Source organism: Gammaproteobacteria bacterium, from assembly GCA_016712635.1.
Taxonomy (GTDB): Bacteria; Pseudomonadota; Gammaproteobacteria; order SZUA-140; family SZUA-140; genus JADJWH01.
Map to the genome: position 1 here is coordinate 57,672 of JADJQS010000008.1, position 57,409 is coordinate 115,080.

52 protein-coding genes and 1 pseudogene (2 of these 53 only partly in view) are annotated in these 57,409 nt (G+C 56.8%); 29 read left to right on the forward strand and 24 right to left on the reverse strand.

The genetic code is table 11. From position 1 onward, the window contains the following. Window positions 1-255 carry the 5' portion of a pyridine nucleotide-disulfide oxidoreductase gene (locus IPK65_11125; protein ID MBK8163656.1) on the reverse strand. 714 nt of this gene lie to the left of the window's left edge, so only the first 255 of its 969 coding nucleotides appear in the window; the start codon lies at window positions 253-255; its stop codon lies off the left edge, out of view. Between the two features lie 350 nt (window positions 256-605). On the opposite strand from IPK65_11125, the gene IPK65_11130 reads away from it, so the two are divergent. Then, a complete protein-coding gene (locus tag IPK65_11130) occupies window positions 606-1,916 on the forward strand; it encodes an NAD(P)-binding domain-containing protein (GenBank protein MBK8163657.1) in 1,311 nt (436 codons plus the stop codon). A 5-nt stretch (window positions 1,917-1,921) separates the two neighbouring features. After that, on the forward strand, window positions 1,922-3,964 hold the full coding sequence (locus IPK65_11135; protein MBK8163658.1) for an ankyrin repeat domain-containing protein: 2,043 nt from the start codon (window positions 1,922-1,924) through the stop codon (window positions 3,962-3,964). A gap of 18 nt (window positions 3,965-3,982) precedes the next feature. Here the strand turns inward: IPK65_11135 and IPK65_11140 are convergent, their stop codons facing one another. The 4 genes from IPK65_11140 to IPK65_11155 form a co-directional block, all read right to left on the reverse strand. After that, window positions 3,983-5,467, reverse strand: a complete 1,485-nt coding sequence (locus tag IPK65_11140) for an FAD-binding protein (protein ID MBK8163659.1) — start codon at window positions 5,465-5,467, stop codon at window positions 3,983-3,985. Window positions 5,468-5,632: 165 nt separating this feature from the next. Further along, a complete protein-coding gene (locus IPK65_11145) occupies window positions 5,633-6,862 on the reverse strand; it encodes an HDOD domain-containing protein (GenBank protein ID MBK8163660.1) in 1,230 nt (409 codons plus the stop codon). Window positions 6,863-6,953: 91 nt separating this feature from the next. After that, window positions 6,954-8,045 carry a cyclic nucleotide-binding domain-containing protein gene (locus IPK65_11150; protein MBK8163661.1) on the reverse strand — a complete coding sequence of 364 codons (1,092 nt, stop codon included), beginning with the start codon at window positions 8,043-8,045 and terminating at the stop codon, window positions 6,954-6,956. A 163-nt stretch (window positions 8,046-8,208) separates the two neighbouring features. Further along, the gene (locus IPK65_11155) at window positions 8,209-8,898 is read right to left on the reverse strand and encodes a carboxylesterase (GenBank protein MBK8163662.1); all 690 of its coding nucleotides are present in this window, start codon (window positions 8,896-8,898) and stop codon (window positions 8,209-8,211) included. 169 nt (window positions 8,899-9,067) lie between these two features. Between IPK65_11155 and IPK65_11160 the strand changes: the two genes are divergently transcribed. From IPK65_11160 to IPK65_11175, 4 genes are read left to right on the forward strand one after another with little or no spacing between them, the layout of a single operon-like run. Further along, on the forward strand, window positions 9,068-9,226 hold the full coding sequence (locus IPK65_11160) for a lipoprotein (GenBank protein MBK8163663.1): 159 nt from the start codon (window positions 9,068-9,070) through the stop codon (window positions 9,224-9,226). 6 nt (window positions 9,227-9,232) lie between these two features. Continuing rightward, complete coding sequence (lysA, locus tag IPK65_11165) at window positions 9,233-10,480, forward strand: diaminopimelate decarboxylase (GenBank protein ID MBK8163664.1); 1,248 nt, start codon at window positions 9,233-9,235, stop codon at window positions 10,478-10,480. Between the two features lie 22 nt (window positions 10,481-10,502). Beyond that, window positions 10,503-11,201, forward strand: a complete 699-nt coding sequence (locus tag IPK65_11170; protein ID MBK8163665.1) for a class I SAM-dependent methyltransferase — start codon at window positions 10,503-10,505, stop codon at window positions 11,199-11,201. A 34-nt stretch (window positions 11,202-11,235) separates the two neighbouring features. After that, window positions 11,236-13,083: a tetratricopeptide repeat protein gene (locus tag IPK65_11175; GenBank protein MBK8163666.1), complete on the forward strand. Its 1,848-nt coding sequence runs from the start codon at window positions 11,236-11,238 to the stop codon at window positions 13,081-13,083. 2 nt (window positions 13,084-13,085) lie between these two features. Here IPK65_11175 and IPK65_11180 read toward each other — a convergent pair whose 3' ends face one another. Continuing rightward, entirely contained in the window at window positions 13,086-13,550 is a 465-nt protein-coding gene (locus IPK65_11180) for a tRNA (cytidine(34)-2'-O)-methyltransferase (protein ID MBK8163667.1), read from the reverse strand. Between the two features lie 46 nt (window positions 13,551-13,596). Between IPK65_11180 and IPK65_11185 the strand changes: the two genes are divergently transcribed. Then, window positions 13,597-14,574, forward strand: coding sequence for a dihydroorotate dehydrogenase (locus IPK65_11185; GenBank protein ID MBK8163668.1), 978 nt, complete (start codon window positions 13,597-13,599; stop codon window positions 14,572-14,574). A gap of 95 nt (window positions 14,575-14,669) precedes the next feature. Here the strand turns inward: IPK65_11185 and ntrC are convergent. The 7 genes and pseudogenes from ntrC to IPK65_11220 form a co-directional block, all read right to left on the reverse strand. Continuing rightward, window positions 14,670-16,111 (reverse strand): annotated as a pseudogene (gene ntrC, locus IPK65_11190) (nitrogen regulation protein NR(I)). After that, on the reverse strand, window positions 16,098-17,165 hold the full coding sequence (glnL, locus tag IPK65_11195) for a nitrogen regulation protein NR(II) (GenBank protein ID MBK8163669.1): 1,068 nt from the start codon (window positions 17,163-17,165) through the stop codon (window positions 16,098-16,100). The pseudogene ntrC and the gene glnL overlap by 14 nt, the downstream one beginning before the upstream one ends. 260 nt (window positions 17,166-17,425) lie before the next feature. Beyond that, window positions 17,426-17,980 carry a DUF4124 domain-containing protein gene (locus IPK65_11200; GenBank protein ID MBK8163670.1) on the reverse strand — a complete coding sequence of 185 codons (555 nt, stop codon included), beginning with the start codon at window positions 17,978-17,980 and terminating at the stop codon, window positions 17,426-17,428. A 98-nt stretch (window positions 17,981-18,078) separates the two neighbouring features. After that, the gene (gene glnA / locus IPK65_11205; protein ID MBK8163671.1) at window positions 18,079-19,485 is read right to left on the reverse strand and encodes a glutamate--ammonia ligase; all 1,407 of its coding nucleotides are present in this window, start codon (window positions 19,483-19,485) and stop codon (window positions 18,079-18,081) included. A gap of 174 nt (window positions 19,486-19,659) precedes the next feature. Further along, window positions 19,660-19,893, reverse strand: coding sequence for a sulfurtransferase TusA family protein (locus IPK65_11210; protein ID MBK8163672.1), 234 nt, complete (start codon window positions 19,891-19,893; stop codon window positions 19,660-19,662). After that, the gene (locus tag IPK65_11215) at window positions 19,890-20,936 is read right to left on the reverse strand and encodes a tRNA (5-methylaminomethyl-2-thiouridylate)-methyltransferase (protein MBK8163673.1); all 1,047 of its coding nucleotides are present in this window, start codon (window positions 20,934-20,936) and stop codon (window positions 19,890-19,892) included. The genes IPK65_11210 and IPK65_11215 overlap by 4 nt, the downstream gene beginning before the upstream one ends. A gap of 145 nt (window positions 20,937-21,081) precedes the next feature. Then, complete coding sequence (locus tag IPK65_11220; GenBank protein MBK8163674.1) at window positions 21,082-21,648, reverse strand: hypothetical protein; 567 nt, start codon at window positions 21,646-21,648, stop codon at window positions 21,082-21,084. A gap of 302 nt (window positions 21,649-21,950) precedes the next feature. Between IPK65_11220 and glyQ the strand changes: the two genes are divergently transcribed. Genes glyQ through IPK65_11240 form a run of 4 tightly spaced genes read left to right on the forward strand, consistent with a single transcriptional unit; the run spans window position 21,951 to window position 26,263 of the window. Next, window positions 21,951-22,886 (forward strand): glycine--tRNA ligase subunit alpha, encoded by a 936-nt coding sequence (gene glyQ / locus IPK65_11225; GenBank protein MBK8163675.1) that lies wholly within the window; start codon window positions 21,951-21,953, stop codon window positions 22,884-22,886. Next, window positions 22,883-24,976, forward strand: a complete 2,094-nt coding sequence (locus tag IPK65_11230) for a glycine--tRNA ligase subunit beta (protein MBK8163676.1) — start codon at window positions 22,883-22,885, stop codon at window positions 24,974-24,976. Before glyQ ends, IPK65_11230 begins: the two co-directional genes overlap by 4 nt. Further along, entirely contained in the window at window positions 24,955-25,545 is a 591-nt protein-coding gene (gene gmhB, locus IPK65_11235; protein ID MBK8163677.1) for a D-glycero-beta-D-manno-heptose 1,7-bisphosphate 7-phosphatase, read from the forward strand. Before IPK65_11230 ends, gmhB begins: the two co-directional genes overlap by 22 nt. A gap of 4 nt (window positions 25,546-25,549) precedes the next feature. Further along, window positions 25,550-26,263 carry a 1-acyl-sn-glycerol-3-phosphate acyltransferase gene (locus IPK65_11240; protein MBK8163678.1) on the forward strand — a complete coding sequence of 238 codons (714 nt, stop codon included), beginning with the start codon at window positions 25,550-25,552 and terminating at the stop codon, window positions 26,261-26,263. A 1-nt stretch (window position 26,264) separates the two neighbouring features. On the opposite strand, the gene rsmA is transcribed toward IPK65_11240, so the two are convergent. From rsmA to lptD, 4 genes are all read right to left on the reverse strand, one after another. Continuing rightward, window positions 26,265-27,056: a 16S rRNA (adenine(1518)-N(6)/adenine(1519)-N(6))-dimethyltransferase RsmA gene (rsmA, locus tag IPK65_11245; protein MBK8163679.1), complete on the reverse strand. Its 792-nt coding sequence runs from the start codon at window positions 27,054-27,056 to the stop codon at window positions 26,265-26,267. 4 nt (window positions 27,057-27,060) lie between these two features. Then, complete coding sequence (pdxA, locus tag IPK65_11250; protein ID MBK8163680.1) at window positions 27,061-28,041, reverse strand: 4-hydroxythreonine-4-phosphate dehydrogenase PdxA; 981 nt, start codon at window positions 28,039-28,041, stop codon at window positions 27,061-27,063. A gap of 53 nt (window positions 28,042-28,094) precedes the next feature. Next, window positions 28,095-29,366 (reverse strand): peptidylprolyl isomerase, encoded by a 1,272-nt coding sequence (locus IPK65_11255; protein MBK8163681.1) that lies wholly within the window; start codon window positions 29,364-29,366, stop codon window positions 28,095-28,097. 64 nt (window positions 29,367-29,430) lie between these two features. Beyond that, the gene (gene lptD, locus IPK65_11260) at window positions 29,431-31,656 is read right to left on the reverse strand and encodes an LPS assembly protein LptD (protein MBK8163682.1); all 2,226 of its coding nucleotides are present in this window, start codon (window positions 31,654-31,656) and stop codon (window positions 29,431-29,433) included. A 466-nt stretch (window positions 31,657-32,122) separates the two neighbouring features. Between lptD and IPK65_11265 the strand changes: the two genes are divergently transcribed. After that, on the forward strand, window positions 32,123-33,061 hold the full coding sequence (locus tag IPK65_11265) for an HDOD domain-containing protein (GenBank protein ID MBK8163683.1): 939 nt from the start codon (window positions 32,123-32,125) through the stop codon (window positions 33,059-33,061). A gap of 67 nt (window positions 33,062-33,128) precedes the next feature. Here IPK65_11265 and moeB read toward each other — a convergent pair whose 3' ends face one another. From moeB to IPK65_11280, 3 genes are all read right to left on the reverse strand, one after another. Continuing rightward, window positions 33,129-34,298 carry a molybdopterin-synthase adenylyltransferase MoeB gene (gene moeB, locus IPK65_11270; protein MBK8163684.1) on the reverse strand — a complete coding sequence of 390 codons (1,170 nt, stop codon included), beginning with the start codon at window positions 34,296-34,298 and terminating at the stop codon, window positions 33,129-33,131. A gap of 186 nt (window positions 34,299-34,484) precedes the next feature. Next, a complete protein-coding gene (locus IPK65_11275) occupies window positions 34,485-35,273 on the reverse strand; it encodes a HesA/MoeB/ThiF family protein (GenBank protein ID MBK8163685.1) in 789 nt (262 codons plus the stop codon). 21 nt (window positions 35,274-35,294) lie between these two features. Beyond that, window positions 35,295-36,233, reverse strand: coding sequence for a hypothetical protein (locus tag IPK65_11280; protein ID MBK8163686.1), 939 nt, complete (start codon window positions 36,231-36,233; stop codon window positions 35,295-35,297). Window positions 36,234-36,870: 637 nt separating this feature from the next. Between IPK65_11280 and moaA the strand changes: the two genes are divergently transcribed. The 9 genes from moaA (at window position 36,871) to IPK65_11325 (ending at window position 43,921) form a co-directional block, all read left to right on the forward strand. Next, window positions 36,871-37,992 carry a GTP 3',8-cyclase MoaA gene (gene moaA / locus IPK65_11285; protein ID MBK8163687.1) on the forward strand — a complete coding sequence of 374 codons (1,122 nt, stop codon included), beginning with the start codon at window positions 36,871-36,873 and terminating at the stop codon, window positions 37,990-37,992. A 57-nt stretch (window positions 37,993-38,049) separates the two neighbouring features. Further along, entirely contained in the window at window positions 38,050-38,541 is a 492-nt protein-coding gene (gene moaC / locus IPK65_11290) for a cyclic pyranopterin monophosphate synthase MoaC (GenBank protein MBK8163688.1), read from the forward strand. Window positions 38,542-38,582: 41 nt separating this feature from the next. Further along, window positions 38,583-38,816, forward strand: a complete 234-nt coding sequence (moaD, locus tag IPK65_11295) for a molybdopterin converting factor subunit 1 (protein MBK8163689.1) — start codon at window positions 38,583-38,585, stop codon at window positions 38,814-38,816. 3 nt (window positions 38,817-38,819) lie between these two features. Beyond that, a complete protein-coding gene (locus IPK65_11300) occupies window positions 38,820-39,293 on the forward strand; it encodes a molybdenum cofactor biosynthesis protein MoaE (GenBank protein MBK8163690.1) in 474 nt (157 codons plus the stop codon). Window positions 39,294-39,646: 353 nt separating this feature from the next. Beyond that, on the forward strand, window positions 39,647-40,444 hold the full coding sequence (locus IPK65_11305; GenBank protein ID MBK8163691.1) for a DUF4198 domain-containing protein: 798 nt from the start codon (window positions 39,647-39,649) through the stop codon (window positions 40,442-40,444). Between the two features lie 39 nt (window positions 40,445-40,483). Beyond that, window positions 40,484-41,221: a hypothetical protein gene (locus IPK65_11310; protein ID MBK8163692.1), complete on the forward strand. Its 738-nt coding sequence runs from the start codon at window positions 40,484-40,486 to the stop codon at window positions 41,219-41,221. Between the two features lie 73 nt (window positions 41,222-41,294). Next, entirely contained in the window at window positions 41,295-41,939 is a 645-nt protein-coding gene (gene cbiM / locus IPK65_11315) for a cobalt transporter CbiM (GenBank protein MBK8163693.1), read from the forward strand. Between the two features lie 43 nt (window positions 41,940-41,982). After that, window positions 41,983-42,771, forward strand: coding sequence for a cobalt ECF transporter T component CbiQ (cbiQ, locus tag IPK65_11320; GenBank protein MBK8163694.1), 789 nt, complete (start codon window positions 41,983-41,985; stop codon window positions 42,769-42,771). 37 nt (window positions 42,772-42,808) lie between these two features. Next, complete coding sequence (locus tag IPK65_11325; GenBank protein ID MBK8163695.1) at window positions 42,809-43,921, forward strand: ABC transporter ATP-binding protein; 1,113 nt, start codon at window positions 42,809-42,811, stop codon at window positions 43,919-43,921. A 58-nt stretch (window positions 43,922-43,979) separates the two neighbouring features. Here IPK65_11325 and IPK65_11330 read toward each other — a convergent pair whose 3' ends face one another. From IPK65_11330 to IPK65_11340, 3 genes are read right to left on the reverse strand one after another with little or no spacing between them, the layout of a single operon-like run. Then, entirely contained in the window at window positions 43,980-46,457 is a 2,478-nt protein-coding gene (locus IPK65_11330; GenBank protein ID MBK8163696.1) for a copper-translocating P-type ATPase, read from the reverse strand. 14 nt (window positions 46,458-46,471) lie between these two features. Beyond that, entirely contained in the window at window positions 46,472-46,762 is a 291-nt protein-coding gene (locus tag IPK65_11335; protein MBK8163697.1) for a metal-sensitive transcriptional regulator, read from the reverse strand. Further along, window positions 46,762-46,959: a heavy-metal-associated domain-containing protein gene (locus tag IPK65_11340; protein ID MBK8163698.1), complete on the reverse strand. Its 198-nt coding sequence runs from the start codon at window positions 46,957-46,959 to the stop codon at window positions 46,762-46,764. Before IPK65_11340 ends, IPK65_11335 begins: the two co-directional genes overlap by 1 nt. Window positions 46,960-47,296: 337 nt before the next feature. Here IPK65_11340 and nikR point away from each other — a divergent pair, with 337 nt between their 5' ends. The 8 genes from nikR to IPK65_11380 all read left to right on the forward strand — a co-directional run bounded on the left by nikR (window position 47,297) and on the right by IPK65_11380 (window position 56,854). After that, window positions 47,297-47,758 (forward strand): nickel-responsive transcriptional regulator NikR, encoded by a 462-nt coding sequence (gene nikR / locus IPK65_11345; GenBank protein ID MBK8163699.1) that lies wholly within the window; start codon window positions 47,297-47,299, stop codon window positions 47,756-47,758. 108 nt (window positions 47,759-47,866) lie between these two features. Further along, a complete protein-coding gene (locus IPK65_11350) occupies window positions 47,867-48,490 on the forward strand; it encodes a histidine phosphatase family protein (protein MBK8163700.1) in 624 nt (207 codons plus the stop codon). A gap of 297 nt (window positions 48,491-48,787) precedes the next feature. After that, on the forward strand, window positions 48,788-49,753 hold the full coding sequence (locus IPK65_11355) for a hypothetical protein (GenBank protein MBK8163701.1): 966 nt from the start codon (window positions 48,788-48,790) through the stop codon (window positions 49,751-49,753). Between the two features lie 358 nt (window positions 49,754-50,111). Further along, window positions 50,112-50,963 (forward strand): outer membrane lipoprotein-sorting protein, encoded by an 852-nt coding sequence (locus IPK65_11360; GenBank protein MBK8163702.1) that lies wholly within the window; start codon window positions 50,112-50,114, stop codon window positions 50,961-50,963. Between the two features lie 178 nt (window positions 50,964-51,141). After that, window positions 51,142-51,585, forward strand: coding sequence for a hypothetical protein (locus tag IPK65_11365; protein MBK8163703.1), 444 nt, complete (start codon window positions 51,142-51,144; stop codon window positions 51,583-51,585). After that, window positions 51,567-53,081 carry a hypothetical protein gene (locus IPK65_11370; protein MBK8163704.1) on the forward strand — a complete coding sequence of 505 codons (1,515 nt, stop codon included), beginning with the start codon at window positions 51,567-51,569 and terminating at the stop codon, window positions 53,079-53,081. The genes IPK65_11365 and IPK65_11370 overlap by 19 nt, the downstream gene beginning before the upstream one ends. A gap of 31 nt (window positions 53,082-53,112) precedes the next feature. Further along, on the forward strand, window positions 53,113-54,060 hold the full coding sequence (locus IPK65_11375; GenBank protein ID MBK8163705.1) for a hypothetical protein: 948 nt from the start codon (window positions 53,113-53,115) through the stop codon (window positions 54,058-54,060). 190 nt (window positions 54,061-54,250) lie between these two features. Continuing rightward, on the forward strand, window positions 54,251-56,854 hold the full coding sequence (locus IPK65_11380; protein ID MBK8163706.1) for a tetratricopeptide repeat protein: 2,604 nt from the start codon (window positions 54,251-54,253) through the stop codon (window positions 56,852-56,854). A gap of 20 nt (window positions 56,855-56,874) precedes the next feature. Here the strand turns inward: IPK65_11380 and IPK65_11385 are convergent, their stop codons facing one another. Continuing rightward, window positions 56,875-57,409 carry the 3' portion of an ABC transporter permease gene (locus IPK65_11385; GenBank protein ID MBK8163707.1) on the reverse strand. 212 nt of this gene lie beyond the right edge of the window, so 535 of the gene's 747 nt are visible here — the last part of the coding sequence; its start codon lies off the right edge, out of view — the gene reads right to left on this strand; its stop codon occupies window positions 56,875-56,877.

Below are 57,409 nucleotides of genomic sequence, written 5' to 3' on the forward strand. Positions count from 1 at the left end.
GATCCCGAGTGCATAGCCGGCGCCTGATTCTGCGATCAGATAGGTCTCAGCCCGGTTTTGCCATCCGGCGTAGATCAGCAGGCACACCGTGGCGCCGAACACGAAGGTGATGAGATTTTCCGCACCCGTGCCGGAGCGATGCGGCTGGATATCTGGCCGGTTCCTTGCGATGGGGGCCTTGTCTGCCGGTGACGCCGCTTTCGCCTGAACTGCATCGACTTTAGGTTGGACGATGCTCAGGCCCGCCTTCGGCATGGATGGCATGGCTGTCCGCCTCGTACCTCGCTGGCCTGGAATAGGTCCATCGTGCCGGGCGTTGGTTTTATTTGTCAGAGACACGATGTGATACGTTCCTCAATAATCCGCGAATATGGAATACCGGTAAATTATCGGCATCTGCGGTTCCCAATACACGACGGAGTTCGACATTTTTGCTTAAGGGAAGCTTAAGGGAAGCTTAAGGCGCGATCGGCGCCGGTTGCGGTGGAATCCTCAAATCTGCATGGTGCGTTTATACCGTTGGTCCGGAGGGGTCGATACAGTCGTGATGCATGGTGCGGACCGGTTGTTTACGGCGTGGAGCAGTTATTCAAGAGCGGGTCAGGATGTCATTCGCGATTACTGTGCAATTGGCAGTGTACGGCGCCTTGCTGGTGCTGATTGTTGTGTATTTCTACCGACGCCGGCTCCGGAGGACGGAGCGCGCGCTGTACGCGCTGCGGCAGGAGACCGACGCCGGTCATGCCGGTCCGGTGTCACTGCATCCGCTGATAGACGTCTCCCGCTGCATCGGCTGCGGCGCCTGTGTGAGCGCTTGTCCTGAAGGAGGTGTTCTAGAGCTGATCGACAACAAGGCGGCGCTGATCCGCCCTTCCCACTGCATCGGTCACGGCGCATGCAATAACGCCTGTCCGGCCGATGCCATCACGCTGGTGTTCGGCAGCGAGAGCCGCGGCGTAGATATCCCCATGGTGAATCCCGATTTCGAGACCAATGTGCCGGGCCTTTTTATCGCCGGCGAGCTTGGCGGCATGGGATTGATCCGCAACGCCGTCGAGCAGGGCAGGCAGGCGATGGAATCGATCAGGAAAATGCGCGGACGTGGCCGGGATGGACAGATCGACGTGATCATCGTAGGGGCCGGACCGGCGGGGTTTTCGGCATCGCTGGCGGCGATGCAGCATGAATTGCGCTGTGTCACCCTCGAGCAGGACTCGCTCGGCGGAACGGTGGCCCACTTCCCGCGCGGAAAGATCGTCATGACATCGCCCATGGACATTCCCATGGTCGGAAAGGTGCGGCTCACCGAGACTAGCAAGGAGGCACTTCTGACATTGTGGCAGGATGTCGAGCGAAAGACCGGATTGAGGATCAACTATCACGAACGGGTGGATATGATCGAGCCGGCAGCTGACGGGTTCGTGGTCAAGACGTCGCGAGCTATCTATCAGGCGCGGTCAGTGCTGCTCGCCATCGGCAGGCGCGGCACGCCGAGAAAGCTGGAGGTCCCGGGCGAGGATCTGTCCAAGGTGGTCTATCGTCTGATCGATACCGACCAGTATCGAGGGCGGCATGTGCTGGTAGTGGGTGGCGGCGATGCTGCCATGGAGGCGGCCGCCAGCATCGCAGAGGAGACGGACGCGAAGGTCACGCTGTCCTACCGGTCGGAGGCCTTCTCGCGCGCCAAAGAGAAGAATCGCATCCGAGTCAACGAGCTTGCCACGAGCGGTCGGCTGCAGGTCATGATGAAATCTAACGTGAAAATGATACAGTCCGACCGGGTTTTTATTGAACAGGAGGGGCGACTGCTCCAGTTGTATAACGACGCGGTGATCGTCTGCGCGGGCGGGGTGCTGCCGACAGCATTCCTGCAGCAGACAGGCATCCAGGTGGAAACGAAATACGGTACGGCCTGACGGGTATGCATCAACGAACATTCGCAAGGACCATCCTGGCCGCCTGCCTTCTGCTGGGCGGAGCCGTCCTGTCAGGCGGAGGGGCGTCGGTGCACGCGGCCTCCATGGATGACGTGAATGCCGCGATTCGCGTGCGTGACTACGGCCGCGCAGCGCTGCTGCTACGGGAGCAGGCGGACGCCGGTGATGCCGAGGCCCAGTACCAGCTGGCCGCACTGTACCGTTCCGGGCAAGGTGTGACCAAGGATCATGCCGAGTCTGTGCGCTGGCTCAGACGGGCGGCGGAGCAGGGGCATGTCAAGGCCCAGTACAACCTTGGGGTGATGTACGAGAACGGATGGGGCGTGCCCGTCGATGATGCGCAGGCGATGCAGTGGTTCGAGAGGTCGGCCGGGCAGGGATACGGCATGGCCAGGAAACGGGTCGCAGGTGCGAGCGGCGACGGACAGACGGTCACCGCGGATCCGCAGGCGGCCAGGGAGGCGATGATGTCATCGGTGCGGAAGGGCGACGCCGCCGGGGTTGCCCGCTGGTTGCAGCGCGGCGCCTCGCCCGATGCCGTCGACGACTATGGAAATACTCCTCTGATCGAGGCGGTGCGTCGGGACGACCCGGCGCTGGTGAAGATTTTGCTTGCGGCAGGAGCCGCCACTGCGGCCGTCAACAGTTATGGAGACAACGCCCTGCTGATCGCCGCGCAGCGGGGGCGGCGGGAGGTTATCGATGCCCTGCTCTCCGCCGGGGCGGCTGTGGAGGTGGCGGACCGCAATAAGAACACGCCGCTGCTGCTGGCAGCGATGGAGAACCATAAGGAAATCGTGGAACGCCTGTTGTCCCGCGGCGCAGATGTGCATCATCGCAACTTGAAAGGTTGGACGGCGATACAGGCCGCTCGCAGTAAAGGCCTGGTTGCTATGGAGCGGATCCTTCTGGCGCATGGCGCAGAGCCGGTGTCCGATGAGCCGCGTCGTCAGTCCGCGGGACCATTGCCGATCGAAGAACCGGCGGACGGGGTCTCCGCCGGTGGAGAAAAGAGCGCACGCCCGTACGCCGGCTGGTCTCCCTTGATGATCGCCGCCTGGCGCGGCCAGGAGGCGATGGTCGGGGATCTGCTCGGCCAGGGCGCCGATCTCGCCACGCGAGATGTCGACGGTTACGACGTCCTGAGCCGCGCGGCATGGCGCGGCCATGTCGCCATTGTGCGGCGTCTGCTGGCGGCAGGCGCCGATCCCGGAGCGCAGGCGCGCAATGGAAAAACCGCTCTCATGCTCGCCGCCGAAAACGGCCACGCCGAAGTGGCGGCCGTCCTCGCAGCGGCGGGCGCCGTGGTGGATGTGGCGCGCGCGACCGACGGGCTTACGGCTCTGATCGTTGCGGCGCAGGCCGGCCATGACGAGGTGGTCGCGGGCCTGTTGCGCGATGGTGCCGATCCGGATCGCGCGGCCTCGGATGGCAAGACGGCATTGATGATGGCGGCACAGGCCGGTGATAGCGCCCTGGCGGCGCTGCTGCTTGATCGCGGGGCCAGGATCGATGCAGTCGACAAGACGCGGCGCAGTGCCTTGTGGCTGGCCGCGAGCGAGGGGCGTAAAGACACAGTGCGCCTGCTGCTTGCGCGCAAGGCGGCGCTGGAGGTCAGCGATGCCGACGGGATTACCCCGCTCACGCGGGCCGCACAGGCAGGACGGCCGGACGTGTTCCGGCTGCTGCTGGCAGCCGGCGCCGCGACTGACAGCCGCAGCCTGTCAGGCAACACCGCGCTTATGTTCGCAGCCGACGGCGGGTACGTGGAGATCGTCTCGGATCTGATCGCACGCAAGGTGGATGTTGATGTACGCAATGAAGTCGGCAATACCGCGCTGATCGTCGCGGTTCAAGGTGGGCATGTCGAAGTGACCCGGCAACTGCTCGAGGCTGGCGCAAATCCGGATATCCGCAACAACAAGCGCCAGCAGGCGGTTACCCTGGCAGAGCAGTCCGGTGATCCCGGCCTGTCCGGTTTGTTTGCCGACTACCGCGGGAAACGCAAGATGTTCGGATTGTTCTGACGAGGCATTTCGATCTGGCTAGAAGCGGTCCAGGTCCGGGAACGGAACGTTACCTCCGTGCACGTGCATGCGGCCCAATTCTGCGCAGCGGTGCAGGGTTGGCACCGCCTTGCCGGGATTGAGCAAGCGGCGCGGGTCGAAGGCGTCCTTGATCAGATGGAACTGCCGCAGCTCGTCGGCGCCGAACTGCGTGCACATCTGCGCCAGTTTCTCCACCCCGACGCCATGTTCACCGGTGATGGTGCCGCCGACGGCAAGGCACAGCTCGAGGATGCGGCCGCCGAACTCCTCGGTGCGTTCCAGCTCGCCGGGCTTGTTGGCGTCGTACAGGATGAGCGGATGCAGATTGCCGTCGCCGGCGTGGAAGACATTGGCGACGGGCAGTCCGAACTCGTCCGACCAGAGCGCGATCTGGCGCAGCACCTCGGGCAGGCGACGACGCGGGATGGTACCGTCCATGCAGTAGTAATCGGGCGCGAGACGACCCACGGCCGGAAAGGTGGCCTTGCGTCCGGCCCAGAAACGCTTGCGCTCGGCCGCATCTGCCGCAATCCTGATGTCTTTCGCATGTGCCGCAATCAGGCAGGCGCGCACCCGTTCCACCTGCGCCGCGGTTTCAGCCGCGTTGCCGTCTAGTTCGCACAGCAATATCGCCGCGGCGTCGACCGGATATCCGGCCCCGGCGTAGGCTTCGGCCGCGCGTATCGCCGGATTGTCCATCAGCTCGAGCCCTGCGGGGATGATGCCCGCGGCGATGACAGAGGCCACCGCGTCGGCGGCGGATTCGACACTGTCAAACGCGGCGAGCATGACCTGCGTGCTTTCCGGCAACGGCAGCAGCCGGAGCGTCACCTCGATGATGACGCCGAGCAGGCCCTCGGAGCCCGACATGAGGGCGGGGAGGTCGTAACCGGGGCTGTCCAGTGAGCGCGAACCGAATTCGAGCAGGCGGCCGTCACAGGTCAGTATCTTCATGGCCGCCACGTTGTGGACCGTCAATCCGTACTTGAGGCAATGAACCCCGCCCGAGTTTTCCGCCACGTTGCCGCCGATCGTGCAGGCGATCTGGGAGGATGGATCCGGGGCGTAGTAGAGGCCGTGTACGGCGGCGGCATCGGTGACGGCGAGGTTGCGCACCCCCGGTTCCACGCGCGCGAGGCGGTTGGCGGCGTCGATATCGAGGATGCGGTTGAACTTCGCCAGGCTCAGCAGCACGCCGTCGGCGAGGGGCAGCGCCCCGCCGGACAGCCCGGTCCCCGCGCCGCGCGCGACCACCGGGACGCCGAGTCGATGGCAAATCTGCAGGACGGCCTGGACCTGCTCCACAGTCTCCGGCAGGCACACCAGCAGCGGGCACTGGCGATAGGCGGACAGGGCGTCACACTCGTAGGGACGCAGGGATTCGGCTTCACTCAGCAGGCAATGCTCGGGCAGGGTGGCCCGCAGGGACTGGATCAGTGAGTCCCGGTCGACGGCGGTCGGTTCGATCAATTCCGTATCCATAGATTATGCAGTCGTGCCGGAAGGTGCAATGAATCCCCGATCCGGTGGTTTATAGACGCCTGCGAGGGATTTTACACGATTGTCGCGCGGCGGGTGCGGCTGGTCATGCGGCCGCGCAGCGTCAGTGTCGAGCCGGCAAGGCCGGGCGGGCCGTTCCGTCAGGGGTCAATGCGGCGTGTCGTGCAGGTCGGATTTGATCTCACGCATGATGGTGTCGGCCCATTCCAGCGAGCGCAGATAGGCCTCGGTGATGGTGTCCTTGCTCATGTTGCTGCACTCAAGCCTGTCCCATTTTCCCTGTTCGTAGGCGATGACGCTGTTCAGTATGGCCGCGTACGGTCCTGCACGATTGATCAGGGCTTCCGTGATCTCCGGGCTCAGCGGCAGCGCACCCAGGATCTCGGGCAGAGGCTGATCCATCATTGCATCCAGGGTGGAGAACAACCCGACGATGAACGCCGAATCCTTGTTGGCTCCCGGGAAAGACGCGGCGAGCAGCTCGCACATCTTGCTGCGTATCAGCGAAGTGGTGATGAGTTCGTCCGGCTTGTCGTCGATCCCGGTCAGCGCGATCAGGGTGGCCCAGCGCTTGATCTCCTTTTCGCCCAGATAGACGATGGCGTGGTGGATCGAGTCGACCTTCTTGCTCAGGGTAAAGGCGGCGGAGTTGATGTAGCGCATGAGCTTGTAGCTCATGGTCGGATCCTGGGAGATCAGCGCTTCCAGCTCCCGGATGTTGATCTCGGGGTTTTGCAGCTCGGCCATCATGCGCATGGTATTGAGGCGGTTGGCAGGCATGCGTCGCCCGGTGAGGACGCGCGGCTTGCAGAGGAAGTATCCCTGGTAGTAATCGAATTCGAGCTCCTTGCAGCGGTCAAACATCTCGGGAGTCTCGATCTTTTCCGCCAGCAGCTTGATCGGGTATTTGTTCAGGATCAATACGTGCTCTTCCAGCTCCACATGGTTCAGTGCCTGCACGTCGAGCTTGACAATATTGGCCTCATTCACCAGTGGCTTCAGATCCGGGTGATAGATGAAGTCGTCGAGCGCGATGATGTAGCCCATCTGCTTCAGTCTGCGCACCGCGGCGATGACCGTCTTGTCTATCTCGATGTCCTCGAGGATCTCCAGCACCAGCTGCGAGCTCGGCGGAGGCAGGAGGTCGATATTGGTGATGAAATTGCGCGTCACGTTGATAAAGGCCTGATGATTGCCGACGACCTTTTCGAGGCCCATCTCCAGGAAGCTGTTGATGAGGATCTGTGATGTCGCCTGGTCGCCATCGACCACCTTGGCCTGGGTCTGGTCCTGGCGACGATAAAGCAGCTCGTATCCGATCACGTTCTGAGCGGCGTCGAAGATAGGCTGTCTACCGATGTAATAGTGCTGCTGCATGGTTATTCTTATTGGTAACTGATTCGTTATAAATTTCCCCGGCTCCGGTCAGCTCCTGTCATGGAGCGCCGACCGCCGAAGCCTTGCCCCCTCAGGCATGCAGTGGTCTGAAACCGCGCGGTCCTGTGCCTGGTTTGCTGCGGCCTTCTGCTCTGCCGGCATCGCTCAGCAGACGGCTCTCGATGCCGTGGCAGGAGAGCAGAAACGCCGCAGTCGCTCCATCTCCGGATTTATCCGAGTAAATGATGTAATCATGTCCGCGATCGAGCAGGCGGGCCAGCTGGCGCATCAGCCTGAGCGGCAGATTGACGCTGCCGGGCAGGCGGCTGCGCTGGAAGGCGCGAACCGGGCGCACATCGAGCAGTACGGAGTCGTGTGCCTGTTCAGGCGCTACGTCGGAATACGCGATCCGTTTGAGCAGAGGCCTTACCAGCAGGGTGAGAAATTCCCCCTTGGAGACGCAGGCCACGCGAGTGTCCTTCAAGGCGGTCGCCGTGGCGTCGCACCGGCCGCTGGCGATCAGTCCGTACTCGCCGATCCCTTCTCCGGGGCCGGGTTCCATGAAGAGGATATCGCGGCGCCGCTGACTGGAGCGCCTGGTCAGACGCAGGCGTCCCTCTTCAATGAAGTAATAGTGCCTGGCGGGATCGCCTTCCCGGGCCAGTGTATTGCCGGCGGGTATCCGGAGCCGCGTCATCCGGTTCTTCAGCACCTGCCGGTGGGGCCATGGCAGGCGCGAGAACAGCGGGGATGCAAACAGTCGCGCGTCCGGGGCTTCGTTGTCCGCAGCGGGGGCAGGCTGCGAGGCTTCGTCAGCCGCAGGCGCGTCCCGGCCGCGTTCCAGCAGCCTGGTCAGGAGCTCCGAATCGATGCTGAGAACGGTGACGCTGGTCCGGGCCAGAGCGGTAACGCGGCGGGGATTGTGCGCATCGATCGCCGCGCTGGCCTCGAATGTATCCGCGCGGAGCATCCGCGTGTCCTGGCCGTCGGACAGGAGCGCCAGCTGGCCGGCCATGAGAAACAGGGTGCGGGTGGACGTCTCATCCCGCTGAAACAGGCAGCGTCCCGGAGGCAGCCGCGCTATGACTGACGAACGGATCAGCTCCTCTCGCGCGGCGGAATCCAGCTTGTTCAGGGGTGAAAATTGGCTTAACTGGGTATCGCCGACGATTGGATGCGTCACGCCCATCGGTGCTCCTTTGCCCGGTAGAATATTTGACCCTCTCTGGATCATATTAACGGCGTCGAGGGGAGGCTCCTAAAGAGCTATGCTGCAAGAAGATGGCCCTGCCGGATCTCTGGATGGATCAGCGGGGCGGGGGTTTTTCTATAATAGTATGAATTAATTATATTTTATTGATCATTCGAGGCATCCTCCGGTCCAGCCAGGCCGCGATGTCGGCGACCTCCCCGGCGCAGAGGCTGTGACCCATGGGATAGGTACGCCAGTCCACCGGGTAACCCAGCCGGGTCAGTACATCGCATGAGCGGCGCGCCGCGGGCAGGGGAATGATGGCGTCTTCGCTGCCATGCGCCATCAGGATTGGGACTCCGGCGTTGGCGGGATGGGCCTCCTGTTGCAGGGTCTCCGCCAGTGGCAGATAGGTGGACAATGCCAGGATCCCGGCCAGACGCTCCGGATATCTCAGGCCGGTATGCAGGGCAATGGCACCGCCCTGCGAGAATCCGGCCAGCAGGATGCGCGCGGGCGCGATGCCCGCTGCGATTTCGCCGGCGATCAGGAGACGCAGGGCCTGTTCCGACTCCCGGATGCCCGGGCCGTCCTCGCGCGGCGGGACGGCGCCGGAGATGTCATACCAGGCGCGCATGCGCATGCCGCCGTTGATTGTCACCGGCCGATGGGGTGCGTGGGGAAAGATGAAGCGGACACCCGCGGCGGGCGGCAAGCCCAGATGGGGGACCAGTGATTCGAAGTCGTGGCCGTCGGCCCCGAGTCCGTGCAGCCAGAGGATGCTTGCTTGGACCGTGGTCGTCGGTTCTATGATGACCGCGGGCAATACCGTGTTCGCCGTCATGGGCCCTCCTTCAAATCAGGCCCGGGTTGCGGCACCGTCTGCGTGGGCGGATCGCATAGCCTGTGCCACATGAACTGATTATACTGGGACGTGTTCCTTGCGGGTCCGCCCGCAAGCACCCTGCGCGGCACCGGCCATGCATCCTGTCTTCGCGGCTAAGCTAGCAAAAATGCACGGATATGAACAGTCGAAGCGGTGCGGCATCCCGATCCGGTCACGCTGGGTGGCGGTCGGGGCGCTGTGCCTGCTGCTGATTACCGCCTGCGGCCAGAAGGGCGACCTCTACCTGCCTGACGACAGCCGGATAGAACAACCACAGACCGAGTGAGTCGCCATGGATGATTTTTCTTACCGCGGCGGCGTCCTCCACGCCGAGGACGTTGATCTGCGCACCATCGCCGCGGAGATCGGCACCCCGTGCTACATCTATTCGCGCGCTGCGATAGAACGCCAATGGCGCGCCTTCGACGCGGCAATCCACGCCCGCGAGCATCTGGTCTGCTTCGCCGTCAAGGCCTGTTCCAATATCGCCATCCTGAACCTGCTGGCGCGTCTGGGATCGGGCTTCGATATCGTATCCATCGGTGAACTGGAGCGGGTGCTGGCGGCAGGCGGCGATGCCGGCAAGACCGTTTTCTCCGGTGTGGGTAAAGGCCGGCAGGAAATCCGGCGTGCGCTCGAGGCCGGTATCGCCTGTTTCAATGTCGAGTCCGCCTCCGAACTCGAACGGATCAACGCCGTCGCAGGGGAGATCGGGCGGCAGGCACCTGTTTCGCTGCGCGTGAACCCCGATGTGGACGCGAAGACGCATCCGTACATCTCGACGGGGCTCAAGGAAAACAAGTTCGGCATCCCGGTGACGGACGCGGCGGAGCTGGCCGGCCGCGCCGTGCGCATGGACCATGTCGAGCTGGTCGGCCTGGACTGCCATATCGGATCGCAGCTGACCTCGACGGCGCCATTCGAGGACGCCCTGGACCGCCTGCTCAGGCTGGTGGACACGCTCGCCGGCCGGGGCATCGTGTTGCATCATCTCAATCTCGGTGGCGGGCTGGGGGTGCGTTACCGTACGGAACATCCGCCGTCGCCGGCCGAGTATGCGGCCGCCCTGTTGCGCCGACTGGGTGACCGGCCCGGCAGGCTTCTGATCGAGCCGGGGCGCGCCATCGTCGCCAACGCCGGCATTCTGCTTACGCGCGTCGAATATCTGAAGCCGGGGGAGTGCAAGAGCTTCGCCATCGTGGACGCCGCCATGAACGATCTGATCCGTCCCGCCCTGTACGACGCATGGCATGAGATCCTGCCCGTGGTTCCGCGTACGGGCCGCCCTGCCCAGTTGTACGATGTCGTCGGCCCGGTGTGCGAGACCGGCGATTTTCTCGGGCAGGCGCGTGAGCTCGACCTGGAGTCCGGCGACCTGCTCGTGGTCGGTTCCGCCGGCGCCTACGGCTTTGTGATGAGTTCGAACTACAATTCCCGCCCGCGTGCGGCCGAGGTCCTCGTCGACCGCGCCCGCGCCCACGTGATACGCGAGCGGGAGACCTTGCCGATGCTGTATGCGGGCGAGCACCTGCTGCCCTGACTCCAGCCCGATACGCAGCGGCATGAGACGCGTCCCCGAACCCGAGCTGATGGAAGATGAGCCGCAGGCGCGCGCCTATTCCGAGGCCGATTTCGCCGAACCGCATTCGATGTTCGTGCGACTGTGCAGGGAGGCCTGGGCGGGGCATGAGATCCGCGGGCGCATGCTGGACCTCGGCTGCGGACCGGCGGATGTCACCGTGCGCCTGGCGAAGGCTTTCCCCGCCCTCGCCATCGACGGCGTGGACGGCTCGGCGGCGATGCTCAGGTACGGGGAGGAGCGCGTGCGCCGGCATGGTCTCGCCTCCCGCATCCGCCTGATCCATGGCCGATTGCCGGATTGCACCTTGCCCGGGGATTGCAACGCCATCGTCAGCAACAGCCTGTTGCACCACCTGCACGATCCCGCGGTCTTGTGGGATACCGTCTGGCGCTGTGGCCGACCGGGTGCGGCGGTATTTGTCATGGATCTGATGCGTCCGGACGACGAATCCCAGGCACAGGAACTGGTGGAGCGCCATGCAGCGGACGCCCCCGAGGTGCTCCGGCGTGATTTCCATCACTCGCTGCTCGCCGCCTACCGGCCGGGAGAGGTGCGCGGACAGCTTGATGAGGCCGGCCTTCCCGGGTTTCTCGTGCGAGGGGTCTCGGACCGCCATCTTGCCGTGAGCGGGTTCATCACCGCGGGATCCGGCGCCCGGCAGGGTACCCGCAAACCATGATGCGGCGAACAAGCCGAGGTTGAGACACCGCACGATGTCCACGCGCACGGGAGGATCAAACCGGGGTGGATCGAGGCGCGGCGGCGCGACGGGCGGCGCTGCTGCGTTGTCCGCGACGCTGCGGCGTGCGCAGTCATGCTATCAGGCGGGCAGGCTCGCGGAAGCGGCAGCGTACTGTCAGGAAATCCTGGGCAGCGCCCCCGGCCACTTCGATGCACTGCACCTGCTGGCGATCCTGGTGTTCCAGCTCGGCCATCCGGAGGAAGCTGCACGCCTGATCGAGCAGGCGGTGGCGATCAATCCGCGCTCTGAACAGGCCTTCATGAGTCGGGGTATTATCCTGCAGGCCTTGTACCGCTATCCGGATGCGCTGGCGAGTTATGACCGCGCCGTGGCGCTCAGGCCGGCGTTCGCCGAGGCCTGGTATCGCCGCGGGAACGTACTGCATGACCTGAGCCGCCGCGATGATGCGCTTGCCAGTTACGATCGCGCCCTGGCGATCAAGCCTGATTACGTGGAGGCGCTGTACAACCGCGGGCTGATACTGCAGGAGATGATGCGCCACCCAGAGGCACTGGCCAGCTATGAGCGCGCGCTGGCACTGCGTCCCGATATTGTCGACGCGCATTACAATCGCGGCCTGATCCTGTATGAGCTGCGGCGTTACGATGAGGCGCTCGCGAGCTACGAGCGTGCGCTCGGGCTCAGGCCTGACATGCACGAGGCGATCAGCAACCGCGGCAATACGCTGCGCCGCCTCAACCGCTACGAGGAGGCTTTGCTCTGTTTCGTGCAGGCGCTGCGGCTCAAGCCGGATTATGTCGAGGCGCTGGTCAACAAAGGTCTGGTGCTGCAGGACCTGGACCGTTGCGAAGACGCCTTGAAGAGCTTCGAAGAAGCCATCAGACACAGCCCGGGCTCGCCCGAGGCGCATTGCGGCGCCGCGCTCTGCCGGCTGTCGCTGGGCGATTTCGCGGCGGGCTGGGAAGAATACGAGTGGCGCTGGCGGAACCCGCAGACAAAGGGCCTGCGTCACTTCCCCGAGCCGCTCTGGCTGGGACGGGAGCCGGTGGCCGGGCGTACCCTCCTGCTATGGGCCGAACAGGGCTTCGGGGATACCATTCAGTTCTGCCGCTATGCAAAAAACCTGGCCGAAGCCGGCGCCAGGGTGATCCTGGAGGTGCAGCCGGCCCTGAAATCCCTGCTGTCCCGGCTGGTGGGGCCGGCGCAGGTCGTGGCGCAGGGCGAGGCACTGCCCGCCTTCGAGTGGCATTGCCCCCTGCTGAGCCTGCCGCTGGCATTCAGGACGACCCTGGCCGGCATCCCCGCGCCTGCCGGATACATCACGCCGGACGACGCGAAGGCCCGGGTATGGCAGGCCATCCTCGCCGACACGCGAGGCCTGCGGGTCGGGCTCGCGTGGTCGGGGGATCCACGCCACCCCAATGACCACAACCGCTCGCTGCCGCTGTCCGGGATGCATGCACTGCTCGCCGTGGAGGCCACTTTCATCGGCGTGCAGAAGGAGGTGCGCGAAGCGGATGCGGCCTTCCTCGCGGCCCACCCGGCGATTCTTCGCCCAGGGGAACGTGTGGCGGACTTTGCCGATGCCGCGGCGCTCATCGCGAGTCTCGACCTGCTGATCACGGTGGACACTTCGGTCGCCCATCTCGCCGGCGCGATGGGAAAACCCGTGTGGATCCTGCTCCCGCATAACCCCGACTGGCGCTGGCTGCGCGGGCGCGACGACAGCCCGTGGTATCCATCGGCGCGCCTCTTCAGGCAGGCGGCTCCTGGTGACTGGAGCGGGGTGATCGAGCGCCTGGTGGAGAATCTGCGTGAACTGGCGCAGTCGCTGCGGCCGGCGGCCGGCTCGCCGTGATCCTATGCCCCTTGCGCGAAGTCCTGCTGCCGCCAGGCTTCATAGACGATCACAGCGACCGCATTGGAAAGGTTGAGGCTGCGGCAGTGCGGCGCCATCGGAATGCGGATGATCCGCTCGGGCGGCAGGAGGTTCAGCAGTTCCGCGGAGAGGCCGCGCGTCTCGGGGCCGAACAGGAAGGCGTCGCCGGGTGTGTAGGCGGCTTCGGTGTAGAGCGTGCCTCCGCGTGTGGAGCAGGCAAAGACGCGGGCCGGCGCCACCGTCTCGAGAAACGAGGCGAGATCGCGATGCTCCCGCAGCCGGGTGTACTCGTGATAGTCAAGTCCGGCGCGCCGAAGACGGGCGTCATCGAGCGTAAAACCGAGCGGGTGGATGAGGTGCAGGGCGGTGTGGGTGTTGGCGCACAGGCGTATAATATTGCCCGTGTTGGGCGGGATCTCGGGCTGGCAGAGGGCGACGTGGAACATGCGCGGGCGGCTCCGGTGACAATCCTGATGTAATAACCTCTGTGCGATGGGTGGTCAAGCGGTGAACGAGGATGACAAGCGGGCGCTCGAGCTCGATTTCTGCGGCATGCATTTCGCCACGCCGCTGGTGCTGTTGTCCGGGTGCGTCGGTTTCGGTGAGGAATATACCCGCGTCGAGGGATTCTCCAATCACGATGCCGGCGCGGTATGCCTGAAGGGAACGACGCTCAAGCCCCGTCTCGGTAACCCGCCGCACCGGGTTGCTGAAACGCCGATGGGCATGCTGAACGCAATCGGGTTGCAGAATCCCGGCGTGCACCACGTGGTGAAGGTGATCCTGCCGCGGCTCGATTTCTCCGAGACCCGTTTCATCGCCAATGTCTCCGGGTCCACCATCGAGGAATACGTCGAGGTCACGCGCGCCTTCGACGACTCGCCGATCGACGCCATGGAGATCAACATCTCCTGCCCCAACGTCAAGGAGGGCGGGGTACAGTTCGGCAACGATCCGGACATGTCGGCGCGCGTGGTCGCCGCCTGCCGCGCGGTTACGAGCAAACCGCTCATCACCAAGCTGTCGCCCAACCAGACCGACATCGCCGAGAACGCGCGCCGCTGCATCGATGCCGGCACCGACGCCTTCGCCGTCATCAACACCCTGACCGGGATGGCGATCGATATCGAGCAACGCACGCCCATCATCGGCAACAACCAGGGCGGGTTGTCCGGGCCGGCGATCAAGCCCATCGCGCTGCTGAAGGTGCATCAGGTCTATCAGGTGTGCCGGGGCCACGGCATCCCGATCATCGGGCAGGGCGGCGTGTGCGGCGCGGAGGATGCGCTGGAGTTCCTCATCGCGGGCGCCACCGCGGTCGGCGTCGGCACCGGTCTCTTTTATGACCCGCTGCTCTGTCCCAAGATCAATGCTGGCATCGTCGCCTACCTCAAACGTCATGGACTGAGCGAGGTCGGCCAGCTGACCGGCACCCTGGTGCTCAACGGGCAGGGGATGGGGTGCGCCTGACGCCGTAAGGCAACTGTGGCGCCGAAAGCGGGTGCTGGGGGAGCCGTGGTATCTCCGCCGGGACGCTTCCGCTCCCGTCACCGCTCGTCACCAGGTCACGGTTCGACCTGTTCTTCCTCCGGCACGGTATCGTCCTCGGCGATGCCGAGTTCCTTGATCTTGCGGGTAAGCGTATTGCGACCCCAGCCCAGCAGCTTGGCCGCCTCCTGACGCCGGCCACCGGTATGGCGCAGCGTTGTTTCGATCATGATGCGCTCGAAACGCGGCACCGCGTCGCCGAGCAGGTCCGTGCCGCCCTGGACGAGCCGGTTGTCGGCCCACTGCTGCAGCGCGGTTTCCCACGCGCTCGTTTCCCCTCCGGAGGGGAGCTCGTGCCTGAGTTCGGGTGGCATGTCCTCGAGGTGGATCACCCGTCCGGGCGACATCACCGTGAGCCAGCGGCAGGTGTTCTCGAGCTGGCGGACGTTGCCGTTCCATTCCAGCTGGGTCAGGAACTTGGTGGCCTCGCTGTCGAGCGATTTCGGTTCGACGGCGAGCTCCTGCGCCGCGCGATTGAGGAAATGCTGGATCAGCATCGGGACATCCTCGCGTCGTTCGCGCAGCGCCGGGATATGGATGCGGATGACATTCAGGCGGTGATAGAGATCCTCGCGGAACTGCCCGGTGCCTTGACGCGCTCTTCGAGATTCTGGTGCGTGGCGGCGATGATGCGCACATCCACCTTGATGGAACTGTGGCCTCCCACGCGGTAAAACTCGCCGTCGGCCAGCACGCGCAGAAGACGTGTCTGCAGCTCGACCGGCATATCGCCGATCTCGTCCAGGAACAGGGTGCCGCTGTCCGCCTGTTCGAAACGGCCGCGGTGCATGTTCTGGGCGCCGGTAAAGGCCCCGCGTTCGTGGCCGAACAGGTCGGATTCGAGCAGTTCGCGCGGGATTGCCGCGGTGTTGATCGCGATGAATGGACCGTCGGCGCGCGGGCTGTGGCGGTGCAGCGCGCGCGCAACCAGTTCCTTGCCGGTGCCGGATTCACCCGTCAGCAGCACTGTCATGTTGGAGCGCGCCAGGCGCCCGATGGCGCGGAACACCTCCTGCATGGCCGGGGCCTCGCCGACGATTTCCGGAGAATGCGTGTTGGTCTCGTGGGGCTTGGTGCCGCTGCGCCGGCGCTGGCGGATGGCGTGATTGATCAGGTCGGTCGCCTCGTCGACATCGAACGGCTTGGGCAGGTATTCGAACGCCCCGCCTTCGTAGGCGGCAATCGCGCTGTCGAGATCGGAATGCGCGGTCATGATGATCACTGGCAGATCTGGGTAGCTCGTCTTGATGAGTTCCATCAGTGCGAGACCGTCCATGCCCGGCATGCGGATGTCGGCGATGATGGCATCGGGTTGCTCGGTGCTGAGGCGGTCCATGATGCCGGAGGCGCTCTTGAAGCTGGTGACCTGCATGTGGGACTTCGCCAGGGCTTTTTCCAGCACCCAGCGGATGGAGCGGTCATCGTCGATGACCCAGACGTGGTCGTTATTGCTGCTCATGCTGTTCCTCAAGTGGCAGTATGATGGAAAAGACGGTTCTACCTGGGCGGCTGTTGCACTCGATAAGTCCGCCGTGCTGGTTCACGATCGACTGCGCGATGGGCAGGCCGAGGCCGGTGCCCCCCGGGCGGCCGCTGATCATGGGATAGAAGACTTTGTCGATCATGTCAGCGGGGATGCCCGGACCACTGTCGATGATGTTGATCTGCACCACCAGCTTATGGGTCCTGTGTCCGATGGTGAACTGGCGCTGGGTGCGCGTCTGCAGCATGATCGTACCCTTGCCGTTGATGGCCTGCAGCGCGTTGCGCGTGATGTTGAGTACGGCCTGTATGAGCTGGTCGGCATCCGCGTGAAGTTCGGGGATGCTCGGATCGTAATCGCGCAGGATCGCGACCTGCGTGCCCGCCTCCGCCTGTATCAGTGCGCGGACGCGCTCGGTGACCTCGTGGATGTTCACCTTGCGCTTGAGCGGGATGGCGTTCGGGCCTAGCATTCTGCTCAGCAGGGATTGCAGGCGGTCCGCCTCACCGATGATCACCCGGGTGTATTCCTTGAGAGTCTCGTTGTTCAGCTCGCGGTCGAGCAACTGGGCGGCCCCGCGCAGACCGCCCAGGGGATTGTTTATCTCGTGCGCCATGCCGCGCATCAGCGTCCGGGTATTGTTGTACTGCGCAATGAGGTTCTCCTCGCGCGCGATCTTCATGTGCCGGTCCACCTGCAGCAGTTCGAGCAGCAGCTCGTGGTCGTTGCGTTCCTGCAGCGGGGTGACTGTGACGTCGACGGTGACCATGCGCTGGTCCGGCATGCGCAGCCGGGCGCCGCGCTCCGTATACGGGTGGCCGCTGTGCAGGGAACGGCTCAGAGCAAGGACGAATTCCTGGGATTCCGGGAACAGGCGTATGACCGGCTGGCCAAGGATATGCCGCGCACTGACCTCGAACAGGATCTCGCCCGCCGGATTGATATATTTGAGCTCCAACGCCCCGTTGAACAACAACACCGCAGTGTTGAGGTTCTCAAGGATCCGCTGATCGGTGCGCCCCGTTGTCATCGTATTTGCTAACACATCCTCGTTTTGCAAAAAGTAAACCAATCATGCGATGACGAACGATTCGATCGAAGAGTTTATGCGGCGTATCGAATGGCCTGAAAAATATTGATTAAATACAACGGAATAAACTGATGCATGCAAGATGCCGCGGTGCTATCGGGATCGATGATGCCCATAAATCAGGCACAGGTTGCACACTGTAAATCTGTATGTTGCCCTATTTTAGGGCAATGACCCGGATTGCGCGATCATTATGGGGCTTAGGGGCGACCTGGCTGCAGGGTCGAGTGCTGTTTGAGGTGGATGGTGACGGGCGCAGAATGCATCAGGACTCGACCTGCGATGTCGTGCACCTCTGCAGTAAGGACATGCGAGCCGCGGTCGACCTCGGCGATTGTGAAGCGGGTGTCGTCTGCCGGTCCGGCGACCCGGCTGCCGTCCAGCAGGATCACCAGGCGGTGTCCCTGCTGCACCTTCAGGGCGGGTTCGAGAGCGATGTCTACGCTGACTTCGCGCTCATTGCTCCATATGACCTGGTCATCGGTGGGCTCCATGATCTCAAGACGGTCATAGGGCGGCACGATGGGTTGTGTGCGTTCCACGGCCCCGGCGCCGGCGGGCGACTTCAGTGAGGGAATCACCATGGGCTGCGGCGGGTCTATCTTCTCGGCATTGGGCAGCGGTTCGCTCGAGTAGGTTACCGTGCCGTCCGGCAGCACCTGTTTGTAGATCTCCGCGGCCAGGGCGCAGGGAGCCAGTCCCAGGAGGCAGATCAGGCCGGGAAGACAGAGGTTCTGTATCTTGTTCAGCATCATCCCATCTATGTATCCGGGAACGCGCAGGATGTCAAAAAAAACCCCCGGCCAGGCGGGCCGGGGGTTTTGGCATGGTATGAACCGGAAACGCGCTTGGCTTACATGCTGTAGTACATGTCGAATTCGACCGGATGGGTGGTCATGCGAATGCGTGTGACTTCCGCCATCTTCAATTCGATGTAGCTGTCGATCACGTCGTCGGTGAAGACGCCGCCGGCCTTGAGGAATGCGCGATCCTTGTCCAGGTAGTCCAGCGCCATATCGAGCGAATGGCAGACCGTCGGAACTTCCTTGAGCTCCTCCGGCGGCAGATCGTACAGATTCTTGTCCATCGCGTCGCCGGGATGAATCTTGTTCTTGATACCGTCCAGGCCGGCCATCAGCATGGCGGCGAAGGTGAGGTAAACATTGCCGGAGGAATCCGGGAATCGCACCTCGATGCGGCGCGCGATCGGGTTGGAGACCCAGGGTATGCGGATCGAGGCCGAACGGTTGCGGGCCGAGTAGGCCAGCAGCACCGGGGCCTCGAAGCCGGGCACGAGACGCTTGTAGCTGTTCGTGCTGGAGTTGGTGATGGCGTTCAGGGCGCGGGCGTGCTTCAGGATGCCGCCGATGTAGTACAGGGCGAGTTCCGACAGGCCGCCGTATTTGTTGCCGGTGAACAGGTTCTTGCCGCCCTTGGCGAGCGACTGGTGGACGTGCATGCCACTGCCGTTGTCGCCGACGAGGGGCTTGGGCATGAAAGTCACGGTCTTGCCGTAGGCGTGCGCCACATTCCAGATCACGTACTTGAGGATCTGGTTGGTGTCGGCGCGCTTGGTCAGGGTGTTGAATTTGGTGCCGATCTCGCACTGGCCCGCGGTGGCGACCTCGTGATGATGGATCTCGACTTCGACGCCCATCTCCTGCAAGGCCAGGCACATGGCCGAACGGATGTCCTGCAGCGAGTCGACGGGCGGGACCGGGAAGTAGCCGCCTTTGGTGCCCGGGCGATGGCCGATGTTACCCTCCTCGAACACGCGCTCGGAGTTCCACGATGCCTCATCAGAGTCGATCTTGTAGAAGGAGCCGCCCATGTTGGAGCCCCAGCGCACGTCGTCGAAGATGAAAAACTCGGGTTCCGGGCCGAAATACGCGACGTCGGCGATCTTGGTGGACTTCAGGTATTCCTCGGCGCGCTTGGCAATGGTGCGCGGGTCGCGCTCGTAACCCTGCATGGTCTTCGGTTCAAGGATGTCACAGCGGATGATCAGCGTGGTCTCATCCATGAAGGGATCAAGCACGGAAGTCTCGGCATCGGGCAGCAGGATCATGTCTGATTCTTCGATACCCTTCCAGCCGGCGATGCTGGAGCCGTCGAACATCACGCCGTCCTTGAAGGTGCCGGCGTCGATGCGGTGTGCGGGGAAGGAAACGTGCTGCTCTTTGCCGCGGGTGTCGGTAAAGCGCAGGTCAACGAATTTGACCTCCTGGTCCTTGATCATTTTTAAAACTTTCTGTGACATTTGCATCCTCCGAGACTATATCTAAACGGTTGCTGGTCAGACTTCCTACCCGGTAGCAGAAACTATGCCATGCCGGAATCTTATTTAATTACAGATACATAACTATTATCTAATTCACCGCACAGCGTAAAAATGCACCATCGTGGTGCTGCAACGTTCCATCATGGGGCGTAGCTATGGGATTCTGCACACTTCCAAGACAATGCGTATCTCTTCCTTGCCTTGTTCTGAATCAAGCAGCCTGTGGCCGTGGATGCGGCACCATGCGGGGATGTCGTGGAGCGTGCCGGGGTCGGTGCACAGGACTTCCACGATGTCCCCGTTTGCCAGCTTGTTGACCATGTTCTGGGTACGTATCACCGGGATCGGACACAGCTGAAAACGCACGTCGAGAACGTGGTGGCTCATGCTATGTACCACTCGCCGGGGATCTCCTCCTGGCTCATGGGGCGTACCTGGATCTCGCGCGGCTGGCGACCTGGCTCGATGATCTCGACGCTGACCAGCGCTGCATCCTTTCCCCTGCCGTAGCGCGCAACAAGCCGCGCCGATAACCGGAGTTCTTCTTCATCCGCCGTACCGTCGAGCAAGGCCAATGGTCCGCTGTGGCTGGTCGAGCGGAAGGCAGTATAGCGGTTTTTATAGCCTTCGAGGAACCTGTTTTCGCCTTCTTCGCGCCCAACAATGAGCTTGAAGTTACGTCGCGGCCGGATATGGCGGCCGACCTTGAGGAGCATGATATCGTCCAGTTCATAGTCCCGCCGCCCGCGCGATGTCCATAGATCCTCAATTTTGACCGCGTATTGCTCATTGGTCAGGAAGCAGCAGCCGCCCGCGGGTTGGGCATAGTCATGCAGCCCGTAATGCTGCGCCAGTGCGATCTGCGGCTTGCGGGAACGGCCGTTGAAATCGTGGAGGCGGGTGCGATCGACCCACCCTTCGCGTTCCGGCAGGGTCGGCGACAGCAGCTTTGCGCACAATGGTCTGAGCAGGCGGTCGTTCGCGCCGGACTCGCGGGCTACAACAGGGAACGTGTCCCGGCGCTGGGACATGGGACGCTGACCCAGCACCTCGCCGGTGATGATGAAATCAAACCCGTGCTCCTCCATCCATTCGCGCGCCTTCCTGACCATGAATCCCTTGCAATCAAGGCATGGGTTGATATGTGCACCGTAGCCGTGCTTCGGGTTGATGACGATATCCTTGTATTCCTCGATAACGTCGACGATATGGAGTTTGATGCCGAGCTGCTCTGCGACCCAGAGCGCGTTGTTGCGTTTGGGTCTGGCGGAGTCTTTGCGGCGGATGGCGTGCGTATGCCCCTCGACACAAAAGCCGGTGAAGAAGTTGATGCCTTCGACATGGACGCCATGGTCCTGTATGACGCGCGCGGCGAGCATGGAGTCCAGCCCGCCGGAAATCAGGGCCACGGCATTGCGCTGCGTCGCCATATCGTCTAGGGGGTGTTGTCCCGTCCCGGTGAAGACCGGTAATAATAGCAAATCCGGGATGTTTTGGACAAAACGACTTCACCGCGTTCGCGATGGTCGTCAGCGTTACGCGGGAAAGGCATCCGGAGGGCGGTGGGGCGTGGTGTTACATCAGGAATGCGTCGTTGTACGCCGGAGATCTGACCGGGGTGGCGTCGGTGAAGGTGCGGATCACCCGCAGGGCGTGCAGGCTGCCCGTATCGCTCCACAGGTCGAAAGCATGCAGTGGAGACAGGCGGGCGCGTTCGTCTCTCAGTTCGCGTATGGCGTGCAGGAGATCCATCAAAGTGACGAACCCGCGCGCTAGGTCGGCATACAGGCCGCCCGCCTCGAAAGGCGCGGATTCGTGCAGCTGATGGTATGCATTCTGACCCAGCTCGACCATGTCACCGAGACGGAGCTTGCGGCGCTCCGCATGTTGCGGAAACAGTCCGGCGAACAGGAGGCAATGGTCGCCGATGTCCTTCAGCCGTTCGACGCGGGATTTTGACTGCAGGAGCGGATCGTTAAGGTAATCGAAAGCCAGCACCCGCGCCATCATGAGCGGCTTGGCCGAAAATTGCGCCAGCAGCCCGACCAGGTAGTTTTCCGCTTGTTCGGTGATTGTGCAGCCGGTGAGATGCTCGGCCTGGCTGACGAGTTTATGCCATTGTGTAGCGGATGTCGGGTTCATGATTGATGGTTGCTGTCTTGATGTTGACCGGTGCTATTACATCGGCACAGGGTTCCACCGCCTTAGCGACCAGGTCTCATTTTGCCCATGCCAGCCCGGCGAGCTTGCGGTAAAAAGGCGGCAGTTGATACCATGCGGGATCGCGCGCATGGGTTGGTAATGACGCAAGCCGGCCGCGCCTGCCGGAGGTGCGGTGCAGCGATACCTCGGGCCGCACTGAAATCCATGCGGATGAACGTTATACTTCGAGGGGACACAGTCGCGGTGATTCCACTCGCCCATCAAATGTTGGCTGACAGATTATGACGCAAACCCCTGACCTATCGACTTTCCAGGGACTGATTCTCGCGCTGCAGCAGTACTGGATAGCCAAGGGCTGCACATTGCTGCAGCCCTACGACATGGAAGTCGGCGCTGGCACTTTCCATCCGGCCACCTTCCTGCGCGCGATAGGTCCGGAGCCGTGGAGCGCAGTCTACGTGCAGCCCTCGCGGCGGCCGACGGACGGGCGTTACGGCGAGAACCCGAACCGGTTGCAGCATTATTACCAGCTTCAGATCATGATCAAGCCTTCGCCACGCGATATACAGGAGCTCTATCTTGGATCGCTGCAGGTATTGGGAATCGATCCGCTGGTGCACGATATCCGGTTCGTGGAGGATAACTGGGAGTCGCCCACGCTCGGCGCCTGGGGGCTCGGCTGGGAGGTGTGGCTCAACGGGATGGAGGTCACGCAATTCACCTATTTTCAGCAGGTGGGTGGGCTGGATTGCCGCCCGGTGACAGGTGAAATCACCTATGGCCTCGAACGGATCGCGATGTACCTGCAGGGCGTCGAGAGTGTCTACGATCTGGTATGGTCGAGGAATGGGCCGGTCGGCAGGGTCACTTACGGCGATGTATACCGCCAGAACGAGGTCGAAATGTCCGCCTACAATTTCGAGCACGCGGATATCGATATTCTGTTTTCCTGGTTCGATGACTGTGAAGCACAGAGCAAACGTGTGATCGAGGCCGGCCTGCCGCTCGCGGCCTACGAGCTGATGTTAAAATCTTCACATGTGTTCAATCTGCTCGATGCCCGCCGTGCAATCAGCGTAACCGAACGCGCGCGTTATATCGGGCGCGTGCGAGCCCTGGCGGAGGCCGTTGCCCGCGCTTACTACGAACGGCGCGCAGCCCTCGGTTTCCCTATGTGCAGCGCAAACGTCTCGAATGCGCCGGAGGATGGTGGATGACTGAATATCGCGATCTGCTCCTCGAAATTGGCACCGAGGAGCTGCCTCCCAAGGCGCTGCGTCACCTGAGCGAGGCGCTTGGCGAGGGGGTGCGTGCGGGTTTGCACAAACTCCATCTAGGTTTCGACGACATCAAGGTGTATGCAACGCCGCGCCGTCTCGCGGTGCTGGTGCTGCGGCTGGCGGGAATCCAGCCGCATACGGTGGAGGAACGGCGCGGACCGGCATTGACGGCGGCCTTCGACGGGCAGGGCAATCCGACTCCGGCTGCGCTTGGCTTCGCGCGTTCCTGCGGCATCGACATCAATGCGCTGGAGACGCAGGAGGGCGACAAGGGCGCGTGGCTGTTATACCGCAGGGAGCAGCAGGGTCGTCATGTGCGCGAACTGCTGCCTGAACTGGTTCGCCAGCAGGTTGCTGTGCTGCCCGTGCCAAAGCGCATGCGCTGGAGCGACCTCGAAGAGACCTTCGTGAGGCCGGTGCACTGGATCGTCCTGCTCTACGGCGAAGAGGTTCTGCCCCTGCGTCTGTTCGGTCTTGATGCCGGGCGCGCGACCCGCGGGCATCGATTCCTTCGCCCCGGACAGATCAATCTGTCAGAACCGGCCGCGTACGCGCCGCTGCTGGAGACCGAGGGCCGTGTCATTGCTGATTTCTCCGTCCGTCGTGAGGCTGTGCGCGCGCAGGTGATGGAGGCCGCGGTCGCGGCCAATGCAGAGGCGGTGATCGATGAAAGTCTGCTTGATGAAGTGACGGCGATGGTCGAATGGCCCGTCGCGGTGCGCGGCGGGTTTGAGCGCCGCTTCCTCGAAGTTCCCTCCGAGGCGCTGATTTCCGCCATGAAGGCGCATCAGAAGTATTTCCACCTAGTCGACGGCCATGGCCGGCTGATGCCCGCCTTCATCACTGTGAGCAACATTGACAGCCCTGCCATGGACATCGTGCGCGCGGGCAACGAACGGGTCATCCGTCCGCGTCTCAGCGACGCCATGTTCTTCTGGGAACAGGACCGACGGCACACGCTCGAGTCACGACTTCCCGGATTGCAGCAGGTGATCTTCCAGCGCAAGCTGGGTACATTAAGGCAGAAATCGGAGCGGGTCGCGGCGCTGGCCGCCAATGTGGCGCAGATGCTCGGAGGCGATGTGCGCTCGGCCGAACGCGCCGGGCATCTGTCCAAATGCGATCTGATGACCCAGATGGTGGGCGAGTTCCCCGAACTGCAGGGTGTCATGGGGGGGCACTATGCGCGCCATGACGGCGAGCCCGATGAAGTGGTGCTGGCGCTGCAGGAACAGTATTTGCCCCGCTTTTCCGGTGATCGTCTGCCCGTCACCGGGACGGGCCGCGCCCTCTCGGTGGCCGATAAGCTCGACACACTGGTCGGAATCTTCGGCATAGGTCAATCGCCGACGGGGGACAAGGACCCGTTCGCCTTGCGGCGCGCCGCCATCGGCGTGTTGCGCATCCTGATCGAAGGAGGGCTGCCGCTAGACCTGGTTCGTCTGCTCGACGCGGCGACAGCGATCTACAAGTCGCATGGCCAGGCCCTGGGTCACGAGCGGGCGGTCGCAGATCAGATTTACGGATTTATGATGGACCGTCTGAGGGCCTATTATCTGGAGACGGGGATGAACATCGAGGCGTTCGAAGCAGTATTGGCGCGTCGTCCAGCGCAGCCGTTGGATTTCGACGCCCGGGTCAAGGCCGTCGCGCGCTTTCAGGCAATGCCCGAGGCGGTGAGTCTCGCGGCTGCCAACAAGCGCATCGGCAATATCCTGAGGAAGGCCGAGGAAGACATTCCCGATGACATTTCTGAGTCACTGCTGAGCGAGCCCGCGGAGAAGGCGCTTGCCGATGCCATGAAAGCGTGCGAGAGGTCTGTTGGACCACTGGCCGAGCGCGCGGATTACAGCGGCGTCCTCAGGCATCTGGCTGAGATGCGCGGAGTGGTGGACGCCTATTTCGATCAAGTGCTGGTGATGAGCGAAGATGCGTTGGTGCGGCGCAACCGTCTCGCCCAGCTCAGCCGGCTGCGCGGGCTGTTCATGCAGGTCGCCGATCTGTCATGCCTGTTCAACCAGGCATAACGCCGGGCGGGTCGCCGATACCGCGCCTGGTGATTCTGGGTCGCGACGGCGTGATAAACGAGAGGCGACCGTCCGGCGTACGCACCGTCGATGAGTGGAAGGCGATATCCGGCAGCCTGCGCGCCATCGCTCGGCTGACTTCTGCGCAGTTTCATCTTGTGGTAGCGACAAACCAGCCCGGCATCGCGGGCGGAGCTCTTGACGGCGGGATACTCGCGCATATCCATGCGAAGATGAACAGCGATATTGCCCGCGAAGGTGGCCGGATTGAGGCGATCTTCTACTGCCCGCATGGTGTAGATGATAAGTGTTCTTGCAGGAAACCCAGGCCGGGCCTGTTGCTGGAGGTGGCAAAGCGCCTGGATGTCGACATGGACGGTGTGCCATTTATCGGAGATACGTCCGACGACATCGAGGCCGCCCGCGCGGCCGGTGCGCGCCCTATTCTGTTGCGCACCGGCCGCGGCCTGGAAACGGAAAAATCCTGTGCCGGGTGTGCGGATGTCGAGGTATACAACGATCTCGCGGATGCGGCGTCGGCCCTGATCGACTTGCGCGAGGCGGACTGAGTACATGCTGTTTTTTCGTTCTTTTCTGTTCGCAGTGGGTATGTGGTTGTCGACGCTTATCATCGCGCCGCTTGCCGTTCTGACTTTTCCATTTCCGTTCACCGCGCGGTATGCCTTTATCACCCAATGGGCCCGTTTCAATCTGTGGTGGCTGCGGCTTTCATGCGGCCTGCGATATGTGGTTCACGGGCGCGATAATATCCCCGCCGGAAACGCCATAGTTTTTTGCAAGCACCAATCGGCCTGGGAAACGCTGGCATTGCAGAGCATCTTTCCTCCGCAGGTCTGGTTATTAAAGCGCGAACTGCTGTGGGTTCCGTTCTTCGGCTGGGGGCTCGCAATGCTTGAGCCGATCGCGATTGACCGTCGCGCCGGGCGCAAGGCAGTAGAGCAGCTGGTCAGGCAGGGCAGGGAACGCCTGGCCGATGGTCGCTGGGTTGTGATATTTCCCGAAGGCACGCGAGTGGCGCCCGGACAGACCGGACGTTACGGTATCGGAGGGGCCGTGCTCGCGGCAGCGAGTGGCTATCCAGTTGTCCCGGTCGCGCACAATGCCGGCGAGTTCTGGCCGCGCCGCGGTTTCATCAAGCGACCCGGAACGATTACTGTTGTCGTGGGTCCCGTGATCGATCCTCACGGGAAGGACGCAGAGACGATCAAGGAAGAGGCAAAAGAGTGGATTGAGCGGAACTCTCGGGAGCTGAGCACCGCCCGCTGATTCAACCGCTCCGGGCGGGGGTGAGTTTTTCACTCAACCTGGCCAATTCCTCCACATGAAGTTGCTCGGCCCGCAGATTGGGGTCGACAGCAGCGGCGTCAAAGGCGTCATCCGTCACCAGTCCCTTGAGTGCGTTGCGCAGGGTTTTGCGTCTGTACGCGAACGCGGTTTTAACCAGAAGCGAGAAGGCGTCATAATCGGCAACCTTGACTCTTGGCTCCGCATGAGGTATCAGTCTGACGAAACTCGAGTCGACCTTGGGTTGCGGAATAAACGCGCCTGGGCCGATGGTGAATAATTGCTGGACCTCGCAGTGATACTGCACCATCACGCTGAGTCGGCCGTACTGCCGGTTACCGGGATCAGCCGCCATACGATCAACAACCTCTTTCTGCAGCATGAGATGCATGTCCTGGATGCAGCCGAGCTGATCGATGAGCCGGAATAACAGCGGCGTGGAGATATTGTAGGGCAGGTTGCCGACGACGCGCAGCTTGCGCCCGTTTCTGGCCATGGCGCAGATATCAGCATCCAGCGCGTCAGAGTTGTGAATAGACAAAGTGGAGTTGCCTGGGTACTTGAGCTGTTCAAGATGCTGGATCAGATCGCGATCAAGTTCAATCACGTCAAGTTCGATGCCGCAAGAAAGCAGCGGAACAGTAATCGCGCCGCGCCCTGGTCCGATTTCAATCATGTGATCGCCGGAGCGGGGGCCGATCACCTTGACGATTTTCGAAATGGCGCCCTGGTCTTGCAGAAAATTCTGACCGAATCGCTTGCGCGGCAGGTGCATATTGTCAGCCCTGCGGCGCGGAACGGGAATTCTCCGCCATTTCAATCGCGGCGCTGACTGCGGCGTTGAGGCTGCCAACATCTGCGAATCCCGTGCCCGCCAGTTCCAAAGCCGTGCCGTGGTCCACCGAGGTGCGGATTATCGGCAGGCCGAGGGTTACATTGATCGCCTGGCCAAATCCCATGTGCTTTAATACCGGCAATCCCTGATCGTGATACATCGCTACGACCGCGTCGATTCCGGCAAGAATGGCGGGAAGGAATGAGGTGTCTGCCGGTTTGGGGCCGATTATGTTCAGGCCCTCATTTCTCAGGGCATCAATGACGGGACTTATGATCTCGATCTCTTCCCGACCGAGATTTCCATCCTCACCCGCGTGCGGGTTCAATCCGCAGACGAGCAGGCGGGGCGCGCTGATGTGAAAATATCTGCGCAGGCTGTCATGCGTTATGCGCAGGGTGGCTTCGATCCGTTCGCGCGTTATTCCGCCAAAAATATCCTTGAGCGCGAGATGCGTCGTGACCAGGGCTACGCGCAGACCAGGAGTGGCCAGCATCATGACAACATCATGCGTGGCGGTAATGCCGGCGAGGTACTCGGTGTGCCCGGTGAACTGAATGCCGGCGGAGTTGATCACGCCTTTGTTGACAGGTCCGGTGACCATGGCCGCGAACTCCCCCTTCATGCATCCGTCCGCCGCACGCTTGAGCGTGTTGAGGACATAGGCGGCATTTTCCGGATCCGGAATGCCGCTGACGGCAGGTTGCGGGCAGCGCACCGGGAGGATTTCGATTGTGCCAGCCGGCTGAATGTGGGCGTCGCCATTCGGCTGATACTCTTTCAGGGAAATCGGCAACCTGAGCTGATGCGCACGTGCGAGGAGCAGGTCAGGGTCTGCTATCACGACGATGGACGCGGGAAAGGACCGCTGCGCGGCTTGAATGCAGATATCCGGCCCGATGCCCGCCGGCTCTCCCGGCGTCAGGGCGATGCGGAGAATTTCACCGCTCACGGAGGTGTCCGGTCGTTCGCTCGCGGTTACAGGCGATATTCGACATAGGCCTCGTCGCGCAGTCGTCTCAACCACTCTTCGGTACCTTCTTCGATCTTGCGCTGGAAGATGGCATCGCGGGCCTTATCGCGGGTGAATTCCTCCGTGTCGTCATGCTCTCTCCGCTCCTGAACCTGGATCAGGTGCCAGCCAAAACGCGTCTTGACAGGATCGCTGACTTCCCCGGGCGCCAGTGTGTTCATCGCCGTCTCGAAATCAGGGATCATCTCGCCGGGGTCCACCCAGTCGAGATCACCTCCGCTCGGCGCGGTTGCCTTGTCTTCGGATATGTCGCGGGCAAGTGCGGCAAAATCCTCGCCGGCCGCTATGCGCTCTTTGATGTCGTAGAGGATATCCTGGGCATTCTGGTCTGTCGTAAGTGCGCTCAGGCGCACTAGTATGTGGCGCGCACGGGTTTGCGTGACAATGTGCTGCTGACCGGCCCGGTGGTCAAACAGCTTGATGATATGAAAACCGCTTGGGCTGCGCGTCAAATTGCTGAGTTCTCCGGGTTTCATATTAGGTACCAGTTCGGCGAACAGGGTAGGCAGTTCGCCAGCCTTGCGCCATCCAAGATCGCCGCCGTTGAGTGCTTGCTGACCATCAGATGATGAGATCGCAGCCTGATGGAAGTCTGCGCCTGATTTCAGCTGGCTCAGTACGCTATCAGCCCTTGTCTGTGCCTGCTGGATCTGGTCCGGAGTGGCTGCCTCCGGCAGAGAAATCAGAATGTGGCCGATATGATATTCGTCGGATCCATTACCCTGCCGGCGCTGAGTGGCAAGAAATCCATCCACTTCCTGGTCGGTGATGGTGACGCGGCTGTCGACATATTGTTGCCGTAGGCGCCGCAAGACGATCTCCTTGCGTATATCCTCCCGGAATTTTACGAAGTCCAATCCGTCTTCTTGCAGCACATCGCGGAATTCCTCCAGCGTCATGCCATTCTGGGAGGCTATTCCGCTGATCGCCTGATTCAATGCTTCATCGTCCACGCGGATACCGTTGCCTTCCGCGAGCTGCAGCTGTATCTGCTCCAGCACAGCGCGCTCGAGTAATTGTTTTTGCAGCGTCTGGTTGGGCGGTATTTGCATACCTTGCCGGTGCAATTGAAGCTTGATTGACGCAATCTTGTCGTTTAATTCACTCTCGGCAATGAAATTATCGTCAACTATGGCGACGATGCGATCGATCACATCATTGCTATGACGTTCATCGGCGCTCCAGGCAGGGCCGGGTACTGCTGCCAACATCAGCATGATGAATGGGAACACGGGAAAATGGGGTGGCCGGGGTGTCATGTGTGTGTCCACTGGTAAAGTGTTAATTTTCATAGCCAAGAATTCCCTGTCCCAATACGCTTTCGAGACTGTCGCCAATGCTGGTCAGTCCCTTCAGCTCAAATTGAATATAGAGATTCTCCCTGGTTTCGCCAAGATCATCATTGATGTAGCGGCGATTGACTAGTTGTGTGCGCCAGCAACAGCTTTGATACTCCAGACCAGCCAAAGTTTCCAGCGCGCGGTGGTCCAGCAGGGAATAATTACGGCGACCTATGATATGCCAGTGCCTTCCTAGGGGCCAGAGGAATGATATGTCCGACTGTTCCAGTTCTGATTCACGATATCGATAGGCTATGTTGAATATGCTATGGGCATTCGGCATGTATTGCAGGTGTACACTGCCTTTGTCGATTTTTCTTGATTCCTGGTTCCAGCGCACGTCCAGCCTGGATGTGAGCTTCGGTAGAATGGAGGCAACTGATTCAGCAACGACATCAGATGTGCTCTCGGTTTCGGGCTGGTTGTTCAGGCTAACCTCGCGATCCTTGAAATAGAAGATACGGCCGATACTGGCACGCAGCCTTTCGCTGCCGGTCTCTTTCTCGAAGAAGCGCGTGGTTAATGCCATGCTGATTTGGTTCGCATCCCCGACCCGGTCGTTGCCGCTAAACCTGTTGTTACGGAATAGTTGTGAGTAACTAAAGTCAGGCAGGGCGGTATCGAACAGAGGAATATCAGTTTGCTCGCGAAAAGGGCTGTATAGATAGTATAGCCTGGGCTCGAGCGTATGAATCATTGCACTCGTTCCCCATTGGCTGTCCCTTTCAAGAAATACCCCGCTGTCCATCGACAACGACGGCACGGTCCGGCTGGGGCGCGAATCTTGTAAAGGATCACTGCTGTTGAGCGTATATAGGGTCTGCCTCAATCTGATTGTAGGTGTCAGAAAGGCGGAGAGCGATCTGAAGGGGTATTCGATGCTGGGTTGCAGATCAATCCTGCGGCCTGATATCCGGTCATCATGCTTGAAGTCAACATATTCACCGAAAACATTATAATTGAGTGCGCCATCTTCATCCGGCTTGATGGTTCTGAACAATAGTTGTGGCAAGCGTTGATATGGCTTGCTGTCATCCGGGATGGTGTCATCAACAGTCTGATAGTTTTCCAAGCGGACGGCGGATGTCCAGAGATCGCTTCGGTAATCCAGGCTGGCGAGTTGCCTCAGATGAGTGATGCTGGATAAGCTCAGGCTGTTGCCAAGTTCGCGGAAATATTCCGTATCCGACACATGCACGATGTCAATATTCGAGCTCAGATGGTTTGTGAAGCGTGACATGTTCTGGAAACTGAATAGACTGCGATCCTTGCCGGCGAGATCGTCGCCGGGTAAGTACTCCAGGTCAAGCTGGCCCCGATTGATCGGGCTCAAATAGCGGAGTTCACTGGTAATCATGGAGCCGCGTTTGGATATAAGTCGCGGAGTCAGGGTTGCGTCGAATTGAGGCGCAAGATTTATATAGTAGGGCAGTGTGAATTCCGTTCCATTGTCATTCGAGTGGGCGTAGCTGGGGGTTAGAAAGCCGGATTTCCGCCGATCGTCGATAGGAAAGCTGATATAAGGAAAATAAAAGAATGGAACTCGCTTGAATGAAAGCATGACATTTTTTGCGGTTCCGACCCCGCTGTTCTGGTCCAAGCGCAGCTTGCTTGATCTCAGAAGCCAAGCATTATCCTCTATGTCGCACGTCGTGTAGGTTACTCCGCTCAGTATTGTGAGATCCTTGCTCTCAATCGTTGCAGCTTCAGCAGTTCCACGGGCATGCCTCGATGGGAGGTCATAGGAGGTTTCATTTATGATGCCGGTGTTTCTGCCAAGTGATAGCTCCGCATTCTCGCCGCTGATGGCAAGGTCATCATTGAAGTATAGAATATGTCCTTCAGCATGCAGCTGATCTGATGTTTTCCAGTAAGTCGCTGAGTCAGCCCGCAGGTATTGGTTAGTCTGCCTTGCGCGGATATCACCTCGGAGTAGCACGATATCCCGGTTCAATATTTCAGCTTCGTCAGCGGAAAGTATGGTCTCGCCGTTATGCTGTCCATTGAATAAGTCAGAAGGCAGTGTGTTCGCTTCTGTGCGCGGTTTGCAGAGCCCCCATTGCTCATCGTCGATAACAGCGCTGCCAGTGGCGGGTACAAAGGCAAGGAATAACAGGACGTAAATCCGAAAGGATATGGTTTTGTGAATGCCAGATGTCTGGTGCATCACAGCAATTTAACCCAGACTACTTGCATGATTCGGTCTAAGAAGCACATCTCTCATGGCTTGTAATGGAGTACGGCCGGCATCCAAAATGCTAGTTAAGTTGTTGTCTTTCGTAATATTCTGATATCGGGGTATTCTTTATGATTTGTAGTTGACTGTCAAACGTACGGGTGTACGACAAATTGAGAAGTGGGTGATTAAATCAACATTTCCGGTTTTATCAATTAAGCCCATGTGCTGCCCTTTGCCCGCGAGGAAGTTTGTGTGGATGAGATCCTCATTGTGACGCAGACCTCATCACTTCTGTGATTCATTCCGCAAATCATGGAAATGTAATCAATCCCACCTGGCATAGTGTCGATACTTCTCAATAGAATCCCGTACGTTAAATTTCAGGTGAGTGGATCCAGGGATCCTTTTTGCAGGACGAATCGTTCGAATCAGGAATGCCGGAGGAAAGGATGATATGAGCATGCCCACCGTACAGATAAAGCCTCATAACCACTCGCAGCCGGTGCAAGATGCCACGACCAGGGATGGTGAACCACTGTTGGATATCAAGGCACGTATCAAGCGTCTGGATAAACTGCCACCCATGCCTGAGATGACGCAAAAGATCTTGCGTCTTAGTGCCAAGACCGATGCGGACGTCAAGGAACTGGTGGAAGTCGTGGAGCTGGATCCTAGCTTGGCATCCCAAGTGATGCGTTATGCAAGCTCACCTTTCTTCAGCTATCAAGGTCGGATAGAGTCGGTGCAAACGGCCATTACACGGGTGCTTGGGTTTAACACGGTAATGAATCTGGCATTGAACGCGACTGCAGCAAGACCCTTCAAAATCGCACGGAATGTGCCGCTTGGGCTGGATGCTTTCTGGCGCCATACCGTATACAGTGCAGCCCTGGTTCAGGCATTGAGCAGTGCAGTGCCGAAAGAAATACGTCCACCGGCGGGAATCGCCTACCTGGCGGGACTGCTGCACAATTTCGGCCATTTGTTGCTGGGCCATCTCTTCAAGCAGGAGTTTCTAATTCTTAACAAGTTTGTGATCAAGTATCCTGACAAGCCCGTCGAACTTATCGAGCACCGCGTGCTCGGCACCGACCATGGAATGATCGGTGCGTGGTTAATGGAGGCATGGCAGTTGCCTGAAGAGATTGTGGTGGCGGTTCGAGAGCATCACAATGAAAACTACCAGGAGATCCACGCCGTTTACCCTCAGCTTGTCTTTCTCGCGGACAGGCTTCTCAAAGGCTACAACATCGGCGATGCTGTGGATGCGCAGGTGCCACCGGCATTGCTTGACTCACTGGGAATCGGCGAGTACCAGGCTATGACGATAACAGCAAAAATCATGGAGGGATGCGAGGGCCTGGATAGTATGGCCTCCAGCTTTGCCTCGTAGCCTTGGTATTTCTGTAAGTATAAACATAGCGCCGGAGCATGCAGTTATGCATCTCCGGCCCATTTGTTCAGGCATTAGATGCGCAGACCTGCGCGTAGTCTTGATATCCCGGGAATACAGCGCCCTCGCCGCAATATCGACACTTTGGATTCTTCTTGACCTTAAGCTCCGTAAACCGGCCTGACAGGGCATCGTAATGCAGCATACGGCCGACCAGAGGGTCACCTAGATCGAGCAGAATCTTGATGACCTCAATGGCCTGCAGTAGGCCGAAGATGCCGGGCATGACTCCTAAAACGCCCGCTTCCGCGCATGAGGGGGCGAATTCCGGAGGCGGTGGTTCGGGGAACATGCATCGATAGCAGTTTCCATGCTTCTTATCATATTCAGGCCAAAATACGGTGATCTGCCCTTCGAATCGATAGACCGCAGCATGGACGTTCGGTTTGCCCAGTTTTACACATGCGTCATTTATCAGGAATCGGGTGGCCAGGTTGTCTGTTCCATCTACGATCACATCGTACTCGGACATGATTTCTTCTACATTCGTGCTGTCGAGATGCGTACGGTAGCCAACTACCTTAATACCCGGGTTTAATGCCTCAAGCGCTATGCGGGCTGATTCGACCTTGGGCATGCCCACGCGAGCATCTGTGTGCAGAATCTGCCTTTGCAGGTTGCTGCGATCAACGACATCATGATCAACAAGTCCGATGGTACCTACACCTGCCGCTGCAAGATAGTAAGCTGCAGGGGAGCCGAGACCGCCAGCCCCGATCAGCAGTACTTTGCTGTCTAGTAATTTGAGCTGTCCTGCTTCTCCGACGTCGGGCATTAACAAGTGGCGTGAATAGCGTTCACGCGCTTCAGCATCCAGTATGCGTGGGATCTCGAAAGGCTGGCCCAAATTTTTCCACCGACTGAATCCGCCCCCTACTGAGCGGACGTCCTTGTAGCCCAATCTTTTTAGTGATTCAGCGGCGAACAGGGAGCGGACACCCCCCGCACACATGACCAGAATGGTCCGGTCCAAGTCCGGGACCATGTCCTCAATTCTTAATTCCAGGAATCCCCTGCCGAGACGACAGGCGCCGACCGGGCTGCCTTGGGCCACTTCATCTGTATCGCGTACATCGACAAGTGCTGCGCCGTTACGGCTTAGAGTGAGAGCATCTTCGGGGGAGACTTCTGGTATGGAATCGCGTAGTTCTGCGAGTCGTCGATCTTTGGCCTTCATGTATAGACCTCCAGCCTGTAATTAAATAGATCAGATGGGGAGTGCGATACAACATGAATGAAGCCCGCAAGTGATTGTTGCAGGCGAAAGCATGCCTTATATAGCGCGAAATTATATACCAAATGGATCAAACTCGCATCTGTGAAATGAGGCGATACCGACATATCGACCATTTCTGCAGGAGCCTTAGAACACTTCTGCGTGATCTGGTCTGGCAACCTGCAGTTTAGATAGTCCGCAGATCTCGCATTTCGGATCTTTGGTGAACCGGGATTGGCGCCATTCAGGCTTGGCGGCATCAAATTGCAGCAGGCGTCCACTGAGGGATGTCCCAAGTCCAAGCAGAAGTTTGAGTGCCTCGGTAGCCATCATGCTGCCAATGATTCCTGTCAGAGGGGCTAGCACTCCGCTTTCGCTGCATGATCCCATCGGTTCCTGATCTGCTTGAAGTGGATAGAGGCAATTCAGGCATGGGTTTTGTTCGAAGTTGTTGAAGACCGTTACCTGCCCTATAAGGCCGGTAGCGGCTCCCCACACGAGTGGGGTCTGTGTCATAACGCAAGCGTTATTTATGGTGTAACGGCAATTAAAATTATCACTGGCGTCGATAACAACGTCGGCATGACTGGCATAATCCGCTAGTTCATTTAAGGTTAGCTGCCGCTCAATCGTGACGATATGCACATCGGGGTTAAGCGAATGCAGGCGGTCACGTGCTGATTCAATTTTTAGCCTATTTAATTCGGGCATGCTATGGAGAATCTGTCGCTGCAGATTGCCAAGATCAACATGGTCATGATCATTTAACATCAACTCGCCAATACCGCTGGCGGCAAGATACATGGCTGACGGGGATCCGAGCCCCCCGAGTCCGACGATCATGACCTTGGAATTCAGTAGTCGCTCTTGGCCGGCAAGATCAATTTCCGGCATGAGGATATGCCGGCTATAGCGCTCTAGTTGACGGTCAAGCACACATAGTTCCGCCGCAGTCGATCAGTTAAATGTGTAGACATAACAGCAGGACTGCGGGGTACGTCCGTCGTCCGCCCAGCCGCCCAAGAGATAAATCGAGTCATTCATCACACCCACCCCGGTGGCGGCAAGGGGCTGTGGAATTGGCGGCATGATATGCCATTCATTCTTCGTAAAGTCGAAACAGGCGCAATGGTCGCTAATCCCGTCACCACTATATCCCCCAAATATGAAGAGATGGTCGGAGATCGAGCATGCGGCAGCGCCAGCAGCAGTCCATGGGAGGGCTAGTTCTTCTCGAGACCATTTTCCAGTAGCAGGATCATAGGACTCGATATGATCAAAATTGTTGAATCCCTGTGGAGTAAATGCAACTCCACCCATGGTCAAGATGCGGTGATTCATGACAATTGCGTCGAGTGCAAATCTAGGCGTCGGTAGTGGTGCGATTTGTTCCCATTTGCCGGTGCGCAGGTCCAGTCGTTCACAGAAATCAAAACCAGGATCAGTTTTCGGGCCAGATAACGTGGCATCCGGATGATGGCCGCCGAGTATGTAGATATAGTTGCCGAGCAGTGCTCCTGCCGGGTAATCGTGCGGCATGATCATGTCCGGACCCTTGTTCCAAGTATCGGATTCCGGATGGTAGATCTCAGTGGTTCTCAAGAAACGGAAAGTGCCATTCTCCTGCTTGAAGCCACCGCCAATGATGTAAATAGAATCGCCAACAGTGGTGGCTATTGCGCCTGACCTGAGTGTCGGCATATCAGCGCCAGTTTCCCAAGTGTTTGATTCAGGGTTATAAATGATGACCGAGTTTAGGCTCTTGAAATTTGGGCCGCCTCCGCCGAAGCCATAGATCTTCCCGCCGAAACTGGCTGTTGGGCAGTGTGAACGAGCGACAGGAAGGGACGGTTTAACTCCCCATATTCCTTGATGATAAATGTTGGATTTTTTCATATCGCTTTCTCGTTAAGATGACCGGAATTAACCCTTGCCTATATGACAACGGTTGACGGCGTAGTTCCTAAGGGTGATTGAAGTTGAACTCGAAAGGTCTTTCCCATCGGTTCGATAATACTCATTCACACAGAAAAAACCAAAGGCACATTGATTCTTATCAATTTCTAAATTTGTGTGAAGTCGTTGGGGGTGCCTGGCAGCTTACAGCATTAACTGGCTCTGCTGAGCTTAAGTATGAGGCTGATCCACGGAAGCCATAATTTCGTATTATGTAAATTTGTGCTATTCTTCCATAAGCTTTACCCATATTCGTAAATGGGCATGAGATCAGGTGTTAGAGCCACGTGTCGATACCTGATTCGACGTTCTCGCTGTGCAAGGGTATGCAACATGGGGCGCAACTGTTTATACCTGCCCCTATCACCTCGTCAAGGATGGCTCAAGCTTGTCTGGCATCAGACACGGTTTTTTAATGCATTTTCGAACTCTCAGGGACGGATTTTGGACTAACGCTTGTGGATGCTACGGAGCATGAGGTCCATGGTCATGATTCGTTGTAATTAAGGTGAGTGACCAGCCGATATAGATTGTTTGAATACTCCAAATAAGCATAAGCCGTCGAGGAGATATAGTCATGCTCAACAACTCGCTGAATCAGAAAAAGTCGTATGGGGCATTCGCCAGTGAGTCAAAGTCGGCTCCGCAAGAAAATCTCCCCTTGAATCCACTTCCCCCTCTGCAAGATCGACATGGACGCACGTTTGACTACGTCCGGATCGCTGTAATCGAGCAGTGTAATCTGCGCTGCACCTATTGCATGCCTGAAGAAGGTGTGAAGTTTAAAGAAAAAGACATGGTGCTTCGTACCGATGAGATCCTCCGTGTTGTCGAGGTCCTGGCTCGGATGGGAGTGCGGAAGGTCCGCTATACAGGCGGCGAGCCCACTGTGCGTCCAGATATCGTGGATATCGTTGCAAGGACAGCTAAAACTCCCGGGGTGAAGGCAGTACATCTAACAACGAACGGATTGTTGTTCCCCAAGTATGCAAGGGATTTGCGCGAAGCCGGGTTATTCGGAGTCAATATCAGCCTTGATTCGTTGCAGGCGGATAAGTTCGAATCAATTACGCGTCGATCCGGTCTTGAGAAGGTGCTCGAAAGTATCGATCTTGCAGTTGAGCTGGGATTCCCGAGAGTAAAGGTCAATGTGGTTCTGATGCGCGGATTTAATGAGGATGAACTTATACCCTTCTGCGAGCTGACCAAAGACCGACCGATCACGGTGCGTTTCATCGAATTCATGCCCTTTGACGCCCATCAGATTTGGGAATCCGGCGAGCATTTTGCCAGCGCCGCCGATTTATGCGGTCAGATAGAGAGCTTCTATCAAGGGCATGGACTCCAGCCTACGAGCGGCACCCGTACCGAGCACCACATATATCAGGTTCCCGGATATGCCGGGAAGGTCGCGGTTATTCCCGCGTTTACCCGTAGTCTTTGCGGCAACTGCTCCCGTATCCGCGTTACCGCGGATGGTAGCATCATGAACTGTCTGTATTCAGAAGAGCCTTATCTCCTGAAAGATCTGATACGGAACGGCGCCTCTGATGATGATGTGGTTGCCTTGTTCCGTAAGGCATTTGACGAGAAGCATAAAGACGGATTCGAGGCGAAGAAAGCAGCTAGCGTTGCGGCGAAGATCAATGTATCGGACATTTCGCGTTCACGAGCAAGTATGACGCAAATCGGCGGCTAGTTATTACTGGGTATCAGGTACTAGCGTAGAGACAAACACGAAAGAAGAAGGACGGATATGAGCTATAACGACCTGACACATTTTAATGCCAGCGGTGAGGCCCACATGGTCGACGTGGGAAGCAAGAGTGTCACGATCAGGGAGGGTGTTGCCGAGGGCCGTATCTTTATGCAACCTGAAACCTTGAAGAGGATCATGGAAGGCTCGCATAAAAAAGGGGATGTGCTTGGTATCGCCCGCGTCGCCGGAATCATGGGCGCGAAGAGGACCCCGGATATCATTCCGCTATGTCACCCTATAATGATAACGGCTGTGGACGTTGAGCTTGTTCCAGAACCGGAGAAAAATGCCGTCTACTGCAAGGCTGTTGTGCGTTGTGGCGGTCAGACCGGGGTGGAAATGGAAACGCTGACCGCAGTCCAGGTCGCACTCTTGACAATATACGACATGTGCAAGGCAGTTGATCGAGGCATGGTGATCTCCGATGTCGGGTTGCTGGAAAAATCAGGGGGCAAATCGGGCCATTGGCGCAGATCCGCCAACGCCTGAGTTGGGCTGGATTAACTAGATCGGAAATAGGGGCGTTAATTATGGATCTCAAGGTACGGTATTTCGCTAGCTTGCGTGACCGGATGGGTCGTTCTGAAGACAAGCTGAATATTGATCAGAACAAGGTGACGGTGGCTGACTTGTGGACACGAGTTTCGAACACGCCGTTGCCCGAGACGATCTTAGTTGCAGTAAACATGGAATACACGGATGCGACTCATGAACTTAAGAGCGGGGATGAGGTTGCATTTTTCCCGCCCGTGACGGGAGGCTGATGTATGAAAGTCTTTATAACCAAAGACGTCTTGGACCCATATAAAGAGATCGTAGACTACGAAACGTCAGCGTTACCCCTAGGCAAGCACGGTGGTGTCGTTTCGTTTGTAGGTACGATGCGCGATTTCAACGACGGGCAGGATGTTCGCGCGATGAATCTCGACTACTATCCGGGGATGACAGAGCATCATATCGAGCGCGTCTGTCAGGAAGCGATGCATGGGTGGGACATCATGGATTGCCTGGTGGTTCATCGAGTGGGTGAGATGGTTCCAACGGACCCTATCGTCCTGGTCGCTGTATGGTCGGCGCATCGAAAGGATTCGTTCGATGCGTGTCGCTATATAATCAATTATTTGAAGGAAAGCGCTCCATTTTGGAAGTGTGAAGTGACAACCGCAGGTAAAAAGCACTGGGTTGAGAAGAACTCTGAAGATCCTGGAGTTGCCAAGCGAGTGGTTCGTAAATCGGCGTGACCGATACCCCTCCCGTTAAACCAGCTTGAATGACTTCGCCCCCGCGGCAAATGGGGGCGAAGTGCCCCCCTCGTTTAAGAATTCCCCCACGTTCCCTATTATCAACAGCAAATTCAGCTTGACTGAAGATCTATTGCGAATACAATATTACATGTGATCTATAGATAATATAGATTACGATGTGTTATGTTTAAGCTCAATTAAAACATGTGGTTACATTTTTACCGCAGTAATACAAACAGGGGCCAGTGCATTCACTTCACCACTTTGACCAGCGCTTTCGGTTAATGCTTGGTCATAAATCGAACAATATTTTCTGCCCAGTACTTCAATAACATTAAGGAGCAATGCTAATGAAAAATATGTCAATGAAGTTGAGCCTTTTTTTGGGTGGGCTAGTCACGGCGGTGGGATCCATCGGCACAGCATCTGCTCATTTTCAGATGATTATTCCATCGGATGATATGGTTAAGCAGGATGAGGCTCGTAATCTCGAGCTTGATGTGATGTTCTGGCATCCCTTTGAGGGCCATGGGATGGATATGGTAAAGCCTGCGCAGTTTGGCGTGCTTACCGGTGGCAAGAAGACAGACCTGCTTGGCAGCCTCAAGACGAGCAAATTCAAGGGGTCGGATGGAGAATCGCATGACGGTTTCAAGATCACCTATGCACTGAAATCTCCCGGTGATCATACTTTCTACATCGAACCCAAGCCCTACTGGGAGCCTGCCGAAGAAGCTTTCATCATCCACTACACGAAAGTGGTGGTGAACGCCTTTGGCCTGGAAGAGGGTTGGGGAGATGAGGTGGGGTTGAAGACTGAAATTGTGCCATTGACACGTCCCTACGGCATCTATGCAGGCAATGTCTTTCAGGGTGTCGTCAATATCAACGGGAAGCCCGCTCCTTTCACTGAAGTCGAAGTTGAATACTACAACAAGGATGGAAAACTTAAGGCTGAAGCGGATCCTATGATAACTCAGGTCGTCAAGGCCGATGCCAACGGCGTCTTTACCTATGCGATGCCCAGATCTGGCTGGTGGGGTTTTGCCGCGCTGAATGAGGATGAGAACACCATGAAACATGACGGTAAGGACTATCCGATTGAGATCGGGGCCGTACTATGGGTTCGCGCCCACGACATGAAGTAGGTTTTATGTAATAATTCTCATATATCGTATGAGGTTCTCATGTCTACTTTCACCGATCCGATGAAAGGAGCAGGAGTTGAGGACGCGCCCCGGCAACGGGGCGCGTCTTTCAGTTCATTTGAACTCCGCTTCTTACTGCTGTTGTCAGGGATTCTAATCCTGAGTCTTGCCTCCAGTCATGCCTATGCGCATAAGGTAAACATGTTTGCCTATGTCGAGGGCAACAAGGTCATGATGGAAGGGTATTTTGCCGATGGCAACAAACCGATGAACTGCGATGTCATCGTTACCGATCCTGACAAGAACGTTCTGGTCAAGGGTTTGACGGATCGCGACGGGAAGTTTTCATTCGATATTCCGAAGATCACGGATCTCCGTATTGTTCTCAACGCCGGAATGGGTCATCGTGCGGAATTCCTCATTTCGCGCGATGAACTGAGCGGGGTCAGCCCGGCTGCTGCATCTGATACAGGGACGAAGATTTTGGAGAGTCACGAGGTGACACCCAGCATGGGTGAGGCTACGGAGGAGGAGGCCGCCCAGTCATCGCCCGGATCCGAGAGCGCCAGCGAGGCAATGGTTCGCAAGGCGGTCGCGGAGGCCAATCTGCCCCTGATGCGTGCTATCGAAGAACTGAAGGAACGAGCGGGACTCGAGAACATCGTCGGTGGCATAGGGTTTATCTTTGGCATTGTTGGGATATTGTTTTACGTCAAGGCGCGCAAGATGCTGGATGTGGCTGGCTCCCGGCCTTCGTCTTCGGCTGCAGTAAAGTAAATTTTTCTCCATTTCACATTGGGGTTGCCGATAGACTCAGAATCAACCTTCACCACGGCTCTGGCAGGATCCTATGCATATATCTGAAGGCGTATTGAGCGCCCCGGTGTTGATCACCGGGATTGTCGGCACCGCTGTACTTGCCGCAGCCACCATGCGCAAGATGGATCTGGAGGAAATCCCCAAGGTTTCCGTTATTACCTCTGTGTTCTTCGTTTCCTCTCTGATTCACGTTCCCATCGGTGTAACCAGCGTGCATTTGATCCTGAATGGATTGGTGGGTGTAATCCTGGGATGGCGGGCCTTTCCTGCGGTATTGGTCGGGTTGGTGTTACAGGCGATCCTGTTCGGGCATGGCGGAGTTACCGTCATTGGCGTGAATAGCCTGATGATGGGCGGAGGAGCGTTGATTGCCTATATCGTATGGAAACAACGTTATCACTTTTCGTTCAAGCGCAGGGAATTCATCTTCGGGGCGCTGGCCGGGGCCACCGGAGTCGGGATCTCCGGTATCGTCCTCGCCGTGGCGCTGGCAACCACCGGCGAAGCATTCCATGCGGTGGCGGGCGCGGTGCTGTTAGCCCATATCCCGATCATCATCATCGAGGCGGGAGTCGTGGGCGCCTGTGCCGAGTTCTTGAGCCGTGTCAAACCCGAGATTTTGGGCGGTCAACGGTTAGCGCCGAGTACCACGGCTGGATCGGATGCGGCGGTCTGAAGAATCCGATCTATCCATATCCTGATTTTTCTCCGGGGACCACATGGCCTTAGATATCGATCGATACTCCAATATTGATTCATCGATCAGTCGCTGGGACCCACGCTTCAAGATTTTTGCCCTAGGGATATTGATAATTTCCATCGCACTTTTCAAGACCATCCCCATGGCCCTTGCAGCACTGGTTATCGCCACGATGATCATCGGGATGAGCGCCCTGCCGCTGCATTTTATTTCCCATGGCCTGTCATTCATTCTCATTTTTCTCGTCCCGTTCTTTTTCATCATGCCCTTCAGCTATCCTGGTGAGGCTGCGTTCCACATCATGGGTCTTCCATTCGCCTGGGAGGGCTTGAGATATGCGACGCTGATCTTCACGAAAGCCTTGGCGATAGTTCTCATATCGTTCACCATCTTCGGATCGAGCCGATTCGATGTTTCAATGATCGCGCTGCAAAAGCTGAAATGCCCCAAGATCTTCGTTCAGATGCTGCTGTTCACGTACCGTTATACCTATGTCTTTTTGGATGAGATGCACCGAATGCATACCTCAATGCATTCCCGCGGGTTTGTCGCAGGCCCCAATGCGCAGACTTTGCGGATTTACGGGAATTTCATCGGGACCTTGCTGGTGCGCAGCTTTGAGCGTACGGACCGAGTGTATAAGGCTATGTTGTCCAAAGGCTATCAGGGTGAATTGCACTCCATGGTCAAGTTCCACTCCTCTTTCCAGGACATTTTCAAGGGATTGATTGTGGTAGGATTGTCTATGGCCTTGCTGTTGTCGGATTACGCTGGAATCTACAAGGTCGCTGAACGGGGCTGGTATTAGAATAACAAGCTCATCCCTTTGATTTTGTGAGGATAGGATGACAGAACGCGTCCTTATTGAAGCCGATAACGTACATTTTTCCTACCCGGATGGGCATAAGGTCCTGAAAGGCATTTCCTTTCGGATCAGAAAGGGCGAGAAGGTCGCTTTGATCGGTCCGAATGGCGCGGGAAAGTCCACCCTGATGAGCCATCTGAACGGGGTGCAATTGGCTAGTTCAGGCCGTATCGTCATCGACAGACTGACGGTTAGCAAGGACAATCTAAAAGAAATCCGCCGCAAGATCGGGATCGTGTTTCAGGATCCCGATGACCAGCTCTTTTGCCCGACGGTATTCGATGACGTCGCCTTCGGTCCCTTGAATCTCGGCTTACCGGAACACGAGATTACCTTGCGTGTCCAGGAGGCATTATCCGTGGTGGGCCTGGAAGGATTTGAGCAGCGTTCCTCATTTCATCTGTCTTTCGGAGAGCGCAAACGACTTGCTCTGGCAACGGTATTATCCTATCAGCCCGAGATTCTTGTTTTCGATGAGCCATCGACCAATATGGATCCGATGAATCGAAGGAATCTTATAAATTGGCTCAAGAATACGGATAAGACTCTGCTGTTGTGTACTCATGATCTCGATATTGCTCTTGAAGTATGCAGTCGCTGCCTGTTACTCACGGATGGTCGCATTGAGAGCGATGGCCTGACTCAGGAGATCCTCTATGATCGGGCCCTGCTCGAGAAAAACAAACTCGAGATGCCTCTCGCGCTCATGACCCATGAGCTTCTGCATGATATTTTGGCCGAACAAGAGATGGACGAGGAGCACCGCACTATTATTGGAAAATTCCTCCACGCACACCGCCACGCTCATGGAACGGAAGCTCATATTCACGTGCACCTGCATGCACATGATCATATGCATGAACATTTGCATGAGAAGGTTGATGAGTCGCACTTCCATGAATTGGACGAGCATCAACACGAGGTGCCCCATGACCATGCGGCGGCGCCTCATTCGCATGGTGGCGAGGAGCCTCATCACCATACACATGGCCATGGGCACGACCATGATCACGGACATGGCCACGACCATGGACATGGGCACGACCATACCCATGGCCATAGTGAGCCCGTCGGTACTGGTCATAAACCATGATGTACCGCTGATTAAGTACCAATGGGAACATTCCGGTTAGGTGGCTTGTGTTGCTTGCTCAGTAGCTTGTTAATGCAGGTCTAAATGTGCGTAATCTCAGGCTATTGCCCAATACAAGAAGGCTAGACAGGCTCATTGCAGCGGCTGCCAGCATTGGGTTGAGAAGCTGCCCTACGAGAGGGAACAACACTCCTGCAGCAACCGGTATAAGTGCCACATTATAGGCATAGGCCCAGAACAGGTTTAGACGAATAGTGCGCAGAGTCCTTCTTGAGAGCGAAACCGCATTGGCTATGGCTCGCGGGTCTCCGTTCATCAAGATGACATCACCGGCCTCGATTGCGACATCAGCGCCAGTCCCTATCGCGATACTCACATCTGCCTGCGCAAGCGCTGGCGAGTCGTTAATGCCATCGCCAACAAATGCAACGCGACGCCCGTCAGATTGCAGCCTCTTCACTTCCAGGGCCTTCTGATCCGGAGGGACTCCGGCCAAGATCCTTTTTATTCCGACACTTCGCCCGATAGCCTCTGCTGCACGCTTGTTATCGCCCGTGATCATGGCAGTTTGAATGCCTAAGGCATGAATGGATGCCACGGCTTGAATGCTGCCAGCTTTCAGGGAGTCGGCGACCGCCATTGCACCGGAAAACCGACCATCTATTGCAACAAATAACGGCGTTTTCCCCTGCGCGGTCCATTCATGAATCGTCTGTGCCGCCGAGTCATACGGTACGCCAATCGAATCCATATAGCGATCTGCGCCTATCTGGATGGTTTTTCCTGCTGCAATTGCCTCAATACCATAGCCTGGTCTGGCACTGAATGAATCAGGGGATGGGTACATAATTCCGCGATTCTTTGCTGCGGTAATCACGGCGTGCGCAAGCGGGTGCTCGCTGAGGGACTCCGCCGAGGCCGTGAGCATAAGGAGGGTTTTCTCGTCGGTGCTGATGGAGAGGATGTCGGTTAATTCGGGCCGGCCCTTGGTGAGTGTTCCGGTTTTATCGAGGAGGATGATGTCTATGTTTGCGAGGGCCTCCATCGCGGCTCCTTTGCGAAAGAGAACGCCCAGTTCCGCTGCTTTTCCAGTACCAACCATGATCGCTGTTGGTGTGGCCAGCCCCATCGCACAGGGGCATGCGATAAGTAGCACGCTTACTGCAGAGACAAATGCGTAGTTCAGTGAAGGAGCCGGGCCGATAGTGAGCCATATGGCAAACACAGCTGCGGATATGACGAGTACCGTCGGAACGAAAATGCCGGCGATCCTGTCCGACAGTTGCTGGATTGGCGGCTTGGAGGACTGCGCTTGTTCGACCATTTTGATAATTCTGGCAAGGGTGGTTTCTGAGCCCACACGAGTTGCCCTGAATGTGAATGCACCAGTCTTGTTGAAGGTGCCACCGGTTACTTCGCTCCCGACACTCTTCTCGGTCGGCATTGATTCGCCCGTGATCATTGACTCGTCGACGTAACTCCATCCTGTTTCTATAATGCCGTCCACCGGGATACGTTCGCCTGGCCGAATGAGGATGTGATCTCCGCGATTTACTACATCGACATCCACTTCCACTTGTCGGCCATCGCGCATTATCCGGGCTTTCTTGCTTTGGAGTTGCGCCAGTTTCTTAATCGCCTCGGAGGTCTTGCCTTTAGCCTTGGTTTCCATCAAACGGCCGAGCAGGACCAGCGTAACAATGACTGCGGAGGCCTCAAAGTACAGGTGGCGGGTGCCTGATGGAAATAGAGATGGCGCCAGCAATACCAAGGTGGAATAGATCCACGCCGACGAGGCGCCCAGCATGACCAGAGAATTCATACCAGGGCTGGCATGCTTCAATTCTCCCCACCCCTGACGATAGAATCTCCGACCTGCGAGAAACTGAACTATGGTCGCGAAGAACAATTGAAGCCAATCGGACACTCCGCCGTTTGCTCCGCTAAGATGCATCGATATACCGCGTTCCGGAATCAACATGGATCCCATGGCGATAACAGCCAATGGAACTGTGAAGGTTACGGCAACCAGGAAATCTCTTTTTAATGCAGCGACTTCATCTTCGCGCAGGCTGTCCCTCATATCCTTGCGGCCCGCTGTCGGATCGCTATCGTGCAGATGATAGCCAGCGGCGACAATCGCGTTTCGCAGGCTGGCTTCATTGATCATCTCTGGAACGTATCGAATGCTGGTCTCGCCGGTTGCGAGGTTGGCGGTCGCAGAAACTACGCCGGGAAGCGAGGTCAGGGTCGATTCAATTCGCCTCACACAGGAGGCGCAAGTCATATCAGTGATTAATAGAACCGCTTGCTCCGTTATTGGGGAATAACCCGCATCGGCGATGGCTTCGATGATATCTGTCAGATGAATTGTTGTATTCGGGGTGATAGATACTTTTTCCGTGGCCAGGTTTACGCTGGCTTCAGAAACGCCGGGCTGCTTCTTTAGGAGACCTTCGACACGGGTAACGCAAGAAGCACATGTCATGCCTCTCACGCCGAGAACTATTTCGAGATCCTTATTCGATGTGTTCATTTGATTGAATGAGATCAACGGTATTTAAGGATCTCCATGAGCTCTTCGATAATCTCATTGGTATCTCCTCGCTTATTCGCGGTTACCACATGATCATGCAGATGGCTGCGCAAAATCATATCGCCGATCTTGGTCATTGCACCGTCAACCGCCTTAATCTGCTTGAGCACATCAACGCAATAAACAGAATCAGACTCCAGCATTCGTATGATTCCCTCAACGTGACCCTTGACGGAACGCAGACGAGACATTGTTTCTGTCCGGACAACCGGGTTCAGCTGCAAGTTCTGGTGTAGATCGGACATCAAATCACCATGGCCGAATAGCCGGCGTGGCGTACCGCAGAGATCACATCCTGGGTATTTGGGGTGCCCTCAATGACCGCTATTCCATCTTCGATGCGGATTTCCTTGATTTCTTTGACGCCAGATACTTTGGCAAGTGCTGTTTCAACAGCATGGACGCAGTGACTGCAAGTCATGCCGGTGATTTTAATGATCATAGATGCCTCCTCCCTATCCCACCCCACCTGGGGTGAGTTAATCTTATTATGATCGCTCTCATTAAATCCAGTGGCAAGATTGCGAGTAGGCAAAATAATCTATATGTAAACATATAGTTAAATGATTAATGATTATGTTCCTATATATTTGTAAGCATGAGAGACATCATCACATGAATGCGGGCGTATAATTAGCTCATGACCTCGGTGAGTTATATGTGTATGTGGTTGTTACTTGAGGTATTCTTGATTGATCAGTACTCTCTAAGCTGAATCTTGAACAGGCATTTTCACGATGCCAAAACACAAACTTAATTAACCTTCAGGAAGGCGGATAATGGAACGAATTACGATGTCCCTAGATTCTGTTCTGGCCGATTTGTTCGACAATTTCATAGCCGAGCATGGTTATACCAACCGCTCAGAAGCAATGCGGGATTTGATCCGGCAGCAGCTGGAAAAGGAGCAACTGGAAAAATCTGGTGATGGTCATTGTGTCGCGACCTTGAGCTACGTGTATAACCATCACGAGCTGGAACTGGCCAGCCGTATTACAGAAGTCCTTCACGATCACCACGAACTTACGCTTTCAAGCATGCATATCCATCTGGATCACGATAATTGTCTGGAAATAACCATCATGCGCGGATCGGTGGATATCGTCAGAAATACCGCGAACGCCATTATGGCGGAGCGAGGTGTTCGCCACGGCAAGTTGAGTATGGTGCCGATCGATGTTAGCGAGGTCAGTCATACGCACGGTGGTCAGCCGCACGTTCATAGCCGGCCGATGACTTGAGAATGATCCGGGTATAATCTCTCCTTATGTTTAATCTGGCGCGGAAATTGCCTCTCCACTAAGTGGAGGCATCTCACCAATCTATTAACTATTTGATGCATTGGCATTATGAGAGAAAAGGAGAAGGCTACTAGCATTATCTACGTTCGTCATGGGCAAGCTGATTTTCCGCATGACAGACTGTACTGCGATGAGCGCGAAGATCCGTCACTTACCGCTGAAGGCTTGGCACAGGCGCAGCTAGCCGCCACCTTGCTTGCAGACCAAGCTATCGAGGCTATTTACAGCAGCCCTATGATGCGTACGCGCATGACTGCTGAGCTGATAGCGGACAAATCCACAGCAAGGGTGATTTTTGAGCCAAGGCTTAAAGAGCGTCCATTCGGGATTTGGGATGGACTGTATTTTGATGAAATAGCAAGGGATTATCCGGATCAGTTTCTGGCATGGAAGCGTGATCCGATATCTTTTGTTCCTGAGGGAGGCGAAACGATCGATGCGCATATGGATCGGGTAAAGTCAGCCCTGCAGGACATAATCGATAATCATCGCGGGCAGCGAATTCTTGTTGTATCTCATGTGGGGCCGATACGGATGTGCATCACAGATGCGCTGGGTATGCCGTTATCCTCTTATCGCAGACTGACAATCGATTATGCGTCTGTCACGAGAGTAGATTATGGAAGAAAACAGAACAATCTAATTTATATGAATATCTCTGGAAAATTATGAATCCTGGGCACGGCTGTTTGCAGGGTAAGTGGCGCGCAGGCAGTTATGGTTTCTGATTAGTACGAGGAATTGCAGCAGCACAGGGGTTCTGCCGATTGCAGTAAAATGGACTTGATTGGGTGCGTGTGCTAGGATTAACCTATTGGTTTTATTGCGTCTATTATGGAATGATAAGTGTGATCATGCCGGAACCGGCAACTGACGTGGTGAGACTTCCCAGCTTCAGATTACACGACGATGGATCTTACTTGACGCAATTGTGGTTGACAGGACCAGATGCTCGGAGGATTTAGACAGATGGTTAATCACTCGGCTATAAAAGCAGTGTCAGGGCTTTATCGAGTAACTGGTGCGGCGCTGTTTCTGCTGGTTGCCGCTCCAATTCAGGCGCTCCCTGTATTCGATAACTGGACTGTGGCGAATGGCGACGTCAGCGTGACATGTCCCGCTGGCTTTACGTGTGAAACCCTGACTACCGGCGACGGTTTTGCCCAGGTGCAATGGGTTGAAACTGCTACCGGAGATACGTTCATTCAGACGATCATCACAGACCAGGGAGCGGGGGCTGTCGGTGGTACCCCGTCAGCGGGTCTTCCCTACAGCGATGAGAGTTTTATCATGCTCGGCGGTTCAAACGGAATCTCCTCGCGTCAACATTATTTCCAGGACGATACCGCAACCACGGGCACGATTTTCGAGAATACCACAGCGCTGAATACCGGTTGGGCACAAATCAATCCTACCGATCCGGACATGGATGTAACCCAGACGCTTACGGTTGATGCAACGCCCGCTGTGACGGGGGATGAATTCACCAATGCGTTCGAGATGCATCTGATACATGATGCTGGCGGCACAACCACGGGTAGCAGTATATCTATCACCCAGAACTCAGGCCTCGGGAACGGGGCGGACACCTCGACTGACAGCCAGGAATTCCAATTGGTCCATCTGCAGGGCAGTTATGTCGCGACAGGTTCAAGCATCACGCTGGATCCGACAACCACGGCGAGTGGCGGTACTGTGGCCTGGAGCGCGGGTGATGACATCATGATTCGCTGGATTGGCCAAAGTATCGATCTTGGCGCCCAAGGGACTGCGGTATTCGGGTTCGAGGGTATTACGAATAATACTGATCCGGATGAGGCCACGACCTTTTCTACAACCAGCGCCGGTATTACAGTCGATGGCACTGATCCCCAAGGATTCGGTACACCATTTGACTGGGATACGGTCTTTGGAGCTACTCCGCCTCAGCTTTAAGTAAATACCGCTGTACTCCTTCACATTTTTTGCCTTCTAAACAGAGAGAAGGTAACAACCTTCTCTCTGTTTTCTGCCTAACGCGATTAATCAATGTCGTTTCATGAGTAGCTTAATGTTGCTATGTACCAAAGCGTTTTTCGCGTGTAACATTGTTGAACAATTACACTGTTAGATTTGATGGCATGGCGGGAACGTTGCTGTCTAGTTGAATGTTGATTGGTGCAGTTGTCCCTGTGTTGGTTGATCGGATTGATTCTTCCCGTATGGTTTGTTCAAGCACTGAGGGTGACGTCGACATGGATCGCTTTCAACACATGGCAGTTTCAAAGCCGCGTTAATATCAGGATTGATGTCCATGGATCGTCTGAATAAGCATCTGCGAAGATTTTCTGGTGCATTGATCAGCTGCGCCGGCCTCGTTCTGTATGTATCAACCGGGATGGCCGAAGAGGTCGTGCCTGAGTTCACGGGCAAGCAAATCTTCGAACAATGCGGTTACAAATATCCTGGCGATGATCAGCAGGGTAAGTTCACGGTAATTCTTCAAGACAAGGATGGAAAGGTCATGAAGAGTGAATATCTGCGGTATTGGAAGGATTACAAGGGTAAAGACGATGTTGCGGACAAGATGCTCTTGTTTACGACATATCCCCCGGAGGCAAAAGGCTCTGCATTCATGCGGGTGGCATACAGTCAGCATGATAAACCCGTAGATCAATGGATTTATCTCCCTGCGCTTAAAAAGATCAGGCGGGTTTCTATCCGTGATCTGGGCGACAGTTTTTTGAATTCCAATCTGACGTATGCCGATGTCAGCCGGCGAGCTCTGGAAGATGACGAGCACAAGTATCTGGGGACACGGCAAGTCGACGATGCGGTGTTTCATATTGTCGAAAGTATACCAAGGGAAGCCAATCCGATTTACGGCAAACGAATATTCTGGTTTCTCAAGACTAAAAATTGGGACGAGTGCGTCAATACGCGGATTGACTACTACGATAACAACGGTGAGCTGATAAAGGATCAATTTATCAAGTGGCAGCGTGTAGGAGACGCTTGGGTATGGGATCGAGTGTTAGTGAGGAGCCGGCGCACACTTAGTGCCTCGATCTTTCAACTCAGCGAGATCAAGATCAACGCCGGTGTTGATGACGATTTGTTCACAGCCAGATCCTTAGAGCATGGGCCGGCTGGCCTTGAGCAATGAGGAAACGATAAGTTTTTCCCCGTCTGATTGTGCCTGACGAAGTTCCAGCCTGTATGGCCGGTTCTTGAGTCTGGGCACGTAAGGGAAGTGACAGATCAAGCGTGCAACATGTTTGACGTTGTATAACTATAGTTATACAATGTGTGCGTCTGGAAAATCACGCCAACAGGGGTTCCTTATGCAAAATTTCGCAAGACAAATGAGAGAGATTGGAAGAAAGCAGTCGCGAATGATGCGTGACCAGACGCAGGTGAGCGCGATGAAGCGAAAAGAAGAATATTTAGGCGCGCGGGTTCCCAAGGATCTGCGCCAGAAGGTGATTGCGAAAGCGGATAGCCTGGGTATACCGGTATCCATACTCATCAGAAATATCCTGGAAGATGCATTCAATGTGCACGTCGCACATGGACGTGAACAAGAAGCACGCACTGCCTCAACGCCTGGCTCGCTCAAAGCGAAATTTCCCAACATCATAGGATGGGAGAATATTACCTTGAACAGGGACGTGGCATGCTCAGGATGCTTACGACACCTTCCTGCGGGAAGTTCGGCCATTTTTGGACTGGGGATGCCGAGGGAAGATCATGTAATTCTGTGTGAAAAATGCAGAGAGTATGCCTGAGCCGGGCTGGAAGCATCAAACAATTGGCATGCAGCGCTGTACTGCTCGCTATCGCGCTTGCTGCATCCGCGGCAGAGGGTGAGGGCGAAGCGACCGGAATAGAGAATCTATTCCACGATGAAATCCAGACTTCTGCCGCCTCCGGGACAGACGCCGGAGATTCCTTGCAAAATCTTGCATTAAGCGGATATTTCAAAAATGAGACTGCTTACCGTCTGGATGAGCCGAGATCAATAACTAAAATAAGAAATACAATTCAGCTTAATGGTGCATATACATTCAGTCCGTCCCGCAGGCTGGGCTTCTCCGCATGGGCCTACCATGATCTGGCCTATGACCTGTTCGATTATGAAACGATATCGGCCAGGTTCGCGCGCGACGATGACAAGCCACTGGTTTTCGTGAATGATCTCAGGCACGAGAAAGACTCTCCTGTTGCGGAACTGAGGGAGTTCTATTTCGACATAGCAACAAGCAACGTCGACATCCGCACAGGGAAGCAGATTGTTGTTTGGGGGGTGCTAGAAGGAATCAGGATTACTGACGAGATTAATCCCCTCGACTTCAGGGAGCTGATTCTGCCAGAACTGCTTGATTACAGAATCCCGCTATGGATGGCCAAAATCGATGTCTATGATGAAGCGGACAGCTATCAATTCATCTGGATTCCAGATATCAAGTTTCATAAGCCGGCGCCGCCTGGTTCCGAATGGGAGCTTCTCCAGGACGTTCCCAATACAGAAGAGCCCAACTCCTTTACGATGCGCAACTCCGAGTTTGGGGTTCGATATTCCACCAATTACCTCGACACTGAGATCTCGCTCAGCTATTTCTATACGTGGGATGATTTCCCCGTAGTCTATCGATCCGCCGCCATCGACTCGGCCCTCGATCCGATTTTTTTCCCGACATATACCCGTATCAACATGTACGGCCTGACGGGCGTCAGGCAGGCGGGCACAGGTATCATCAAGGCGGAATTTGCCTATGTACCTGATAAATATTTCGGTCTGCGGAATGATACAGACCGCGATGGCGACGGATTTCTGGACGATCAGGGGGAGCTGCAACGAAAACATATCCGATGGGGGATCGGCTATGATTTCACGAAATATGGCGCGGACTTCTCGCCGGCGGTCTCGCAGTGGATAATTCTCGATCACGACGACAATCTTATTCAGGACAAATTCGACACTTCTCTCACCCTTTTTGTACGAAAACCCCTGCCAGAGCAGGCTGCTGTCTTCCAGCTCCTTGTCATAGGTCTTGTCAATCTCAAGGAGCTCTATCTGAAGCCCAAGATCACATTCTCGATCACGGATCATCTCCAGGTTTCCGCCGGTTTTGACATGTTCACCGGAGCCAAATCAGAACTTGGGACATCGGGAGGCGCTAATGTGATCACCAGTGCTGAGGCACTGGAGCAAAGCGCACAATTCTTTGGTAATTTCAACAATAATGATCGCGTCTTCGCAGAGTTTAAGTACACATTCTAGGTCGGTGCATGCAGTTATTGCGCGGGAAGGTGTGGAAGAGATGATACGTGCTGCAAACAATCGTCCGCGACGCAAGCCGCCGGCAGTTCTCGTATATTCTCTGGTATTTGCAAGCGCGTATCTTTCATATGAAGCACGCGCGGATCCAATAGAAAAGAAATGGAGTGTCTCGCCGATGCTGGGTGTTCATAGCCCCAGGATGACACTCCTCAATAAAGGGGAGTTCCGTTCACCATTGCCTGGCAGGGGTAGGATCATATTCCAGGACAGTGGTGAAAACACCGATTATGACTTTGTGATAAACAACCAGCTCCCGTCCATCGAATACGGAACGGAGGCAGGCGTCGAACTCAGATACAATCTCGATCCCAAGGTCTCACTCATACTGGGATCCAGTGGCTGGGAAGGAGTTTCTACCTCGGCGGTTCAGACCGAGATACCCTTCCAGGGTACATTGACACCGGCGGGCTATGAGCGATCCGCGAGCATATCCTATTTTCAGTATTATCTCGGTCTGCAGCGGATACTTTTCCAGAAACCGAAGAAATATGACATCTACGGGAGAATCACGCTTAACGAGGTGCTGGACATCGATTACAAGGAGAATCTTGTGTTCGGCTTCCAGGGTGTCGGTGGAGACACGTTCAAGCGGATCATAGAGATGAAATCACAGGCTACCGGGCTCCTGATGCTGAATTTCGGGGTTGGAGGCGAATATTTTATGAAGAGCTGGATTTCACTGGGGCTCGATCTGGGATATACGCTGAGCGCTGAAAAGATCAGCCTCGGCAACGCCACGCTCAAGTCTGATATCCAAGAAGAGGACAATTTGAATTTCAGGACGCCGGTACAGTTGGATGCCAATAATGAGCTCACCTATCTCTCGGAAGCCACCACCTTCGATGACGTTAGCTATCGTAAGCTGGAACTCGGCTTTGACGGATGGAGAGCGTTGTTCCGTATCAACTTGTATTTCTAACCCCGGCTATCCGTGACGCCACCGCGCCATGCAGCACATTCTCAGCGTTACTGCGGTTCTCTGATCTCGGTACTGTAATATCCCGATGCCGACACACCTCCTCCGTCGCTGTGGATCAATTGCCAGGTTTCCATTTCTGGTAGTTCTGGTTGCGCTTTTTCCGGGCCAGGCTCCGGCGCAGGAACTGCAGATGGACAATCCCGGGTCCATCTCCCCGCTCGGAATGGGCAGGGCATTGCTGGATAGTGGCGAGGCAGACCAGGCGATAATAGCATTCGAAGAAGCTGCAAGGCTGGATCAGGATAATCCTGATGTTTACTATTTTCTTGGCCTGTCTCATGCCAGGTCCGGACACTTTGCACAAGCCGCCGATGGGCTGAGCCGCGCCATATCCATAAATCCCGCGCATATCGAGGCGCGCTATCAGCTCGCTTTGTTATTTGAGGCTTACGATCATCTGGACAAGGCAGTCGAGGAATATTCCGGTGTCATCCAATGGGCTGGTCCTGACAGTGAGCTTTTCAGATCTGGTGTTAAAAAACTGCGTTACCTAACTGCGACCCAGCATGCCAAGAAAAATGAACTCGATCTCGCCCTGGCGCAGTTTGATGAACTTGCCGAGGTTTATCCTGATGATGCCCTGATTTCGTACAGCGCTGGTGTGGCTTACATGCTCAAAGGAAGAATGAACGAGGCGCGTGATATGTACGAGCGGGCGATTAGAACCGATCCTTCATATCTGAACGCCTATCTGAACCTGGCCACAGTTGAGGAAGCCCAGGGGAGGCTGGGTGCAGCAGTGGAGAATCTGAAGTATCTCATAGAGGCTGGTAACGGCACTTCTGTGGCTTCCAAAGCCAGTGTCAGGCTCAATATTATTGAAGCAAGGATCCTGACACAGGCGGGGAATCTCCTGGATGCCCTGTCTGCATATCGCCGTGCCCTTGAAATCGATCCGTCCAACAATGTATCGCTTCAGGCGCGTCCAGAGCTGTATCGCCGCTTGAATGACAGGGAGGGCGAGCGTAATGCCTATGAGGATCTCATTGAGCATTATCCGGGTGATCATACCGCCCGTAACAGGCTGGCGGAGATTTATCTTGCTGATAATCGATATGCGGGCGCATATGATCAAATCCATGCGGTGCTCGATGACCAGAAAGAAGATGCCGATAAGGATGTTGCCAGAAAGCTCCGGGACAGGATGCTTTCCACCGAGGAAGGGAGATCAATCGATCGGATCAAAACAGAGGAAAGAGTGGCGTTGCTCGAAACTCGCATTCAGCAACATCCCGATGATACCGCTGCCTTGAAGGACCTCGCCATCTTGTATTTCAGGCAGGAAAAATACCAGGATGCTACCGGCATACTCGAGCGGCTCAGTGGTTTGAGTCCTGACGATGAATCCATTCATTTCTCACTCGCCACACTTCACGACAAACTGGGACAGTTCTCGGAATCGGTGCGCGAATATCTGTGGCTGATATCCAGGGTTCGGGACGGGGAGGCGGTATCACGCTATGTGACCTCCATGAGGTTGGCGAATGCGAAGCGACTGTTTATTGAGGGCGATCTGCAGACGGCGGGCAGGGAGTTCTCCGATCTGTTGTCGGATGATCCGGAAAATTCCATTGCCTATTTCTACCTTGGTCTGATCTATTCAAGAGAGGATGACATCGCGAGCGCCGTGGATGCGTACAAGGAGGTTGTTCGACAGATTCCTGCCCATGTCGGAGCCAGGCTAAATCTTGCCTACAGTTATGAGCGTCTCAACAGGGAGGAGGATGCGATCGATGAATATCGGAAGATCCTGCAGGCGAACCCTCCAGGCGGGATGGAGCAGACCGTCAAGCTCAGGCTCAGGAATCTGCAAAGGCGAATCAATGGTGTTACGGTAGGAGTCGGCTATTCCTTCGCCTACGACAGCAACAGTAATTTAAGCGATATTGATGCCGCGGAGGAGTTGAGATCGGATTTGTCGTTAAATCTTTCCTATCAATATAAGACGGAGCGTGGATATCGCTGGCGCCTGTCGGCGCAGCCTGCCTATTCCAATTACCATGAAGGGCAGTACGACTACCTGAACACCAGCGAGACCCTTGCTGTCAGCGCGATCAGGGACGCGTTGACGCTGGTTGGAGGATACACCTACAGGACTACCGACGGGATACTGGTAGAAAGCCGGCTGAGTCGCATGCACACCGTATTCGGCGAGGTGCTGTCGCGTGTGAAGCTGCCCAATCTCTTCCGGCGCGGCGAACTGGTGTCGAGCGGTGTCACGCTTAACCTTTCCTACAGCGATTTCGATTCGTCCAGCAGCCCGTTCTTCAGTTCGTATACAACCGCCGGCGGCCTGACGATCAGTCAGCCGGCGACGGGGTTCGATACGGTCAGGCTCGGGTATACCTATGTGGTAAATGATAACAAGGAGCTGGTAGGCAGCGATTACGCCTACTCAAGCCACGGGATGTCCGCCGGGCTTGATCATGTCATGCCGTGGGGCGGCATCAACCTGACCGTGGGGTTTACCGTATTCGACTACGCCAATCTGGATTCATTTTCCCAGTTTACGGACCGGCGTCGGAATGTCAGAACCAATGTTGCGCTTGGTCTTAACTACAGATACAAGCCCGATATCAGCCTGTTCGCATCTCTTGCGTGGACAGATAACCGCTCAAACCTCCCGGTGGGATTTATCCTCAACAGCGAGGATATCATCGAGGGACAGCAAAGTTCTTCGCTCAGCGACTACAGCAGGACATTGCTGGCAACCGGAGTCAACCTCAGGTTCTGAGGCCGGCGCGTACGCCTCGCCTAATCGCGCAGCGCGTTAAACGCGGTTACTGCCCAGGCAAGGGTGGCGCCCGCGAAGACCAGCATCACGACAAATCCCTTTACGTAAAGGCTCAGGTCGGGAGAGCTGGAGATCACGGCACGCACCGCCTCAACGGCGTAGGTAATCGGGTTGAGGACCGAGGCATATTGTATCCAGTCCGGCATGAACTGTTCGGGCACCAGGGCGGAGGAGAAAAACATCAGCGGCAGGGTCATCATGTTTCCGATCATAACGAGGGGCTCCTCGCGTTGAAGGGTGATGGCGAAGCCGTTGGACAGCGCAGCGAAACCGACCCCCAGAAGAAAGACTACCAGCATGCCGAGCACCAGGTAAATGGGGTTGAAGTTGATCGAGGAACCCATGGCCCATGCGACGATCAGGATGATGATGGCCTGCGCGATCACCTGAACGGCTGAATGGAGCACCCGGCTCAGTACAATCGCAACGCGCGAGACGGGGGAGACCAGCATCTTGTCCACCGTTCCCGCCGAGATTTCCCTCAGCAGGCTTACA

Excerpts from the sequence above, each read along its gene's own strand:
- IPK65_11215 (MBK8163673.1), bottom strand. The coding sequence starts at position 20,936 with ATGGCGACGCAGCGCAATGCCGTGGCCCTGATTTCCGGCGGGCTGGAC.
- moaA (MBK8163687.1), top strand. The coding sequence starts at position 36,871 with ATGCTCAACAACTCGCTGAATCAGAAAAAGTCGTATGGGGCATTCGCC.
- IPK65_11310 (MBK8163692.1), top strand. The coding sequence starts at position 40,484 with ATGTCTACTTTCACCGATCCGATGAAAGGAGCAGGAGTTGAGGACGCG.
- IPK65_11280 (MBK8163686.1), bottom strand. The coding sequence starts at position 36,233 with ATGAAAAAATCCAACATTTATCATCAAGGAATATGGGGAGTTAAACCG.
- IPK65_11185 (MBK8163668.1), top strand. The coding sequence starts at position 13,597 with ATGGGTGGTCAAGCGGTGAACGAGGATGACAAGCGGGCGCTCGAGCTC.
- IPK65_11180 (MBK8163667.1), bottom strand. The coding sequence starts at position 13,550 with ATGTTCCACGTCGCCCTCTGCCAGCCCGAGATCCCGCCCAACACGGGC.
- IPK65_11365 (MBK8163703.1), top strand. The coding sequence starts at position 51,142 with ATGCAAAATTTCGCAAGACAAATGAGAGAGATTGGAAGAAAGCAGTCG.
- IPK65_11155 (MBK8163662.1), bottom strand. The coding sequence starts at position 8,898 with ATGACGGCGAACACGGTATTGCCCGCGGTCATCATAGAACCGACGACC.
- IPK65_11335 (MBK8163697.1), bottom strand. The coding sequence starts at position 46,762 with ATGTCCGATCTACACCAGAACTTGCAGCTGAACCCGGTTGTCCGGACA.
- moeB (MBK8163684.1), bottom strand. The coding sequence starts at position 34,298 with ATGAAGGCCAAAGATCGACGACTCGCAGAACTACGCGATTCCATACCA.
- IPK65_11360 (MBK8163702.1), top strand. The coding sequence starts at position 50,112 with ATGGATCGTCTGAATAAGCATCTGCGAAGATTTTCTGGTGCATTGATC.
- IPK65_11380 (MBK8163706.1), top strand. The coding sequence starts at position 54,251 with ATGGACAATCCCGGGTCCATCTCCCCGCTCGGAATGGGCAGGGCATTG.
- IPK65_11305 (MBK8163691.1), top strand. The coding sequence starts at position 39,647 with ATGAAAAATATGTCAATGAAGTTGAGCCTTTTTTTGGGTGGGCTAGTC.
- cbiM (MBK8163693.1), top strand. The coding sequence starts at position 41,295 with ATGCATATATCTGAAGGCGTATTGAGCGCCCCGGTGTTGATCACCGGG.
- IPK65_11350 (MBK8163700.1), top strand. The coding sequence starts at position 47,867 with ATGAGAGAAAAGGAGAAGGCTACTAGCATTATCTACGTTCGTCATGGG.
- moaD (MBK8163689.1), top strand. The coding sequence starts at position 38,583 with ATGGATCTCAAGGTACGGTATTTCGCTAGCTTGCGTGACCGGATGGGT.
- IPK65_11220 (MBK8163674.1), bottom strand. The coding sequence starts at position 21,648 with ATGAACCCGACATCCGCTACACAATGGCATAAACTCGTCAGCCAGGCC.
- lptD (MBK8163682.1), bottom strand. The coding sequence starts at position 31,656 with ATGCACCAGACATCTGGCATTCACAAAACCATATCCTTTCGGATTTAC.
- cbiQ (MBK8163694.1), top strand. The coding sequence starts at position 41,983 with ATGGCCTTAGATATCGATCGATACTCCAATATTGATTCATCGATCAGT.
- lysA (MBK8163664.1), top strand. The coding sequence starts at position 9,233 with ATGGATGATTTTTCTTACCGCGGCGGCGTCCTCCACGCCGAGGACGTT.
- nikR (MBK8163699.1), top strand. The coding sequence starts at position 47,297 with ATGGAACGAATTACGATGTCCCTAGATTCTGTTCTGGCCGATTTGTTC.
- IPK65_11130 (MBK8163657.1), top strand. The coding sequence starts at position 606 with ATGTCATTCGCGATTACTGTGCAATTGGCAGTGTACGGCGCCTTGCTG.
- IPK65_11265 (MBK8163683.1), top strand. The coding sequence starts at position 32,123 with ATGAGCATGCCCACCGTACAGATAAAGCCTCATAACCACTCGCAGCCG.
- IPK65_11300 (MBK8163690.1), top strand. The coding sequence starts at position 38,820 with ATGAAAGTCTTTATAACCAAAGACGTCTTGGACCCATATAAAGAGATC.
- glyQ (MBK8163675.1), top strand. The coding sequence starts at position 21,951 with ATGACGCAAACCCCTGACCTATCGACTTTCCAGGGACTGATTCTCGCG.
- IPK65_11355 (MBK8163701.1), top strand. The coding sequence starts at position 48,788 with ATGGTTAATCACTCGGCTATAAAAGCAGTGTCAGGGCTTTATCGAGTA.
- IPK65_11370 (MBK8163704.1), top strand. The coding sequence starts at position 51,567 with ATGCAGAGAGTATGCCTGAGCCGGGCTGGAAGCATCAAACAATTGGCA.
- gmhB (MBK8163677.1), top strand. The coding sequence starts at position 24,955 with ATGCCTGTTCAACCAGGCATAACGCCGGGCGGGTCGCCGATACCGCGC.
- IPK65_11175 (MBK8163666.1), top strand. The coding sequence starts at position 11,236 with ATGTCCACGCGCACGGGAGGATCAAACCGGGGTGGATCGAGGCGCGGC.
- IPK65_11340 (MBK8163698.1), bottom strand. The coding sequence starts at position 46,959 with ATGATCATTAAAATCACCGGCATGACTTGCAGTCACTGCGTCCATGCT.
- IPK65_11210 (MBK8163672.1), bottom strand. The coding sequence starts at position 19,893 with ATGAGCCACCACGTTCTCGACGTGCGTTTTCAGCTGTGTCCGATCCCG.
- IPK65_11135 (MBK8163658.1), top strand. The coding sequence starts at position 1,922 with ATGCATCAACGAACATTCGCAAGGACCATCCTGGCCGCCTGCCTTCTG.
- IPK65_11160 (MBK8163663.1), top strand. The coding sequence starts at position 9,068 with ATGCACGGATATGAACAGTCGAAGCGGTGCGGCATCCCGATCCGGTCA.
- rsmA (MBK8163679.1), bottom strand. The coding sequence starts at position 27,056 with ATGCACCTGCCGCGCAAGCGATTCGGTCAGAATTTTCTGCAAGACCAG.
- IPK65_11255 (MBK8163681.1), bottom strand. The coding sequence starts at position 29,366 with ATGCTGATGTTGGCAGCAGTACCCGGCCCTGCCTGGAGCGCCGATGAA.
- IPK65_11230 (MBK8163676.1), top strand. The coding sequence starts at position 22,883 with ATGACTGAATATCGCGATCTGCTCCTCGAAATTGGCACCGAGGAGCTG.
- IPK65_11140 (MBK8163659.1), bottom strand. The coding sequence starts at position 5,467 with ATGGATACGGAATTGATCGAACCGACCGCCGTCGACCGGGACTCACTG.
- IPK65_11330 (MBK8163696.1), bottom strand. The coding sequence starts at position 46,457 with ATGAACACATCGAATAAGGATCTCGAAATAGTTCTCGGCGTGAGAGGC.
- glnA (MBK8163671.1), bottom strand. The coding sequence starts at position 19,485 with ATGTCACAGAAAGTTTTAAAAATGATCAAGGACCAGGAGGTCAAATTC.
- glnL (MBK8163669.1), bottom strand. The coding sequence starts at position 17,165 with ATGACAACGGGGCGCACCGATCAGCGGATCCTTGAGAACCTCAACACT.
- moaC (MBK8163688.1), top strand. The coding sequence starts at position 38,050 with ATGAGCTATAACGACCTGACACATTTTAATGCCAGCGGTGAGGCCCAC.
- IPK65_11240 (MBK8163678.1), top strand. The coding sequence starts at position 25,550 with ATGCTGTTTTTTCGTTCTTTTCTGTTCGCAGTGGGTATGTGGTTGTCG.
- IPK65_11170 (MBK8163665.1), top strand. The coding sequence starts at position 10,503 with ATGAGACGCGTCCCCGAACCCGAGCTGATGGAAGATGAGCCGCAGGCG.
- IPK65_11200 (MBK8163670.1), bottom strand. The coding sequence starts at position 17,980 with ATGATGCTGAACAAGATACAGAACCTCTGTCTTCCCGGCCTGATCTGC.
- IPK65_11325 (MBK8163695.1), top strand. The coding sequence starts at position 42,809 with ATGACAGAACGCGTCCTTATTGAAGCCGATAACGTACATTTTTCCTAC.
- IPK65_11145 (MBK8163660.1), bottom strand. The coding sequence starts at position 6,862 with ATGCAGCAGCACTATTACATCGGTAGACAGCCTATCTTCGACGCCGCT.